64 protein-coding genes, 1 tRNA gene and 1 pseudogene (1 of these 66 only partly in view) are annotated in these 52,437 nt (G+C 67.1%); 40 read left to right on the forward strand and 26 right to left on the reverse strand.

Annotated elements, in window-relative coordinates; translation table 11 throughout:
* Positions 1–622 (reverse strand): SapC family protein (locus tag RMO97_RS11920; protein ID WP_310541289.1); only part of this gene is annotated, 622 nt, incomplete at its 3' end.
* Between the two features lie 154 nt (positions 623–776).
* Positions 777–862 (reverse strand) — tRNA-Leu (locus tag RMO97_RS11925).
* Between the two features lie 274 nt (positions 863–1,136).
* Between RMO97_RS11925 and RMO97_RS11930 the strand changes: the two genes are divergently transcribed.
* The 4 genes from RMO97_RS11930 to RMO97_RS11945 all read left to right on the forward strand — a co-directional run bounded on the left by RMO97_RS11930 (position 1,137) and on the right by RMO97_RS11945 (position 3,277).
* Positions 1,137–2,159 carry a site-specific integrase gene (locus RMO97_RS11930; protein WP_310541290.1) on the forward strand — a complete coding sequence of 341 codons (1,023 nt, stop codon included), beginning with the start codon at positions 1,137–1,139 and terminating at the stop codon, positions 2,157–2,159.
* Positions 2,146–2,385 carry a hypothetical protein gene (locus RMO97_RS11935; RefSeq protein WP_310541291.1) on the forward strand — a complete coding sequence of 80 codons (240 nt, stop codon included), beginning with the start codon at positions 2,146–2,148 and terminating at the stop codon, positions 2,383–2,385. The genes RMO97_RS11930 and RMO97_RS11935 overlap by 14 nt, the downstream gene beginning before the upstream one ends.
* Positions 2,382–2,957: a DUF3489 domain-containing protein gene (locus RMO97_RS11940; protein ID WP_310541292.1), complete on the forward strand. Its 576-nt coding sequence runs from the start codon at positions 2,382–2,384 to the stop codon at positions 2,955–2,957. Before RMO97_RS11935 ends, RMO97_RS11940 begins: the two co-directional genes overlap by 4 nt.
* A 77-nt stretch (positions 2,958–3,034) precedes the next feature.
* Positions 3,035–3,277 carry a type II toxin-antitoxin system prevent-host-death family antitoxin gene (locus RMO97_RS11945; protein WP_310541293.1) on the forward strand — a complete coding sequence of 81 codons (243 nt, stop codon included), beginning with the start codon at positions 3,035–3,037 and terminating at the stop codon, positions 3,275–3,277.
* Positions 3,278–3,384: 107 nt separating this feature from the next.
* Here RMO97_RS11945 and RMO97_RS11950 read toward each other — a convergent pair whose 3' ends face one another.
* On the reverse strand, positions 3,385–4,671 hold the full coding sequence (locus RMO97_RS11950) for a Fic family protein (protein ID WP_310541294.1): 1,287 nt from the start codon (positions 4,669–4,671) through the stop codon (positions 3,385–3,387).
* A gap of 666 nt (positions 4,672–5,337) precedes the next feature.
* Here RMO97_RS11950 and RMO97_RS11955 point away from each other — a divergent pair.
* Positions 5,338–5,784: a hypothetical protein gene (locus RMO97_RS11955; RefSeq protein WP_310541295.1), complete on the forward strand. Its 447-nt coding sequence runs from the start codon at positions 5,338–5,340 to the stop codon at positions 5,782–5,784.
* A 48-nt stretch (positions 5,785–5,832) separates the two neighbouring features.
* Here the strand turns inward: RMO97_RS11955 and RMO97_RS11960 are convergent.
* The 3 genes and pseudogenes from RMO97_RS11960 to RMO97_RS11970 all read right to left on the reverse strand — a co-directional run.
* Positions 5,833–6,125 (reverse strand): annotated as a pseudogene (locus RMO97_RS11960) (transposase); the annotation flags it as partial.
* 273 nt (positions 6,126–6,398) lie between these two features.
* A complete protein-coding gene (locus RMO97_RS11965) occupies positions 6,399–6,746 on the reverse strand; it encodes a helix-turn-helix transcriptional regulator (protein WP_310541296.1) in 348 nt (115 codons plus the stop codon).
* Positions 6,743–7,042 carry a type II toxin-antitoxin system RelE/ParE family toxin gene (locus tag RMO97_RS11970; protein ID WP_310541297.1) on the reverse strand — a complete coding sequence of 100 codons (300 nt, stop codon included), beginning with the start codon at positions 7,040–7,042 and terminating at the stop codon, positions 6,743–6,745. The genes RMO97_RS11965 and RMO97_RS11970 overlap by 4 nt, the downstream gene beginning before the upstream one ends.
* Positions 7,043–7,404: 362 nt before the next feature.
* On the opposite strand from RMO97_RS11970, the gene RMO97_RS11975 reads away from it, so the two are divergent.
* From RMO97_RS11975 to RMO97_RS21580, 3 genes are all read left to right on the forward strand, one after another.
* Positions 7,405–7,692: a DUF6516 family protein gene (locus RMO97_RS11975; protein ID WP_310541298.1), complete on the forward strand. Its 288-nt coding sequence runs from the start codon at positions 7,405–7,407 to the stop codon at positions 7,690–7,692.
* Positions 7,689–8,042, forward strand: coding sequence for a MarR family transcriptional regulator (locus RMO97_RS11980; protein ID WP_310541299.1), 354 nt, complete (start codon positions 7,689–7,691; stop codon positions 8,040–8,042). Before RMO97_RS11975 ends, RMO97_RS11980 begins: the two co-directional genes overlap by 4 nt.
* A gap of 306 nt (positions 8,043–8,348) precedes the next feature.
* Positions 8,349–8,669 carry a DUF3489 domain-containing protein gene (locus RMO97_RS21580; protein ID WP_409035308.1) on the forward strand — a complete coding sequence of 107 codons (321 nt, stop codon included), beginning with the start codon at positions 8,349–8,351 and terminating at the stop codon, positions 8,667–8,669.
* A gap of 10 nt (positions 8,670–8,679) precedes the next feature.
* Here RMO97_RS21580 and RMO97_RS11985 read toward each other — a convergent pair whose 3' ends face one another.
* From RMO97_RS11985 to RMO97_RS12005, 5 genes are all read right to left on the reverse strand, one after another.
* Complete coding sequence (locus tag RMO97_RS11985) at positions 8,680–9,000, reverse strand: hypothetical protein (RefSeq protein WP_310541300.1); 321 nt, start codon at positions 8,998–9,000, stop codon at positions 8,680–8,682.
* 106 nt (positions 9,001–9,106) lie between these two features.
* Positions 9,107–10,624: a phage terminase large subunit gene (gene terL, locus RMO97_RS11990; protein ID WP_310541301.1), complete on the reverse strand. Its 1,518-nt coding sequence runs from the start codon at positions 10,622–10,624 to the stop codon at positions 9,107–9,109.
* Between the two features lie 4 nt (positions 10,625–10,628).
* Entirely contained in the window at positions 10,629–11,048 is a 420-nt protein-coding gene (locus RMO97_RS11995; protein ID WP_310541302.1) for a DUF5681 domain-containing protein, read from the reverse strand.
* Positions 11,041–12,384, reverse strand: coding sequence for a DNA modification methylase (locus tag RMO97_RS12000; RefSeq protein ID WP_310541303.1), 1,344 nt, complete (start codon positions 12,382–12,384; stop codon positions 11,041–11,043). The genes RMO97_RS11995 and RMO97_RS12000 overlap by 8 nt, the downstream gene beginning before the upstream one ends.
* Before the next feature lie 198 nt (positions 12,385–12,582).
* Complete coding sequence (locus tag RMO97_RS12005; RefSeq protein WP_310541304.1) at positions 12,583–13,440, reverse strand: hypothetical protein; 858 nt, start codon at positions 13,438–13,440, stop codon at positions 12,583–12,585.
* A gap of 356 nt (positions 13,441–13,796) precedes the next feature.
* Here RMO97_RS12005 and RMO97_RS12010 point away from each other — a divergent pair, with 356 nt between their 5' ends.
* The gene (locus RMO97_RS12010) at positions 13,797–14,612 is read left to right on the forward strand and encodes a hypothetical protein (RefSeq protein ID WP_310541305.1); all 816 of its coding nucleotides are present in this window, start codon (positions 13,797–13,799) and stop codon (positions 14,610–14,612) included.
* 844 nt (positions 14,613–15,456) lie between these two features.
* Here the strand turns inward: RMO97_RS12010 and RMO97_RS12015 are convergent.
* Together RMO97_RS12015 and RMO97_RS12020 are read right to left on the reverse strand one after the other, a co-directional pair.
* Positions 15,457–15,918 (reverse strand): hypothetical protein, encoded by a 462-nt coding sequence (locus RMO97_RS12015; protein ID WP_310541306.1) that lies wholly within the window; start codon positions 15,916–15,918, stop codon positions 15,457–15,459.
* Between the two features lie 225 nt (positions 15,919–16,143).
* Positions 16,144–16,980: a WecB/TagA/CpsF family glycosyltransferase gene (locus RMO97_RS12020; protein WP_310541307.1), complete on the reverse strand. Its 837-nt coding sequence runs from the start codon at positions 16,978–16,980 to the stop codon at positions 16,144–16,146.
* A 48-nt stretch (positions 16,981–17,028) separates the two neighbouring features.
* On the opposite strand from RMO97_RS12020, the gene RMO97_RS12025 reads away from it, so the two are divergent.
* The 4 genes from RMO97_RS12025 to RMO97_RS12040 all read left to right on the forward strand — a co-directional run bounded on the left by RMO97_RS12025 (position 17,029) and on the right by RMO97_RS12040 (position 22,222).
* Complete coding sequence (locus RMO97_RS12025; RefSeq protein WP_310541308.1) at positions 17,029–17,826, forward strand: APH(3') family aminoglycoside O-phosphotransferase; 798 nt, start codon at positions 17,029–17,031, stop codon at positions 17,824–17,826.
* Entirely contained in the window at positions 17,826–19,283 is a 1,458-nt protein-coding gene (locus RMO97_RS12030) for a deoxyribodipyrimidine photo-lyase (RefSeq protein WP_310541309.1), read from the forward strand. The genes RMO97_RS12025 and RMO97_RS12030 overlap by 1 nt, the downstream gene beginning before the upstream one ends.
* Positions 19,284–19,363: 80 nt before the next feature.
* Positions 19,364–20,695 (forward strand): cation:proton antiporter, encoded by a 1,332-nt coding sequence (locus RMO97_RS12035; RefSeq protein WP_310541310.1) that lies wholly within the window; start codon positions 19,364–19,366, stop codon positions 20,693–20,695.
* A 72-nt stretch (positions 20,696–20,767) separates the two neighbouring features.
* Positions 20,768–22,222, forward strand: coding sequence for a hypothetical protein (locus RMO97_RS12040; RefSeq protein WP_310541311.1), 1,455 nt, complete (start codon positions 20,768–20,770; stop codon positions 22,220–22,222).
* 14 nt (positions 22,223–22,236) lie between these two features.
* On the opposite strand, the gene RMO97_RS12045 is transcribed toward RMO97_RS12040, so the two are convergent.
* A complete protein-coding gene (locus RMO97_RS12045; RefSeq protein ID WP_310541312.1) occupies positions 22,237–22,596 on the reverse strand; it encodes a hypothetical protein in 360 nt (119 codons plus the stop codon).
* Between the two features lie 136 nt (positions 22,597–22,732).
* Here RMO97_RS12045 and RMO97_RS12050 point away from each other — a divergent pair, with 136 nt between their 5' ends.
* Positions 22,733–23,239 carry a DUF6151 family protein gene (locus RMO97_RS12050; protein ID WP_310541313.1) on the forward strand — a complete coding sequence of 169 codons (507 nt, stop codon included), beginning with the start codon at positions 22,733–22,735 and terminating at the stop codon, positions 23,237–23,239.
* Positions 23,240–23,277: 38 nt separating this feature from the next.
* Here RMO97_RS12050 and RMO97_RS12055 read toward each other — a convergent pair whose 3' ends face one another.
* Genes RMO97_RS12055 through RMO97_RS12065 form a run of 3 tightly spaced genes read right to left on the reverse strand, consistent with a single transcriptional unit; the run spans position 23,278 to position 25,631 of the window.
* Positions 23,278–24,435: a glutathionylspermidine synthase family protein gene (locus RMO97_RS12055; protein WP_310541314.1), complete on the reverse strand. Its 1,158-nt coding sequence runs from the start codon at positions 24,433–24,435 to the stop codon at positions 23,278–23,280.
* On the reverse strand, positions 24,432–25,172 hold the full coding sequence (locus RMO97_RS12060) for a PspA/IM30 family protein (protein ID WP_310541315.1): 741 nt from the start codon (positions 25,170–25,172) through the stop codon (positions 24,432–24,434). Before RMO97_RS12060 ends, RMO97_RS12055 begins: the two co-directional genes overlap by 4 nt.
* Positions 25,173–25,196: 24 nt before the next feature.
* The gene (locus RMO97_RS12065) at positions 25,197–25,631 is read right to left on the reverse strand and encodes a YjfI family protein (protein ID WP_310541316.1); all 435 of its coding nucleotides are present in this window, start codon (positions 25,629–25,631) and stop codon (positions 25,197–25,199) included.
* Positions 25,632–25,765: 134 nt separating this feature from the next.
* Here RMO97_RS12065 and RMO97_RS12070 point away from each other — a divergent pair, with 134 nt between their 5' ends.
* The 3 genes from RMO97_RS12070 to RMO97_RS12080 are packed head-to-tail and all read left to right on the forward strand — an operon-like array spanning position 25,766 to position 27,461.
* Positions 25,766–26,404: a DUF2491 family protein gene (locus RMO97_RS12070; protein WP_310541317.1), complete on the forward strand. Its 639-nt coding sequence runs from the start codon at positions 25,766–25,768 to the stop codon at positions 26,402–26,404.
* Between the two features lie 18 nt (positions 26,405–26,422).
* Positions 26,423–26,836 (forward strand): DUF350 domain-containing protein, encoded by a 414-nt coding sequence (locus RMO97_RS12075; protein ID WP_310541318.1) that lies wholly within the window; start codon positions 26,423–26,425, stop codon positions 26,834–26,836.
* Between the two features lie 7 nt (positions 26,837–26,843).
* A complete protein-coding gene (locus RMO97_RS12080; RefSeq protein WP_310541319.1) occupies positions 26,844–27,461 on the forward strand; it encodes a DUF1190 domain-containing protein in 618 nt (205 codons plus the stop codon).
* Here the strand turns inward: RMO97_RS12080 and RMO97_RS12085 are convergent.
* Positions 27,458–28,264 carry a transglutaminase family protein gene (locus RMO97_RS12085; protein ID WP_310541320.1) on the reverse strand — a complete coding sequence of 269 codons (807 nt, stop codon included), beginning with the start codon at positions 28,262–28,264 and terminating at the stop codon, positions 27,458–27,460. The two genes, RMO97_RS12080 and RMO97_RS12085, sit on opposite strands and share 4 nt — an antisense overlap.
* Before the next feature lie 18 nt (positions 28,265–28,282).
* Positions 28,283–29,218: a transglutaminase family protein gene (locus RMO97_RS12090; RefSeq protein WP_310541321.1), complete on the reverse strand. Its 936-nt coding sequence runs from the start codon at positions 29,216–29,218 to the stop codon at positions 28,283–28,285.
* Between the two features lie 44 nt (positions 29,219–29,262).
* On the opposite strand from RMO97_RS12090, the gene RMO97_RS12095 reads away from it, so the two are divergent.
* The 8 genes from RMO97_RS12095 to RMO97_RS12130 all read left to right on the forward strand — a co-directional run bounded on the left by RMO97_RS12095 (position 29,263) and on the right by RMO97_RS12130 (position 33,519).
* Entirely contained in the window at positions 29,263–30,003 is a 741-nt protein-coding gene (locus RMO97_RS12095) for an N-formylglutamate amidohydrolase (RefSeq protein ID WP_310541322.1), read from the forward strand.
* A gap of 171 nt (positions 30,004–30,174) precedes the next feature.
* Complete coding sequence (locus tag RMO97_RS12100) at positions 30,175–30,864, forward strand: alternative oxidase (protein ID WP_310541323.1); 690 nt, start codon at positions 30,175–30,177, stop codon at positions 30,862–30,864.
* Positions 30,865–30,902: 38 nt separating this feature from the next.
* Positions 30,903–31,271, forward strand: a complete 369-nt coding sequence (locus RMO97_RS12105; protein ID WP_310541324.1) for a response regulator — start codon at positions 30,903–30,905, stop codon at positions 31,269–31,271.
* Positions 31,268–31,693: a group III truncated hemoglobin gene (locus RMO97_RS12110; RefSeq protein WP_310541325.1), complete on the forward strand. Its 426-nt coding sequence runs from the start codon at positions 31,268–31,270 to the stop codon at positions 31,691–31,693. Before RMO97_RS12105 ends, RMO97_RS12110 begins: the two co-directional genes overlap by 4 nt.
* A complete protein-coding gene (locus tag RMO97_RS12115) occupies positions 31,690–31,845 on the forward strand; it encodes a hypothetical protein (protein WP_310541326.1) in 156 nt (51 codons plus the stop codon). Before RMO97_RS12110 ends, RMO97_RS12115 begins: the two co-directional genes overlap by 4 nt.
* Before the next feature lie 86 nt (positions 31,846–31,931).
* The gene (locus RMO97_RS12120; RefSeq protein WP_310541327.1) at positions 31,932–32,519 is read left to right on the forward strand and encodes a TetR/AcrR family transcriptional regulator; all 588 of its coding nucleotides are present in this window, start codon (positions 31,932–31,934) and stop codon (positions 32,517–32,519) included.
* Positions 32,520–32,530: 11 nt separating this feature from the next.
* Entirely contained in the window at positions 32,531–33,181 is a 651-nt protein-coding gene (locus RMO97_RS12125; protein WP_310541328.1) for an SRPBCC domain-containing protein, read from the forward strand.
* Complete coding sequence (locus RMO97_RS12130; RefSeq protein ID WP_310541329.1) at positions 33,178–33,519, forward strand: hypothetical protein; 342 nt, start codon at positions 33,178–33,180, stop codon at positions 33,517–33,519. Before RMO97_RS12125 ends, RMO97_RS12130 begins: the two co-directional genes overlap by 4 nt.
* A 72-nt stretch (positions 33,520–33,591) precedes the next feature.
* On the opposite strand, the gene RMO97_RS12135 is transcribed toward RMO97_RS12130, so the two are convergent.
* Positions 33,592–34,209, reverse strand: a complete 618-nt coding sequence (locus RMO97_RS12135) for a glutathione S-transferase family protein (protein WP_310541330.1) — start codon at positions 34,207–34,209, stop codon at positions 33,592–33,594.
* Positions 34,210–34,309: 100 nt separating this feature from the next.
* Between RMO97_RS12135 and RMO97_RS12140 the strand changes: the two genes are divergently transcribed.
* The 5 genes from RMO97_RS12140 (at position 34,310) to trxC (ending at position 38,720) form a co-directional block, all read left to right on the forward strand.
* Positions 34,310–35,683, forward strand: coding sequence for an MFS transporter (locus RMO97_RS12140; RefSeq protein ID WP_310541331.1), 1,374 nt, complete (start codon positions 34,310–34,312; stop codon positions 35,681–35,683).
* Between the two features lie 105 nt (positions 35,684–35,788).
* Positions 35,789–36,145 carry a hypothetical protein gene (locus RMO97_RS12145; RefSeq protein WP_310541332.1) on the forward strand — a complete coding sequence of 119 codons (357 nt, stop codon included), beginning with the start codon at positions 35,789–35,791 and terminating at the stop codon, positions 36,143–36,145.
* Positions 36,145–36,753 (forward strand): SOS response-associated peptidase family protein, encoded by a 609-nt coding sequence (locus RMO97_RS12150; protein ID WP_310541333.1) that lies wholly within the window; start codon positions 36,145–36,147, stop codon positions 36,751–36,753. The genes RMO97_RS12145 and RMO97_RS12150 overlap by 1 nt, the downstream gene beginning before the upstream one ends.
* Before the next feature lie 108 nt (positions 36,754–36,861).
* Positions 36,862–38,205 (forward strand): hypothetical protein, encoded by a 1,344-nt coding sequence (locus RMO97_RS12155; RefSeq protein ID WP_310541334.1) that lies wholly within the window; start codon positions 36,862–36,864, stop codon positions 38,203–38,205.
* 71 nt (positions 38,206–38,276) lie between these two features.
* A complete protein-coding gene (gene trxC, locus RMO97_RS12160) occupies positions 38,277–38,720 on the forward strand; it encodes a thioredoxin TrxC (RefSeq protein WP_310541335.1) in 444 nt (147 codons plus the stop codon).
* Here trxC and RMO97_RS12165 read toward each other — a convergent pair.
* The 3 genes from RMO97_RS12165 to RMO97_RS12175 form a co-directional block, all read right to left on the reverse strand.
* The gene (locus RMO97_RS12165) at positions 38,717–39,163 is read right to left on the reverse strand and encodes an Hpt domain-containing protein (protein ID WP_310541336.1); all 447 of its coding nucleotides are present in this window, start codon (positions 39,161–39,163) and stop codon (positions 38,717–38,719) included. The genes trxC and RMO97_RS12165 overlap by 4 nt on opposite strands.
* Positions 39,164–39,233: 70 nt before the next feature.
* Entirely contained in the window at positions 39,234–39,593 is a 360-nt protein-coding gene (locus tag RMO97_RS12170) for a cytochrome c (protein ID WP_310541337.1), read from the reverse strand.
* A gap of 121 nt (positions 39,594–39,714) precedes the next feature.
* Positions 39,715–40,632 carry a hypothetical protein gene (locus RMO97_RS12175; protein WP_310541338.1) on the reverse strand — a complete coding sequence of 306 codons (918 nt, stop codon included), beginning with the start codon at positions 40,630–40,632 and terminating at the stop codon, positions 39,715–39,717.
* Positions 40,633–40,735: 103 nt separating this feature from the next.
* Between RMO97_RS12175 and RMO97_RS12180 the strand changes: the two genes are divergently transcribed.
* A complete protein-coding gene (locus tag RMO97_RS12180) occupies positions 40,736–40,984 on the forward strand; it encodes a GlsB/YeaQ/YmgE family stress response membrane protein (RefSeq protein WP_310541339.1) in 249 nt (82 codons plus the stop codon).
* A 202-nt stretch (positions 40,985–41,186) separates the two neighbouring features.
* Here the strand turns inward: RMO97_RS12180 and RMO97_RS12185 are convergent, their stop codons facing one another.
* Entirely contained in the window at positions 41,187–41,471 is a 285-nt protein-coding gene (locus tag RMO97_RS12185; RefSeq protein ID WP_310541340.1) for a hypothetical protein, read from the reverse strand.
* Positions 41,472–41,670: 199 nt separating this feature from the next.
* Complete coding sequence (locus tag RMO97_RS12190) at positions 41,671–42,288, reverse strand: hypothetical protein (RefSeq protein WP_310541341.1); 618 nt, start codon at positions 42,286–42,288, stop codon at positions 41,671–41,673.
* 159 nt (positions 42,289–42,447) lie between these two features.
* Here RMO97_RS12190 and RMO97_RS12195 point away from each other — a divergent pair, with 159 nt between their 5' ends.
* The 8 genes from RMO97_RS12195 (at position 42,448) to RMO97_RS12230 (ending at position 51,221) form a co-directional block, all read left to right on the forward strand.
* Positions 42,448–43,794, forward strand: coding sequence for an MFS transporter (locus RMO97_RS12195; RefSeq protein WP_310541342.1), 1,347 nt, complete (start codon positions 42,448–42,450; stop codon positions 43,792–43,794).
* A 115-nt stretch (positions 43,795–43,909) separates the two neighbouring features.
* Positions 43,910–46,333, forward strand: a complete 2,424-nt coding sequence (locus RMO97_RS12200; RefSeq protein ID WP_310541343.1) for a hypothetical protein — start codon at positions 43,910–43,912, stop codon at positions 46,331–46,333.
* Between the two features lie 57 nt (positions 46,334–46,390).
* Positions 46,391–47,293: a DsbA family protein gene (locus tag RMO97_RS12205; protein WP_310541344.1), complete on the forward strand. Its 903-nt coding sequence runs from the start codon at positions 46,391–46,393 to the stop codon at positions 47,291–47,293.
* Positions 47,294–47,396: 103 nt separating this feature from the next.
* Positions 47,397–48,134, forward strand: coding sequence for an SDR family oxidoreductase (locus RMO97_RS12210; protein ID WP_310541345.1), 738 nt, complete (start codon positions 47,397–47,399; stop codon positions 48,132–48,134).
* An 11-nt stretch (positions 48,135–48,145) separates the two neighbouring features.
* The gene (locus RMO97_RS12215) at positions 48,146–48,913 is read left to right on the forward strand and encodes an SDR family NAD(P)-dependent oxidoreductase (protein WP_310541346.1); all 768 of its coding nucleotides are present in this window, start codon (positions 48,146–48,148) and stop codon (positions 48,911–48,913) included.
* A gap of 117 nt (positions 48,914–49,030) precedes the next feature.
* Positions 49,031–49,303: a hypothetical protein gene (locus RMO97_RS12220; protein ID WP_310541347.1), complete on the forward strand. Its 273-nt coding sequence runs from the start codon at positions 49,031–49,033 to the stop codon at positions 49,301–49,303.
* A 259-nt stretch (positions 49,304–49,562) separates the two neighbouring features.
* On the forward strand, positions 49,563–50,108 hold the full coding sequence (locus RMO97_RS12225) for a hemerythrin domain-containing protein (protein WP_310541348.1): 546 nt from the start codon (positions 49,563–49,565) through the stop codon (positions 50,106–50,108).
* 459 nt (positions 50,109–50,567) lie between these two features.
* Complete coding sequence (locus RMO97_RS12230; RefSeq protein WP_310541349.1) at positions 50,568–51,221, forward strand: Crp/Fnr family transcriptional regulator; 654 nt, start codon at positions 50,568–50,570, stop codon at positions 51,219–51,221.
* Here the strand turns inward: RMO97_RS12230 and RMO97_RS12235 are convergent.
* The gene (locus tag RMO97_RS12235; RefSeq protein WP_310541350.1) at positions 51,178–51,429 is read right to left on the reverse strand and encodes a hypothetical protein; all 252 of its coding nucleotides are present in this window, start codon (positions 51,427–51,429) and stop codon (positions 51,178–51,180) included. The two genes, RMO97_RS12230 and RMO97_RS12235, sit on opposite strands and share 44 nt — an antisense overlap.
* Before the next feature lie 167 nt (positions 51,430–51,596).
* Here RMO97_RS12235 and RMO97_RS12240 point away from each other — a divergent pair, with 167 nt between their 5' ends.
* Positions 51,597–52,437, forward strand: the 5' portion of a protein-coding gene (locus RMO97_RS12240; RefSeq protein WP_310541351.1) for an MFS transporter. It continues 668 nt past the right edge of the window; the window shows 841 of its 1,509 coding nt (coding positions 1–841); its start codon is at positions 51,597–51,599; its stop codon lies off the right edge, out of view.

The following is a 52,437-nucleotide window of genomic DNA, read 5'->3' on the forward strand; positions in this document are numbered from 1 at the left end:
GGAGGAAGGCCTCGTCGGGCAGGCTGCGCAGCCGGGCCTCGTCGATGGTGGCGAAGCCGGCCAACTTGAGGTCGCCGCCCGTGGGCAATTTGACGGTCGCGGCGCGGCCGTCAAGGACCCCGCAGGCCACCAGGGCCTCGACGAAGGGCGCGGTGGCAAGGTCCGCCGCCCGCAACGACTTGCAGAAATCGAAGGCCGACTTCACGAGCCGCGAGGGCTCCCCATCGGCGAACAGCGGCTGGCCGGCGCCATGCACCAGGATCTCGGGATGGTCCTCGATGCAGAGCTGAACGCCCAGGTCCTCGCCTTCCCCATACTCGGCCAGGATAAAGGGATAGCGCCGCACATAGGCCGGGACATAGGCCCCCTCGAGCCAGCCACCATCCGTATCGACGAACAGGTTCTCATCGTCCCGCAGGCCGACGATCGCGACGGGCCGGGCTCCACCCTCGATGGTGAAAGCGATAGGATAGGACAGCGCCGCCAGCGGTATCTCCGACAGGCTTATGGGAATGGCGTTGGTGTTGCGCGCGAACCCATAGTCGAGTTCGTCAACCAGCCCCGCCGCGCCATGCGCGTTCGGGTGAAGGGCGACCGGATTTTGATAGAAAAGTGGTCTCATCACGTAACGAACAGCTCCCCCAAGCTATTCCGTCCGCAAACCTCAGGCCCCGGACGATGTCCAATTAGAACACGACCCCGCCAGTTGCGCCATCCCGCATGCCACAACCTGGATAACAACGGTCTCCGATCGGCCCGTGCGCGTCTGTCCAGCTTGGTAGGGACACCGGGGGTCGAACCCGGACGGGCTATGCCCAACGGATTTTAAATCCGGTGCGTCTACCAGTTCCGCCATGTCCCCGCGCCACAAGCGCACTTACGAGCACGCAACAGGCTGGAAAGTCAGGCCTACAGCACGAAGCTTGCTCACGTCGAGAAGAACGATGCAGGTGCCCCCGCGGCGAACGGGCCCTGGCGAGGGAGACACCAGCAAAAACAACGGACTGTCTGCAATAGTCGCTCGACTGCTCGGCCATTCCTGAGCATCAGTGCGCTCAGGACATGCCTTCGTTCGCGCCCCGGGTTTTGGGGCTTCTGGCAGTGGGGCGCTCTTCGCGCCCGCCAGGAGACACGGCATGACGCAATTTCAGATCACCCAATCTCGAACCTGGGGCCACAACCTCACCGCGACGATGCGCGAGAAGCCAAGACTGCTCGCCCTCCCCTCGCCACTCGACCAGGAGGAAATCCGCGAGATCCTCACCCTCCAGCAGGCCCTTGATCGGTACATCGCACGCTGCCGCTTGAAGGGCCGGTCCGAGGCTACGATCCATGGCTACCAAGACGTCATCAACCGCCACGGTCGCGATTGGTTGGACCGAACTCTCGACGAGCTAGGGCGCAGTCGACGCGCCTTTACCGCTCGCCACACCCACATCACACTCAACTCAGGCCCCACCACGGCCAACCAGTTCATGCGCGCGTTTCGGGCGATCTACCGCCACGCGCGCCGGTTTGACCCAGATCTCCCGGCGCCGCCAACGGAGGTGGTCGAGTACAATCCCGAGCATCGGCGGGAGAAGATCATAACCGACTGGCCCGGGTGGCTTGCGGCGGTCCAGGCGCAGAAGAACCCAATTGTCAGGGACTGGTACCTGTTCCTTGCCTTCACCGGCATGCGCAAGACGTCCGCAGGCGCCGTCCGGGTTCGCCACGTCAAATTTGATCGCGGATTTCTGCATGTGCCCAACCCAAAGGGCGGGAGCCGCCGCGCCTTCGACCTGCCGCTCTCGCGCCATTTGACGGAAATTCTTGCGGCGCGGATCGCAGAAAACCAGACCCAGTATCCCGGTTCTCCATGGCTGTTTCCGTCCCTGTGGTCAGCGCCTGGGCACATTACCGAGATCAATTCTCGGTACCTCCCCTCCCCGCACGTCCACCGACACTCCTATGCGACGGGCGCCAAGGCCGCGGGCCTGGGCGAATACGACATCAAGCTGCTTCTCAACCACAAGATCACCGACGTGACAGGGCGCTACCTCCACGCCTCCATGCTCGGCGCGCACCTCCAGGCCTGCCAGGAAAAGGTGACCGCCTGGCTGCTTAATCAGATGGCGCCTTCAGCCCAAACCGCGGAGGGCCCCAATGAAGGTCAATGACTTTGAGCAGGCCCTGGAGGGCCTGGAAACGGTCATCGGGTGGATGGTGGAGGATCACCATGACCTGGCGATCAGCGCCATTCCCCGAGACCCTAGGGATCGCCGCCGACGCCTGGAACACCTCGGCGCCTTTGCTGGAGATCTCACCGAGATCTGCAGGGCGGCCGCCGTCCTCATGGAGCGCTGGGAACAGCTGGTCATCGCCACTCAGGAGGCCCGCCAATGAAGGCCATCAGCGAACGCCAGAGCCGCGTGCTGGCCCAAGCCATAGCCTCTCCGGTGGGCGCAGTGCCTCTAGGCGAGCGGGGCGCCATCGCCGGCGCCGGGAATAGTTTTGCAGCGCTCGTCCGCCACGGACTGATGGTGGTTGCGGAAGACGAAGAGGGTGTTCGGCGGCTTGTGATCACGTCGGCCGGTCGGGCGGCGATGAGCATAGAGCCAACACCTGACCGCGTGCGGCGAAAGGTGAAAAGGGCCTCCCGGACTCACGACGCGATCGCCGGTTTAGAGCCGCCAGAACCTACTGAGGAGGAGTCCGAAATAGTAGCGCAGGTCGGCCCGAGGGGGCGGATAGGCGTGATGTTGCGCCTCATAAGTCGACCGGAAGGCGCAACCGTCCCCGAAATCATGGCCGCGACTGGCTGGCTCTCGCACTCCATTCGGGCGGCCGTCGCGTCTTCCCTACGGGCCCGCCTGGGCTATCAGGTGGAGCATCTGAAGGGTCCCGATGGGGGAAGGTACCGCACCATCACGCGCCCCCAAGCGGAAGAGTCACAGGCCCACCCGCCGGCCGGATGAGCTGACCAAGGGCCATTGCGCGCAATCCGTACTGAAGCAGTCTATACAGATAGCTAGCCAGCTTAGGGGAGTCTCAAGTGCATACGCTCGGCGCCTCCGAAGTCAAAAATCGGCTCGCCGCGCTCCTCGATGAGGTGGAGGGGGGCGCGGAGTTCATCATCACGCGCCACGGCAAACCGATTGCCCGGCTTGCTCCCCTCGAGGCAGGCTTCAGCCGTGCAAAGGCCCGCCTTGCTGCTGAAGGTTTGCGCGCAACCAGCAGAGGGCAAACGCTGGGTGGGCTCTGGTTAAAGGAGCTCATCGTCGACGGCCGCCGATGAGCTTCATCATCGACCCTTCCGTAGCTCTGGCTTGATTGGCTTCAAGGACGTGGACAACCGGATCACCTCCGTCGCGCGATGCTTTGAGCATCTGTCCAACAACAGCTTCACTCGGTCGGGCCGGCAAACAAGTCGTCGATCTCGCCGGCTCCCATCTGATCAAAATCTTCCGGGACCTGAATCCGGCCAGCCATGAATCCCTGGTTTTCGCCCGACGCCGGGCTACCCAAGGCCATGACCTTCACAAGCGGGCGCCCCGCCTTGGGGACGACGAGCGCTTCACCCTTGTCCATCTCCGCCAACGAATAGCTTGTGCTGCGGCCGCCGCCGACATCCTTGGTGAGAATGCCCCGGCCAACCAGATCGCCTATGTCGCGCAAGGCGGTATCGGGCGACACCTTGGTGATCGTGGCCCAATTGAATGAGGTAAGTTTACCCTCGAACCCATCGAGAACCCGGTTGATAACCTTACGCTGTCGCGGGTTGAGCACCTGGCCCTCCAACGCCTCCCAAAATCGCGCCTTGCGGAGCACATCGACCAAGGTGGCTTCCGCCCCCTCGAAGGCCCTCTCCAGGCATGCCAGAAACCAAAGCAGCCAATTGGTGATGTCGAGGTCGCCCTTCTGGGTCGTTTCAAGGATCTGATAGTAGGCCTTCCGCTCCGAGCGGATCTGGGCGGACATGCTGTAGAAGCGCTGTGGGCTACCCTCGGAACGCGCCAGCGCCATGTCGGCGATAGCCCGAGCAATACGACCGTTCCCGTCCTCGAACGGGTGGACGGTGACGAACCAGAGATGGGCTAGCCCCGCCTTCAGCACAGGGTCCAGTGACGGCCCGGCATTGAACCATTCGAGAAACGCCGACATTTCGGCCGCAAGGCTGTCGGCGGCCGGCGCTTCATAATGGACGCGTTCGCGGCCGATAGGGCCAGAGACAACCTGCATTGGGCCGCTCGCCGCCGTGCGCCATGCGCCGACGACGATCTTACCCATGCCGCTGCGCCCAGTCGGAAAGAGGGACGCATGCCAGGCGAACAAGCGGTCTTCGGTAAGTGGGGCCTGAAAGTTTTGGGTGGCGTCGAGCATCATCTCAACGACGCCTTCGACGTCTCTATCCGTGGGGATCAGCGCACCGATATCCATCCCCAGCCTGCGGGCGATTGAGGATCGAACCTGAGCCTTATCGAGAATTTCTCCCTCGATCTCGCTGGACTTGAGAACGTCTTCCGTGAGCGTTTGCAGCACAGCTTCGGCGCGAAGGGAGAAGCCCAAACTTTCCATTCGGCCAATCAGGCGGCCCTGACGATGACGCACTGAGCCAAGGCGCTCTTCCAGGCGCGCCGAGTCGAAGCGCAACCTAGGCCACTCTCCGATCTGGTGAATATAGGTCGCCATATTTTCCGCGCGATTTGCGGTGAATATGGCGAGTATTCGCCGCACTCACAAGCTCAATCTCCGTGAAATTTGCGGCGATTACGCGTGTCGCCGGCTTCTTGACTCCGCGCGTCTCAGATCGATCCAATAGCCCACAGGTCTCGAGACAGACTTCAACCGTGGGAAGGCTCGCCCGCCGACCGAAGGGCTGCGCGCGACCAGCATGAGCAAACGCGGGGTCGGATCACGTCGAAGGAACCCATCGCCGGAGGCCGCCGGCGAGCTTCATCAAGACAATTCCGCATCCGCGCCCGTCGCGCCCAAAGACCGGGACGTCGATGCAAGGCCGCCGACTCCGGCCTGCCGAAGCTGGGCATCAATACGCCCTCCGCCGCACTCACTGACCCCTTTGAATCTACGTCTAAATAGCTCGAACACTCTTAGAGGCGGGCTTGTCGGCCTTCAGGTCGATAGCCATGGAAGGCCGGTCAGGGAACTCGACCATCAGACTGAGCTCGCTACCAAGGGCGAGTACATGTCGGCGTGGCGTCGAAACCAGCGCGTCGTCGCTATGCTCCAGCTTGGATAAGCGGCGCCACGTCTTCCCTCCGACCCTGCAATCCAGGCGTCCCCGTCGCCCGAGAATCGCGTCAGGGGTTCTCGATCCTCCCGCGACGGACCCCGCCCATGGATGATCCTAAGCACATCCGGCTGATCTCCCGGATCTCTATGGACTATGTCATCTCGATCTTCAGCGCGGTGCTGCGCGGCGGGACGCATGATCCCGTCGACGCCCTGATCCTCTCGACCGTGGCGGTGGCCAATGTGGCCCACCTCTGTTCCGACCCGGCCCTGTCGCTGCGGTACGGCGGGGTCGACGAGCCGGAGCCCTTCGAGATCAAGCGGCCCATCAGCCGCAACGCCGTGGCCCTGTCGATGGGCCTCTCCTACGAGACCGCCAGGCGGCGGATCCAGAAGCTGATCGACGCCGGCTCCCTGATCGACACCGAGCACGGACTGGTGGGGGCTAACGAGGCCATAAATCCGGAGATGGTCCTCGCCATGGCCAAGCAGAACGCCACCCTGCTCAAGCGCATGGTGCGGCTGATGCGAGAGGCCGGGGTCGAGGTCTAACTCCGGACCCTTGGTGACAGTCGAGCGCAATACCGCGCGCTTTCACGCCGCGGCCTCCCGATGCGCGGCGGGCGTCACCACTTATTTTCCAGCAGGTCCTTCAGCGCGACGTTGTCGAGCATGGAGTCCGCCAGCATCCGCTTCAGCTTGGCGTTCTCGTCCTCCAATGCCTTCAGTCACCGAGCCTCCGACACGTCTAGACCGCCGTACTTGGCCTTCCACTTGTAGAAGGTCGGCGAGCTGAGCCCGTGTTTCCTGCACAGATCCGCCACCGGCACGCCCGCCTCTTGCTCCCGTAGGATCCCGATGATCTGCTCTTCCGTGAACCTTGATCGCTTCATCCGTCCGTCCCTTTCCTGGGGCGGACTCTAATTATTCCTGGAGGAGTTTCAGGGGGTCACGTCACGCGACCAGCATGAGCAAACGCGGGGTCGGATCACGTCGAAGGAACCCATCGCCGGAGGCCGCCGGCGAGCTTCATCAAGACAATTCGGAATCCGCGCCCGTCGCGCCCGAAGGCCGGGACGTCGATGCAAGGCCGCCGACCCCAGCCTGCCGAAGCGGGGCACCACGACGCCCTCCGCCGCGCTCCCTGACCCAATTTGAATCTAAGTCTAAATAGCTCGAACACTCTTGGAGACGGGCTTGTCGCCCTTCAGGTCGATAGCCATGGAAGGCCGGTCAGGGAACTCGACCATAAGCCTGAGCTCGCCACCAAGGGCGCGTACATGTCGGCGTAGCGTCGAAACCAGCGCGTCGTCGCTATGCTCCAGCTTGGAAACCCGATCCTGCGATGCTCCCATGGCGGCCGCGACCTCAACCTGGGTACGCTTCACTGCCTCCCGGACCTCGCGCAGCGTGACTTCGCGGATCAATTCCTGCCCCAGAGCTTCGCCGATCTCCTGAATAGCCTTGGGCTGTTGTGCAATCCAGTCTCCGGCGTCGACGGCACGGTAAGTCATTTAAGCGCCTCCAAATGTTGATCGAAGCGAGCGTCGGCTCGCATAATGAGTCCCTTGTAGAAGCGGCCCGAAATGACACCCGACTTGTCACCGCAAACAAGCAGGACAGCCGCGCGTTCCGGATCGAACGCGAAGGCGACGCGCCACACGCCGCCGTCGGCGCGAAAACGCATTTCCTTCATGTTCGCGTGTTTGGAGCCGCTCAGGGTATCTACAGTGGGACGGCCGAGGCTTGGTCCAAACTGCTCAAGCAACCGGATCCCTGCGATCAACTGGACACGCACCGCCTCAGACAAGGCGCCAGCTTCGAGCGCAAACTCGGCGTGAAACTGGACCTTCTAATTCATACCGGAATATGCCTCGAAATACATATGCCGTCAATTGCATAACTGGAATTTGAGGCCCGCCACAGCGCCTGCAAGATTTGGCCTGGGCCAATTTCTGGGAAACGTGGATGAAATGCGCCCACTTCAAGTGGGCGGATCATCTGTGAGGCCGATGGCGTTGCTGTTGGCACTACGGGTGCCCGACCTGGTGGGGGCACCACAGGATGTTGAAGGTCTCTCCCTGAGGGTTGCGCCGGAACAGCAGATTCTTCTTGGACAGGGCCAAGTTATGGCCCTTGCCGCCATACCCCATCTATGGCATACGATGCCATATGTCCGCCATTCTGGTGTTTCACGAAAAGCGAATTGCCACTGACGGCGCGATTATTGAGATGACAATCTGGCGTGTCCCCAAGCCGGTCCCGCCATCAGGCCATGGGCTAAAGTACAGCCTTTTCTACGGCTTTCCCGGCCGCCGCGTCGTCGCCTTCGACAATGAGCGCGGCAAGGGCGACCATATGCACGTTCACGACGGGGAACGTGCATATGCGTTTACAACCGTCGAGCAGCTGATCGGCGACTTTCTAACAGAAGTCCGCAAAGCAGGAGGCAAGCCATGAGCGAGTTGAAAATCCACGTCGGGGAGAGTCTCGACGACATGGGCCGTCGTTTCGTCAAGGCTTGGCATCGTGCTGAAACGGGCGACGCCGCGCCCGAGCGGCATCTATCGTTTGATAGTTTCGAGACCCTGACCCGGGTTCTGACGCCCAAGCGCCTACAGCTGCTACGCCACGTCCACAACCGGCCTTCTGCAAGTGTGGCTGCGCTGGCGCGGGAGATCGGTCGCGATTACAAGCGCGTACATCAAGATGTCGAGGCTCTTTCCGCGGCAGGATTGATCGAACGCGACTCGAGTGGAGCAGCCTTGGTCGCACCCTATGACACGATCCAAACTATGATCGCCCTCTAGGCGCTGGGCGGAACTCGCGCACTCGATCGTTGGCGGCGCAAAGCGGCGTTATCCGGTCCGCATCTCTAAACACAAATCTCCCCTGCTGAATCAACGCCGATAGGCCCAAACGTTGATAGGCGGCGCCGGTCGCGTCTGATCTTCTCCCTCGCCGCAGGCCAACCACGCTCCCGTGACCGCGTACGGCGAAAGGTGAAAAGGGCCTCCCGGACTCACGACGCGATCGCCGGTTTAGAGCCCCCAGAACCTACTGAGGAGGAGTCCGAAATAGTAGCGCAGGTCGGCCCAAGGGGGCGGATAGGCGTGATGTTGCGCCTAGTAAGTCGACCGGAAGGCGCAACCGTCCCCGAAATTATGGCCGCGACCGGCTGGCTCTCGCACTCGGTTCGGGCGGCCGTCGCGTCCTCCCTACGGGCCCGCCTTGGCTATCAGGTCGAGCATCTGAAGGGTCCCGATGGAGGGAGGTATCGCACCATCATTCGCCCTCAAGCGGAGGAGTCACATGCCATCATGCCGGCCGGCAGCGCGAGCCAAGGGCCATTGCGCTATCAATCCTCAAGGGAGGTCCACTCCCGGCGCAGAGAGGGCCTTAGGCGGCAAGCTGCAAAGCTTAGGCGGGGCCCGTGAATTTTCCAGCTCAATTGTTTTGGAACCAGAAGTTGGGTCGCTGGGTGAGGTTGGCCAGGGTGACGCCGTAGTCACGGGGCGCCCAGTAGCCGCGGTTAGGCCAATAATCTGCGCCTCGGTGAGCTGGGGGGAAGGGTTCTAAGTAGTAGAGCCCGTTGCGGACGGCCTTGAGTATCGCGTAGCCGTGCGAGCCTCGCCCCGTCCAGAAGTGGACGAGTTCATCAAGGAGCGGCTCGTAGGGTTGGGCCAGGATGGCGGCGGGCTCGAATAGCCGCGGACGCCTGATCACCGGCCCCAGGCGCGGAGTATCAGAGCTGCGCTGGTTCGCCATGCTCCAGTTTCAATTCAGCGGCCGAGAAGTTGCTGCCCCTGAAGCACTTCCCGGCCGACTGTCTCAATAATGGCGCATCCAGTAGTCCGCCCAGCACCACGGGGACCTACCGGAAGCGGGGGTTCCGAAAGCGCGTGAGGGGGGGGCGCGGCATGATGTTAGCGCCGGCGCGCTGACGTGGATCGCGCTGGGGATGGGGCCCGCCGGTCCGCGCGGCGGGGCCACCCAGGCGGAAGGGCGAAGGAGGGCTGTTCTTGCCCTCCTTCAGCCAGCGCAGGCATTGGACGACCGCGTCGACCTGGTCGTCATGGCTGCCGGTGGGAAACTGCACCGCCTCTTCGAGGAAGGCGGGAGTCCAGGGCTCATAGCGCGGCAGGTGAACGCGCCCGTCGGCGAAGATGTCGAACACCGAGAGCACCCGGTCCAGCTTGGAAAGCGTTGGCCGCGGGATCGCGACCAGCCGGGTTCCCATTGCCCGCAGGGAGGAGATCAGCGCCGGGCCCAACGCGGCGTCCTCGATCAGCACGCGAGCCTGGGGGTGCTGGCGAATGAGGCTGAGGGCCTTATCCTTCAGCGCTTCGAATTCGAGACGCCCACTCCAAATCTGCGAGATGTAGAAATTCTGGGCATAGCGGTGAATGACAGCGCAGACGCTGTAGGAACCGCTGGTGGTCTCGGCCCCGGCCAGGTCGAAGCTCAGGTAGGTCTCGTAGGGGAGATCGGGCAGCCCATCCACCAAGGTGAAGAACCGCTCCTCCAACACCCCGGACGTAGGGCTGACCGGCGACTGCTGGTACTGGGAGGACCAGACGAAAGCCGGAACGCTGCGGCGCAGATCGGCGAGGCCCGTCTCACCCCAGCGATCCGGATCAAGGATGTTTCCAGCCCGCCGTCGCCAGCCCTCCCCTCCAGCGTAATAGTCGGTGAGGATCTCGCAGATCAGCGGCACGACCACCTGCTTGAACGCGCCGCGCTCGACCAGACGGCCCGTGAGGTCGTCCGGATGCAGCCGCTGCATGACCAGGACGATCGCGCCGGTGGCCGGGCTGTTCAGGCGCGACAGGTACTTCTCCACCACCAGGCTATAGGCCCGGTCCCGCATGGCCGCCGACTGGACGTCGCCAGCGTCATGCGGGTCATCGAAAACGATCAGGTCCGCACCGTGGCCGGTGACCCCAGCCTCCAACGACCGGGCAAAGACGTGGCCGCCCAGCGTAGTCTGGAAGTCGCCGGCGCGATTGTGATCGGACCGCAGGCGGGTCTGCGGGAAGACCCGCTGATACCAATCAGCCTCCAGCAGCAGGCGCACCTTGTCGGCGTGGGCGCGGGCGAGCTTATCATCATGGCTCACCAGGAACGCCTTCGACCGGGGTTGCTTGCCCAGCAGCCACGCTACGTAGGCCACGGCCGTGACGAAGCTCTTCAGGCTGCGCGGGGGCGCGTTGAGCGCCAGCCGCTTGGTCTTTCCCTCGAACACGTCCTTCATGAGGGCCGCGAACAGGTCAACGTGCCAGCCAGGGCGCAGCGGTTCGCCATGCAGGTGCGCAAAGGCCTTCAAAACGAAGGCGCGGAAGTCGTCGCGCAGCAGGGCGTCGAGGACTTCCAGATCGGACTCGGTGGACATAGCGCTAGCTCTCCCCAGTTGAGGAGGTGGGATTAGACGGCGTCTGCTGGCGGCCGCGGGCGAGATAGTCGTCGAGGATCTGGCGGTCGGTTTCCGCTAGAGGCGCGTGCGCGCCCGGTCCGACGCCGGGATCGTCGAGCGTCGCCTTGGCTACTAGGGCGATGAGCAGGCTGGCGGCCCGCGCATCCCCCTTCAGCGCCTTGGCCACCAAGGCCTTCAGCATCGCCCGCTGCTTTGAGACCCGAAGCTCGCGATCGCCCTCGCGGATGCGAATGGTCTCGCCGAGCTCCTCGGCCAGATCCGTGGCGAGGTTCTTGGCGCCCTTCGGCCGGCCCTTTGCGTTGCCCGAGTGGCCGGGCTTGAAGCGGCTAGCCTTCGGCGGCCGACCGTAGCCGACCTCATAGTCGCCCTCGCGGTCAGTCATGGCCGGCCTCATCGCCCAAGTCGGCACGCACCATGAGCGCTGCGGGCGGGCGCAACTGGTCCTGGCGCTCGGCGAAGGTCTCGTCCGTCTCCACCAACACCGCTGCCCGGCCCGTCTCGGCCTCGAAGCGCCGGATGATCACGTCGGCATAGCCGGGGTCGAGCTCCAGTCCGTAACCCCGCCGGCCGGTACGTTCGGCAGCGATGATGGTGGTGCCCGAGCCCAGGAAGGGGTCGAGCACGATGTCGCCGCGGCGGCTGACGTCCTTGATGGCGTCGATCACCAGCGCCGCCGGCTTCACGGTCGGGTGAAGCTTGATCAGGTCGGCACGGTCGCCGCCGACGGCGTTCATGCCACGGTAAGTCCAGAGATTGGACCGCGAGCGGCCCTTCTGCCCGAGCTCGAAGTTGTTGATGTGCGGCCCATCGCCATGCTTGGCGATCCAGACGAGTTCGTGCTGGGAGCGGTAGAAGGTGCCCATGCCGGCGTTGGTCTTGGCCCAGACACACATGTTCATCAGCGTCAGGCCGACCGCGTCGATCGCCTGCAGGAGCTCGGCGGAGTGGCGCCAATCCATGCAGAGGTCGAGGATCGCGCCGTCCGCCAGATGCGCCGTGGAGGCAGCCAGGAACTCAGTCAGGAAGCCGACAAACTGGTCCTGAGACATTTCTCCCGACGCCATGGCGAACTCGCGGTGGCGACCACGGCCGGCGACAAAGCCGTTGATGGCCACGTTATAGGGCGGGTCCGTGAACATCATCCTCGCCTGCCGGCCGTCCATGAGCCGCGCCAGGGCCGCGGGGTCGCGGGCGTCGCCGCAGACAAGGCGGTGTTCGCCGAGCCGCCAGAGGTCCCCAACCTGGGCGACGGCCGGACCGGCCGCCGGCTCAGGCGGAGCGTCCTCGACCTCGCCCGCGCCCGGCTCATCGATCGCCAGGCTCATGTCGATCTCGACGGCGTCAAAGCCGGAGAGTTCCAGGTCGAAGCTGAGGTCGATGAGCTCGCGAAATTCCTTAGCCAACGCGGCCTTGTTCCAGCCGGCGTCCTGCGGCAGGCGGTTAAGCGCCAAACGGATCAGCCGAAGTTCGTCGGGGCTGCGGCCGGTGACCACGACGACGGCGGCTTCAGTGTAGCCTTCGTCCTTTAGGACCTGGGCCACCAGCACCCCGTCGACGATGCGGCCGTCGGGGTCGATAAGGATCGGCGCGAGCTGGCCGAAGCGGCGGATGAACGACGCGAGCTTGCGATGCTGCTGACCGCCGTGGACACGAAGGGTCTGATCCAGGCCGGTGAGCTCGGCAAGCTTACGGTGTTCGATGGTGAGGGAATTGCGCATGTGAGTCTCTGAGTTGGGGAGGGCGGACGAGGGTTGGGCGCCGTCAATTGGGACAGTGCCTATCCTCGCCCGCGCCACTTCGTGGGAAGCGGCTGAACCCCATGCCGAATATGTCGTCTTGAACACTTCCGGCGCGGGGGGGCGTGGGGTGGGGAAAGGTGTCCGGGCAGGGATCACCTCGCCCGGACCCTCAGTCGCCTACTCGGGGCCGTCGTCAGCGGGCAGAGGCGCCTGCTGGTACTGGGCCGCAAAAGCCTCGGGCGACTGGACCCGCTTCAGGCGCCCGATCTGCTCAGGCGACCAAGTCGCCGCGCCCAGGACGTCGCCCGGGACGCGCGTGATCCCATGGCTGCCGCTCAGCCGATACTCCAACCGTTGCTCGGCGATCAGCGGCAGGTACCAGACGCAGTGCTCACCGCCGGCGATCAGGCGGCCGCTGATATCGTCCTCATGCATGCGATGCGTTACCAGCAGCGTCGAGCCGTTGGGCTTCAGGCGGCGGCAGGCGTTTTGGTAGAGCGCGAAGTCGACATCGCGCGCCGCCTTGCTCATGTCGCCGTCCGCCTGCGGCCGCTCGAAGATCATTAGGTCGACCGGCGGACCGGCCTGCGCCTGGCGAAGCGTCCGGAACGTGACCTGGCCGCCCAGCGTGGTGCGCAGGGTGTGGGTGGCGCGTGAAGCCGCCCCCAGCCGCGTCCGGAAGATCAAACCAAAGCTATCCGCGGCAAGCAGGTCATGGGTCTGGCCGAAGTGGTCGTCCATCGGATCGGCGCCCGCGGTGATGACTTCGATCGCCGACTTCGGCCGGTGACCGAGCCGATAGGCAATCAGCACGCCGACCGTCATGGCCGAAGCGTAGCCGGGGGGCGCATTGACGATCTCCCGCAGACCCTGGCGATGAGTCAGGTCCTTGACGACGTGGGCCAGAACAAACAGGGCGGGTTCGTTGCCCAGCCGAATGCCGTGCGCCTCGGCGAGGAGGTCGTCGGCGAAGGCGTAAGGGGAGTGGCGCAGACGCTCGGCATAGGCCTTGGCGTACCGGAGGAGAGTTGACATAGAAATACATCCCGTCCGCGAGCGGGCGAGGCGTTCGGCGCGGCGTCAGCAGAGCGCGTCAGGGTCCCCGCCAGCCTCGCGGAGAAGCGCGCTGACCAAATTGGGGGCCCATATACATTCGTAACACATAGCGTTCTTGGGTAGCCCGATACGGGGTGATCGCTATAATATTTAAGTAATTCAGCATCCTAAGGCCGCCGACTGACCGGTGAAGCGGGCGGCGAGCGCCAATGCTGCGGCTTCGGAGCACAAAATTTCTCCCTTTCTGAGGCGTTTTGTCGCACCCGCAGCCGTCGATACCTCCAGCGCCGCTTTCAAATAGGCCCAGAGCAGAACTGTTCAATCAGGTGAAGGCGATGCAGACCGTCAACGCGGTCAACGAGCGCAAGGGACAGGGCAAGTCACCGCGTTCGGTCTTTCTGGGGCGGGTGTTTGATTCCGAGGGCAGGTGCCTCAGCCCCTCGTTCGCCGACGGCCGAGGCGGCCGCCGCTTCCGCTACTATGTGGCCGCGGACGCGCCGCCTGGAGATCGGAGCCGGAAGGATACGGCGGTCCGCAGGGTGTCCGCCGACCTCCTGGAACGCTGGGTGCTCGTTGCCTTGCGCAGGATAACGGGGCGGGCTTGCATTCCCACCGGCGCGTTGGAGGCGTGGGTCTTGCGACTGGAGCTCGGTGAAGCTCAGACCCAGCTGGTCGTATCCGCCGACGCCTTCGTCAGCCGCCATCGCGATCTGCTCCTCGCCGAGGCGCAAGCTTGCCCAGCCCGTGGCGAATGGATGGTGTGGGAGGTGTCGGATCGGATGGCGGTCCGGGTCGTCGCCCCGGTCCGCATGCAGTCTCGTGGCGGCAGAAGCTGGCTATTTGGCGCCGATGCCGGCCCGCGGCCCAACCGCGGCTTGGTTGCGGGCTTGCGACGCGCGGATGAGGAACTGCGGGTTTCCAGCGCATCGCCAATGGCGGACGTCGCCACCCTGCGCGGCGCCGTCTCGCCCACCACGCCCCATGCGCGGCAGCTCTGCAAACTCGCTCTTTTGGCTCCTGACCTGCAGCTCATGATCCTTGAGGGCCGCCAACCTGCGGGACTCACCCTGCGCAAGATGCTGAGGTCGAATCCGCCGCTGGATTGGGCGGAGCAACGGACTTGGATTCGTCAGCTCGGATCGACGGGCTAAGCGGAAGACTATTCACCTATGTGATCTGATCAATTCCCTGTTCTAGCGGCAGGGAATTTCGTTCGACGAGGTGTGCAGGATGCCGAATTTGTCGGGGAATCCGGGCAGCACTCATCGGGCAGGGCGGCGATCCAGAAGAACTTCCCTGTAGTTTCGCTCCTAGCAGGGAAACCGTGCCGGTTTCCAGGGGCGGAGACAGGCCGCCCAAATGGCGCCGAAAAGCTCAGACATTTTCGCTGTTGAGACCGGCGCGTCGGAAGTGCGTGGGAATAGTTGCGGTATTCCGGGCTTTGGCCGGCACCTGCGTCGAGAGCAGAACTTGGCGGACTGCGTGGCGGAGCGCCTTTGAACTCCCTATTGCACGGGAAATTGCCTGCAGGTTGGCGCCGCTTACCAGACGGCGGGCGAATGGTTTGCGCCGAATAGGAAATCCAATCCCGATGCGCATCCGGATGAGCATAAATTTTGCGGTATAGGGAAATTATCGAGGAACGAGACGGATTGACTCGGAGATATTCTGCATCTAACCTGAAGATATATAAGTATTCAGATCAATTACTGTTCGCCTTTTAAGTCGCTTGCGTCTACCAGTTCCGCCATGTCTCCGCGCCAGAAGCGCACTTACAAGCACGCAACAGGCTGGGAGTCAGGCCTACAGCACCAAGCTTACGGACGTCGAGGGGAACGATGCACCGACCCGTGACGCAGTGGGGTGGATTGGGCTGCCGAAGCTATGAAGGCTGCGCTCCCAGGGAGTAGCGTGAACGTAGCTGGGCTACGACACTCTACTTCGCCAGTAGCTCACGGTGAACGAGGTGGGCCCGCAGACCCGCCCCCACCAGGATTATCGACCGCGGCCGTAGACTTCGGCGCGGCTCTTCGTGGTGACAAGACCGGCGGTCGATGTGGACAAGACGGTCGAAGCGAGGATCCACGCCTTTCGATCCTCTGAGCGCAGCGCGAGACGCTTCTTGCCCCGAACCGTGTAAATTCGCTCAATCGCACCAAGCGAAACGCCATCGCGATCGTTCACGGCCTGGCCAACTTTGAGGACGGGAATACGCACGACCGCCGCGCTATTGTCGGCGGCTTGCGATCGCGAGCCCGACATCTCCGTGAGAGGGCTGGTCGCCCCCACGCCCGAGACGGGGGAACTCACCGGAGCGGAGGGCGCCGCGACGCCGCCAGCCGACGCGCCTGCCCCGGTGGTCGAAGCAGCGCCGGTTCCCGGCGACACCGTGATCTGCGCAGCGGCGGGCATGGCGATAAGAACTGCGGCTGTAGCAGTCAGAACAAACTTGATCATTTCGAGCTCCCTGGCGCACTCGCCGCCCAGAACAATGGCGCGCGCGAACAATGGTTCCAGGAACACGCCGAGATCAGAACGGACCCTGGTGCTGTGGGCCTGTACTCTAAGCCGCCGCTGGTGAGTGCAGCCGGGCGCCAAGTCTTGGAGATGACAGGCAATCAAGGGCCGGCCGGTCGGACAGCTTCTCGACTGACGCTGCCGGCCGGTCGATAGCGCCGGGCCCTAGGCCGAGGTGGTGATCCGCAGTGGCGCGCGGCGCCGGGCGATGGCGGCGGCGATGTCCTTGAAGGCCAGGGGCAGCAGGGCCCAGGGTTCCAGGCAGTAGCGCGCGAACATCCGACGGGGCTCCTGGGCCAGCCGGAAGGCCCAGACCAGGCCGGCGTCGCTCATCCAGGGCGGCGGAGCGACCTGGACGTCGGCCTCATAGTCGAAGGCCGCGCCCACCGGCATGATCACGCAGTCGGGCAGGGCTTCAAGATTGGCCTCGATCCACAATTCCTGGCGCGGCATGCCCATGCCGACGAACAGGATGTCAGGCTTGAAGGCCGCGATCTCCTCCAGGGCCTTAGTGTTGTCCGCCGAGCCGGGGTTGGCGTCGAAATAGCCGTCGCGGCCGCCGATAACCGCGCCCGGATACTTGGCCATCAGCCGTTCCGAGGCGGTCTCGACCACCCCCGGCGCGCCCCCGATGTAGAAGACCCGGTAGCCCTTGGCCGCCACCATGTTCCAGAACAGGGGACGGAAATCGACATAGCTGCAGCGGTGGAAGGTGCGGCTGGGCATCCCCAGCAGGCGGGCGAAGAAGATCACCGGGGTGGAGTCCATCTCGATGATGTCGGCCTTGGCGAAGAAGCTGGTCAGTTCGGGGCGCGTCTTCAGCAGGTAGAGGCTATGGCTGTTGTGGTTGGCGATGATCGCCTTGCGCCCCGCGGCGATGAACCGCCCGATGTGATGCATGACCTCCTGCGGCCGCATCAGGTCGATGTCGCCCCCCAGGATGTGGATGCGTTCCGTCGTCCGGCGCGCGGTGCGGAATGTGGCAGGCTGGGCGCCGTCCATGGCGTATGGGCTTCCGTCAGGGGTGTTCAGAGGCGAGAGACTAGGGCGGTGGCGCTTAACAAAGGGCTGAGGGTGCGGATCGAACGGATGCTGGCGGCGGCGGGGCTGACGGGCCGCGAGGCGCCGGTCCTGGTCGGCCATGGCCAGTCGGGCGACCTGGTGGCCCGCTGCGGCGGCGTTTTCGTCAAGGTCACCCACCGGTCCCAGACCTGGAACGTCCGGGCGCTGGAGCGCGAAGCCGAAGTCCTGCGCTGGCTGGCCGGAAGGGCGCCCGTCCCCACGGTGCTGTGGTTCGGACCGGTCGCTGAGGATCTCGCCCTGGTCATGGAAGCCGCGCCAGGAACCGCGGTCTCCCACGTCGGGGAGCCCCAGTCCGAAGCCGCGCTGGTGGCCACCATCCGAACCCTGGCCGCCCTGCACGCGGCGCCCATCGCCGACTGCCCTTTCGACCTGCGGCTTTCGATCAAGCTGGCCGAGGCCCAGGCCCGCGTGGAGGGCGGCGCGGTCGACGAAAGCGACTTCGACACCGAACGGCTCGGCCTTACGGCGCAGCAGGCCTGGGACCAGCTCACCACCCTGATTCCTGTCACCGAGGACCCCGTCCTGGCCCACGGCGACGCCAGCCTGCCCAACTTCATCTGGAACGGCGGGGCCCAGGCGACCCTCATCGACGTCGGCCGCTTCGGGATCGCCGACCGGTATCAGGACCTTTCGCTATTCCTGCGCTCGGCCAGGCGCAACCATCCTCAGGTCGACGCCGTACATCTGCTGGCGCGCCACTACCCCCTGGCCGATCTGGACCAGGCGCGCCTCGACTTCTACCGGTTCCTCGACGAGTTCTTCTGATGTCCCCACCGATCATCGTCTGGTTCCGCCGCGACCTGCGCCTCGCCGACAACCCGGCCCTGGAGGCCGCGGTGCGCGCGGGCGGGCCGGTCATCCCGCTCTATGTGCTGGACGAAACCTCGGGCCTGCGCGCGCCGGGCGCCGCCTCGCTCTGGTGGCTGGACAAGTCCCTGGCCTCGCTGGCCGCGGACCTGGAGGCCGCCGGCTCGCGGCTGGTCCTGCGGCGCGGGGTGGCCGCCGACATCGTCCTGCAGCTCGCGCGCGAGACCGGCGCCGCCGACGTGCTCTGGAACGCCATCTTCGAGCCCGGCTACGGCGCGCGCGACAAGGCCCTGGCCGACGCCCTGAAGGGCGAGGGCGCAGAGCCCCGACGCTTCAACGGCGGCCACCTGCTCAACCTCGATGACGTGAAGACCAAGGCGGGTGGCGACTTCAGCGTCTTTACCCCCTTCTGGCGCACGGCCCGGCAGGCGGTCAGCGACGGCGGGCCGGTCCCCGCGCCCAAGACCCTGCCCGCCCCCGCCGCCTGGCCCGCCTCCGACCCGCTGTCGGACTGGCGCCTGCACCCCACGGCGCCGGACTGGTCCGGAGGCTTCAGCGATTGGCGGCCCGGCGAGGCCGGCGCCCACGCCGCCCTGGAGGCCTTCACCGCCCAGGCCCTGAAGAGCTATTCCACCGGGCGCGACCGGCCAGCCGTCAACGGCACCTCACGCCTCTCCCCCCACCTTCACTTTGGTGAGATCAGTCCCAAGGCCTGCTGGCGCGCCGCCCAGGCCGCCGCCCATCATGGCCAGGCCAGCGACGGCGAGGCCGAGATATTCCTGGCCGAGCTGGGCTGGCGGGAGTTCAACGCCGCCATCGCCCGCACAGGCGACCTCGCCAAGACCAACTTCGACCGCAAGTTCGACGCCTTCCCCTGGCGCGACGATCCGCAAGGTCTGGCCGCCTGGAAGCGCGGGGCCACCGGTTACCCCATCGTCGACGCCGGCATGCGCCAGCTCTGGACCACCGGATGGATGCACAACCGCGTCCGCATGATCACCGCCTCCTTCCTCACCAAGCATCTGATGATCGACTGGCGATTGGGGGAGCAGTGGTTCTGGGACACCCTGGTGGACGCCGACCACGCCTCGAACGCGGGCAACTGGCAGTGGGTGGCGGGTTCCGGCGCCGACGCCTCGCCCTATTTCCGCATCTTCAACCCCATGCTGCAGAGCGAGAAGTTCGATCCGCCCGGCGACTACATCCGCCGCTGGGTTCCGGAGCTCGCGCGGCTGCCGGCCAAGGTGATCCACGCGCCGTGGACAGCGCCCGCCCCGCTTTTGACCGGGTCCGGCGTGCGCTTGGGCCACCACTATCCCCGGCCCATCGTCGACCACGCCTTCGCCCGCCAGCGGGCGCTGGACGCCTACGCCGTGATACGGGCCGCGCCAGGGGTCGCCCCCGACGAGGGCTGACAAGTCGCTCTCCAGGGTCTCGCGACGGGTTAACTGGCCGGCGTCTGCAACAGACGCTTCCCCAGGCGGGTTAGGGCTGGATGCCGACGCTCGAGCCCAGCCCCTACATCCTTACCCTGACAGGCCTGGGCCTGCTGATCGCGCTCGTCGCGTGGCTGCCCCTGGCGTTGAAGCGCCTGCCCCTGTCGCTGCCGATCATATGTATCGCCCTGGGGGCCGCGCTGTTCAGCCTGCCGCAGGTCGGGCTTCGCCCCCTGCCCTTCAGCTATCCGGAGATCACCGAGCGGTTCACCGAATTCGTCGTGATCATCGCCCTGATGGGCGCGGGTCTGAAGATCGATCGCGTCTTCCACGTCCGCCGCTGGGCGGTGACCTGGCGTCTGCTGGCGATCACCATGCCCCTCTCCATCGCCGCCATCGCCCTGCTTGGCCTGTGGGCCGGCCTGCCCTGGCTCGTCGCCCTGCTGCTCGGGGCAAGTCTCGCCCCCACCGATCCCGTGCTGGCCGCCGACGTCCAGGTGGGACCACCGAAGACCGGCGAAGAGGACGAGGTTCGGTTTGGCCTGACGTCAGAAGCAGGCCTCAATGACGGCTTGGCCTTCCCCTTCGTCCACCTGGCCATCGTGCTGGCGCTTTCCAGCCAGACCGGCGAGCCCTGGCTGGCCGACTGGCTGACCTACAACGTTGCCTGGAAGCTCGCCGCCGGGGTGCTGGGTGGTTGGGTCATCGGCAGGCTGTTCGGTTGGCTGACCTTCCGCGTCCCGTCGGAGAGCAAGCTCGCCAGCACCGGCGACGGCCTGATCGCCATCGCCGCGACCTTCGTATCCTACGGCGCGACGGAGATGCTGCACGGCTATGGGTTCCTGGCCGTGTTCGTGACCGCCCTGACCCTGCGCCACTCCCATCGCCAGCACGAATTCCACCGGGACATGCACGACGTGACCGAGCAGGTCGAACGCCTGGCGATGATGGTGCTGCTCCTGCTGTTCGGCGGCGCGCTGGTGAGCGGGCTTCTCAGGCCCCTGACCCTGGTCGACGTGGGGCTCGCGTTCGCGGTGCTGTTCGTCGTCCGTCCCGCGGCGGGTCTGATCGGCATGATCGGGCTGAAGGCCGACCTCGGGGAAAAGCTCACCCTGGCCTTCTTCGGCATCCGCGGAGTCGGCTCGATCTACTATGTGGCCTACGCCCTCAACCACGCGGCCTTCCCGGACGCCGAACGGCTGTGGGCCATTGTCGGCCTGATCATTCTGTTGTCGATCCTGATCCACGGCCTGACCGTCACGCCGATCATGCGCAACCTCGACCGCAGCCATGGCCGCGACCCGGATGCGCCCGAGCGGCCCGAGGAGGAGGAGGAGCCCCCACCCGTCCCGGCCGATGCTCCCCCTGAGGGCAAGCCCCGCGAAGCCTGACGACGGCGTTCGAGGTTCTGGCGCACGGCCGAGCTCGTGGCTATCGTAGCCAGGTATCTGTTGGGGGACAGAATGATGGGAAATGCATCCGGGCGCCTGTCGGCGCGCCGAGGGTTGTTCGTCCTGGCTCTGGCCGCCTTCAGCATCATGGCGGCTTCGGCCGACGCCGCGACCAAACGCCGGCGCCCCCCCGCCAAGCCAACCCCCGCGCCGGCCGCCCCCATCGACCCCCATGCCACCGATCGCGCCCAGATCGCCGCCTGGCGTGACCGCCTGTTGTCCTCGACCTTTGTTCCGGAGCGCAGCTTGGCCATCCTCGCCGACGGGACCCTGCCCAGATTCGGCCAGAAGGCCTGCGACAAGGAGGCGGCCCCAGCTACCGTCGCGCTGGAGATCAAGCCCAAGGCCGGGAAGGGGCGCCCAGGCGAAGACCATCGAATGATCGGCTACCGCGGCGACAGCGGCGCCTGGTGCATGGCCGCGGGCGTCGGGGTCATAACCTTCGCCGATGGGTCGCGCTGGCTGGGACAGGTGTCGACGGTGGGCGACGGCGGCGGCGGCCGCAACTTCCTGCCCCGCCCCGACGGTCTGGGGGAAATGATCGCCCAGGATGGCGCCCGTACGCCCCAGAAGGTCGCCGCCCGGGCTGATATCCTCTGGGGCTTCGACATGCGCGAGGCTCTGCCGCCCCCTCCGCCCGGAGCCGCGCCGATCTTGCTGGCCGCTGCGCCCCCGACTTCGAAAGCTGTCGCCACGCCTCCGGACCAGCCCGTCGCGAAGGCTTCGCCGAAGCCTGTCGTGAAAGCCGCTGCGAAGACGCCGCCCGCGCCCGATCCGGCTCCAGCTGCGGCTCCACACTCGGGCGCCGGGGCCCTGGGGGGGGTGCTGGCAGGCTTCATGGCCGCAAAGCTCGCCGCGCCGCCGGCTGCCGGCCCAGCCAGGCCGGCGATCACCGGCCTGTTCGGCGCCGCGCTCGCCGCGCCCTCCCGCGCCGCCGCTCCAAGTCCCACGACCCCGGTGAAGCTGACCGCCACCCCGCCTGCGGTCAGGGGGCCGCCCTCCCTGTCGGCGGCCAGGGCGAGGCCTCCGCAGGCGCGTCAGGCCTTTGATGTCGTCGACGGGACCACCGGCCTCTACATGTCCCCCTTCACCTCCGATGGGGTCACCTCGGCCTGGATCACCAAGTCCATGCAGGTGAAGGCCGCGGGACAGATCGGCTCGATGGCCGGCAACTACCTTGGTCAGAAGGCGATGGAGCAGGTCCCCTTCGTCGGCGGCTTCCTGGGCAAGAAGGCTGGCGCGGCGGTCGGCCGGCAGGTGGCGCTCAGCGCCATTGGAGGCGAAGAGTTCCTGCGCTCATCCACCGACCTCTCCTTCAACAGCGCCGAGGCCCTGGTGGGCTGGACCCTGGCCAATCACGGGTCGCGCGAAGACATCGGTAAGGTGATGCAGGCGGTGATCGCCATCTACCCAGATGTCCAGACGCCCTATCTGGTGGCGGCCCAGCAGATGAAGAAGACGCCCTGAGATCGGGCCGCGGGCTAGGCTTGAGTTCCGGGCCCGGACCTGGCGCCGGCGAATGCGGCGAGGGCGCAGAGGGTCAGGACCGCGAAGAGCACAAGACCAAACAATACCTGTCCCGCCTGGTGCAGCCAGTAGAGCAAGGCCATGAAAATCGTGGTCATCACGTTCGTCGCCAGCGCGAGACCCCGGCCAAGTCCTGTTGGCTCTCGCAAGGTCAGCAGGTTGAGGAGACCGACGGCGAGCAACCCCAATCCTGTTCCCGCGAACCAGAGCGCGGGGACAGTCAAGTCTACATAAAGACGACTTGTCATATAGATGTGACCAACCGCAAGCAGCAGCGCCGCCCAGGTTCCGATCCAATGCATTCGCGCGAACATGACGTCATCCCTCTAACTTGGCCACCCGCTACGCCGCGTCTGACTGACTGGTCGCAGCAAGGGATTGTCTTGGACACGACTTGCGCAACGGCGCAATGACGGCGTGTTCCGCGCCACCTGAGATTGAGAGACGCAAATGGCTCCCCACCCGACCAAAGACACCCGTCTCACCTGTGAATGCGGAGCCGTGGAATTCAGGGTGTCCGGGTCGCCGATCCTCGGAGCCGCGTGTCATTGCGGGGATTGCACCGCAGCCGCTGCGCAGTTTGAAGCGCTTGGGGGAGCCCAGTCTCTGCGCGACAGCGAGGGCGGCACGCCGTGCATCCTGTTTCGCAAGGATCAGGTGACCGGCCTGAAGGGCCACGACCAGTTACGCGACCATCGGCTCGGCCCCCAATCGCTGACGCGGCGGGTCGTCGCCACCTGCTGCGAGAGCCCGATGTTCCTGGACTACGAGAAAGGGCACTGGTTCTCGGTGTATCGCGCCCGGCTGGGACCGAACGCCCCGCCGATCCAGATGCGCATCCAGACCGGTGGGCAGGCGCCTCGGCCCGGGGGGACTCTGCCGGTCCACGCCGGCTATCCGCCGGTGTTCATGATCAAACTCATGGCCGCCCGGCTGGCGATGATGCTGGGCCGGTGAAGCGGCCGCGGCGTTCGCGCCACGATCGACCCGCCCGGCTAGGCCTCGATGATGTGCGGGACAAACCGCGCCAGATTCTTGGTGATCACGCTATCGTCCTCCCGCACGCCCATCCCGGCTGGCTCGGCGCCGACGATCCAGGCGCCGATCACCGGGCGCTTGCCGTCGAAGTCCGGCGGCGGGTGATAGGCCTGCAGGATCGCGCCCTCGGCCCCATAGCCCTGGTCCAGCACCGCTTCGTCACCGCCCACGATCTCGACATTGGCGCCCTCGCGGGAGAACAGCGGCTTGCGCACGTACCGGGGTCCAAGCGCGCTCGCGCCGGCGTCCCCCTCGAAGTAGGCCTCCAGCAGGTTGGGGTGGCCCGGGTGGCGTTCCCAGAGCAGGGGCAGGATCCCCTTGTTGGATAGGATCGCCTTCCAAGGCGGCTCAAGCCAGCGGACCTTGGCGGTGGCGAGGTGGGCGGCATAGGGCTCCCGCAGCATGTGCTCCCAGGGATACAGCTTGAAGGCCGCCTGCAGCAGCAGGCCCTCGCGATCGGCGAACTGCCCCTCGGCGTTCACCCCGATATCGGTCATGGCCACGAACTTCGGGTCGAGCCCGGCCTGGCTGGCCAGATCCTCGAAGAACCGTACCGTCTGGCGATCCTCGACGGCGTCGGCGTCGCTGGCGAAGTGGACGAACCCGCCGGTGGGAAACAGGGTCGCGAACCGGTCGCGCAGGGCCTCGAACAGGCTGTTGAACTGGTCCGTGCCCGGCGCAAGGGCGCCGGAGGCCAGCAGCTCCTCAAGCCACAGCCACTGGAACGTCGCCGCCTCGAACACGCTGGTGGGGGTGTCAGCGTTGTACTCGTAGAGCTTGGGCTTGGCGGTTCCGTCATAGCCGAAGTCGAAGCGGCCATAGAGGGACGGCTCCTTGGCGCGCCACGAGCCGGCGATGAAGTCCCAGTGCTCCGCCGGGATGGCCAGGCGGCCAAGCAGCTCCTCTCTGCGCGAGGCCTCGTCCACCAGGTCGAGACACAACTCATGCAGCTCGGCGGCGGCCGGCTCCAGGTCGTCCTCGACCTCCGCCAAAGTGAAGGCGTAGGCCGCGCTCTCGTCCCAATAGGCCCGGCCGTCGGTGTGGTGGTAGACGAACCCCACCGCGTCGGCCTTTTCCCGCCAGTCGGGGCGGGGCTCCAGCGTGAGGCGTCTCACCCTTGGTCGTCACCGGACTTGGCGGCGCTCTTCTGCTCGATCTGCAGGACGGGCGCCGGGGCCGACAGGCGCGCCAGGATGTCGTCGGCCGAGGATTGGCCCGGACCGATGCCGGCCAGCCGCAGCTTTTCGTCCAGGTCCGCGCCGGTGCGCATGTCTTCCAGTTCGCCGGCAGCCTTGATCCGCTCGCCGCGGACGGCCTGGCGTTCCTTGATCCGGGCCAGGCTGTCGGCCGCCGACCCCAGGGACGATCCGGCGCCGGCGCCGCGGGCGGCCACCGAGGCCTGGGCGCGCTGCACCGACTCGTTGACCTTCACCACCTCCACCTCCCGGCGCAGGGTCTCGATCCGGCGGTCGGTGGCGGCGATGGCGGTGTGCAGCTGCTCCTCGGCGGCGCGCATGTCGACGATCTGCGGCTCCTTCACCGACACCTGCTGCTCCAGGTCGGCGATCCGCTGGGCCACCTGGCGGGCCAGGTCCATGTCGCCCTTGCCCACGGCGGCGCGGGCGGAGTTCTCATACTTGATGGCCTGCTCGCGGAAGCTGGCCACCTCCTTCTCCAGGATGCGCCGGCGGGCCACCAGGCCGGCCATGTCGTCCCGGGCCTTGCCCTGGGCGGTGTCGGCGTCGCGGATCTCCTGATCCAGGATCTTGATGGCGTTGGCGTCGACGACGCCGGCCGCGGCGTCATGCGCGCCCGCGCGGCCCAGGGTGAACAGCTTGCGCCAGATGGTCATGGGAAAGGCTCCAGAGGCTCGGGTTTAGGCGGCGGGGGTGAAGGAGGTGCGCAGGTCGGAGGCCGCCTCGATGGCGTTCTCGGCCAGCATGCGCAGCTCGACGATGATGTCCGCCAGGGAGGAGGTCGTGGCCAGCTCGCCGAACAGTTCATAGAAGTCGCGGTCGGCCACGGTGGTGATGCCGAAGTTCGACAGCGGCACCAGCTTTTGGGCCTTCAGCAGGAATTCGTTGAAGGCGTGGCGGTCTTCCTGCTCGTCCACCGGCCACAGCAGGACCGAGGCGGCGATCTGCTGGTCGCTGACGCTGACGAAGATCTCCAGGTCGCCGGCGTCGGGCATGGTCACCAGCAGCACCGGGTCGGCGCCTTCCACCACGCGGGCGGCGAGGGCTTCCCCCTCCCCGCTGGCCGCGTCGAGGGCGGTCTTCAGGGAGCGAACAGTCCAGGCGGTCTGCGTCATCAGGCGATCCTTCGGTGGTGACAGGTTCATACAAGATGGGTGGCCGGGCGCCAGCCGTCGAGAGCGACCTTCACCCTTTTGCGCGCAAGCGCGCCGTCCTAGATAGGAGATCAGTCTTACCTCGGGTCCAGGTCATGTTCAGTAAGCTCTTCGGTCGCAAAGAGGCCGCCCCCGTCTCGGCCCTGCCAGAGATCCGCAACGTGACGCTGGGCCGGACGCTGTGGGTCGATCCCCTGGCCTGGCGCCGCTTGGGGTCGGAGCGCCGCTTCCCCCTGGACCAGGACACCCTGGAGATCACCGCCCAAGGGCTGGTGGACCTGAAGGAGGGCGGATTCGTCCACCGGTTCTACACCGACGACCACGCCATGTTCCAGGCGGTCTCCGACGACCGCGAGGGCCAGAGGGTCACCGACATCACCATCTTCGTGCCCTGGGAGAGCGCCTATCCGGGCGGTCGCGCCGACCGCGAGGCCTGGGCCCAGCGGCTGCGGGCGCGGACCTTCACCGCCGCCGGCCTGCCGGACTACACCCGCTTCTGGTTCGGCGAGGAGGCCGAGAGCCAGGATCCGGTGACCTTCTGGGAAGACCTGCACGACGACCGCGACGGGGTTCCCGACCGCCGGATTTTCCAGACCTGCATGTTGTTTTCGCGAGAATTGCCGGGCGACGCGCGCGAGCTTCTGCTAGCCATTGAGCAGGAGACCGAGGACGGCGAGGTGTCGTTCGAGGTCATGCTCGGCGTGCCCCTCGAGGTCGGCGAGTTCAAGGCCTGACGCTGGAGAATTGCTGAGATGCTCGACCTCTATGGCTTCGCCGCCAGCGCCCTGGCCTTCCTGGTGGCCTTCGTCGCCGCCGGGCTGTTCACCGTGGCCTTCAAGGTCCTCTATCAGTGGGCGACGCCCTATCATGAGGGCCGGCTGATCCGGGAAGGCAACACCGCCGCGGCCGTCGCCCTGGGCGGCGCCCTCCTCGGCTACGTCCTTCCCCTCGCCTCGGCCCTGTCCCACACCGTCAGCCTGATCGAGTTCTGCGCCTGGGCGGCCCTGGCCGGTGTGATCCAGATCGCCGCCTTCACCCTGATCCGGATGATCGTGATGAAGGATGTCACCGCCCGCATCGAGCGCGGCGAGATGGCCGCCGGGGTCTACCTGGCCAGCATCTCCCTGGCGGTGGGCATGCTCAACGCCGCCTGCATGACCTCCTGAGCCGCCCATGTCCAAACTCCGTCCGCGCAAGCGCTCCGGCGCCGTCACCCTCACCAGCCTGATGGCCGGCTCGGCTATCTCGATTTCCGCCTGCGACAGCGCGCCCCCCGCCACCCAGTGGGGCGATCCCCCGGCGGCGAGCTCGGGCCGCAGCGTGGAGGCCTCCAGCTTCACCTCGCTGGCCGACTGCACCGCGTCCGGCAGCTTCACGGCCGAGCAGTGCTCCGCCGCCCTGACCCAGGCCCAGAAGGACAGCGCGGAGAACGCGCCCAAATTCGGAGACCAAAAGAGCTGCGAGGAACGCTACGGCGTCGATCAGTGCGTGCCCCGCTCCAGCCAGGGCGGCGGCAGCTTCTTCACCCCCCTGCTCACCGGCTTCATCATCGGCCAGGCCATGAACAACCTCGGCGGCTATCGCGGCGCGCCGATGTATCGCGACCGGGACGGCGGCTTCACGGGCGGTTCGGGCTATCCGGTGTCACGCGACTACGTCACCGGCCGCACGCGGGTGAATTCCGACAGCTTCGACGCCCCCCGGGCCAACGCCCCCACCCGCGTCCAGAGCCGCAGCTCCATCATCTCCCGCGGCGGTTTCGGCGGCGGGTCGCGGTCGTTCGGCGGCTAGTCGGGCAGGTCGTAGCTGACGACCTTGAAGCTGCTGAGGATCGCTGTGCCGAAGGTGTTGGCGATGGCGACGTCGGTGGCGTCACGGCCCCGCGCGATCAGCACCCGGCCGATGCGGGGCATGTTGTTGCGGGCGTCGAAGGCGTGCCACTTTCCGCCGAGATAGACCTCGAACCAGGCGCTGAAATCCATTTCACCCACAATGGGCACGCCGATGTCGCCCAGATAGCCCGTGCAGTATCGCGCGGGGATATTCATGCAGCGGCAGAAGGCGACGGCGAGATGGGCGTAGTCGCGGCAGACGCCGCGGCCTTCGCAATAGGCCTCGAAGGCGGTCATGGTCGGCCGCGCATGCTCGTAACCGAACTTGATATGGTTATGCACCCAGTCGACGATGGCCTGGACGCGGGGCCAGCCCGGCTCGGTGTGCTGGAACATCGACCAGGCGATATTGCTCAGCCGGTCGGTCTCGCAATAGCGGCTGCCCAGCAGGAAGATCAGCACCTCGTCCGGCAGGTCCTCCACCCGGGCCTGGGTCGCGAGGGGCGAGATCACGTCAGGCTGGCCGTCGTCGGCGATGATGAAGTCCGCCGACAGAGTCAGGCGACCCGCGGGCGCCAGGACGCGGCTGCAGATGTTCCCCCAGCCGTCCAGGTACTGCCGCACGTCCAGCATGGGGTCGGTGCGCAGCCAGTCGGGGGTCTCGAGGTCGTGCCGCCGGGTCGGATGGACGCTGAGCATCAGGAGCATCGGAACCGGATCGGGGCAGTCGTAGATAATCTCAAAGCCCGTTTTGATGCGCATCAGGTCCCCGGGTCGCCGCTAGCCTCCCGCGCCAATGGCTCGGAACGGCATAGGTTGCACATCGAGCTCTCCTTCGTCGCGGACATCAACCTCGACCTCCATGCCGAGGTAGTCCGCGGCCTGACCTGACCAGCTTCCGTGCAGCGGCACCGCCTGTCGAGGGTCGCGGGCTATGGCGACGCGCACCAGATCGGCGTTGCCGACGATGCCGTTGGTGGGATCGAACTCCACCCAGCCACAGGCCGGCAGGTAGACCCTCACCCAGGCATGGGTGTGGCCGGCGCTGGCGCGGCTGAGGCCCGCGCCGACCATGGGACTGTAGATGTAGCCGGAGACGAACCGGGCCGCGAGGCCGAGGCTGCGGGCCGCCTCAATCATCAGGATGGCGTAGTCGCGGCAGGTCCCGCTGCGCAGCGCCAGGGTTTCAAGGGGATCCTGAATGCCGCGCGCCAGGCGGGAATTGTACTTGAACTCCGCATAGATGGCCTGGGTCATGTCGCTGAGCAGGGTCTGCAGGCTGGTCTTCCCCACCGGCTTCACGAACCGCCGGGCCCAGGCGTCGATCAGGCCCTCGGGGTCGGGATAGTGCCGCTGCATGGACTGCTCGAGATCGGGCAGATCCTCGGGGCTGTAGTCGAAGGGCATGGCCCCGGTATAAACCTCCACCTCCCCCTCGACATCGGCGAAGGCCGGGAGGGGCGTGTGGTCCAGGCGAACCCGGCTGTCAAAGATCAGCTCCTCGGTGCGGCCGGAGAAACCCGCGACGTTGACGCAGTTGCCGAACACATCGTGCACCGAACGCATGCGTTCCGGCGTGGGCGTGATGGTCAGGTCGCAGGACAGGATGCGCTGATCATAGCTCTCGCGCGGCCGCAGCATCATGCGATGCTCGCCCAGCGCCACCGGAGTGCGGTAGCGGTAGCGGGTGACGTGGCGGATCGAGAGGATCGGCATTGGGTGAGCGTGAGGCCGATTTGTCGCCAAGTTCTAAACGAATCTTGCACCGCGACGATCCGTCCCCGGTGCATGTCACCAATGCGGGCGGCGTGTGTCCCCTTGTGCTCATCGGCGACCATGCCGGGCGGGCGATCCCGAAGGGTCTGGGCGGCCTCGGCCTGACAGCCGCCGACATGGACACCCATATCGCCTGGGACATCGGGATCGGCGGCCTGGGGGACCGGCTCGCCGAGCGCCTGGACGCCTGCTTCATCCGCCAGACCTATTCGCGCCTGGTGATCGACTGCAACCGGCGGCCCGGCGCGCCGGCCGCCATGCCCGAGATCAGTGACGGCGTGACCATCCCCGGCAATCTCGGCCTGGACGCCCAGACCATGACCGCACGCCGGACGGAGATCTATCAGCCCTATCAGGACGCCATCGCCGCCGAGCTGAACCGCCGCGCGGACCGGCCGACGATCCTGGTCTCCCTGCACAGCTTCACTCCGGTCATGCAGGGACACGTGCGGCCCTGGCGCATGGGAGTCCTGCACCGCGACGACTCAGCCTTCTCGAGCCGGGTGCTGGCCATTCTTCAGCGGGAGCTGGGCGACGCCGCCGGCGACAACGCGCCCTATCGCATGGACGAGACCGACAATACGGTCCCCCTGCACGCAGACCCGCGCGGCCTGGACTATCTGGAGCTGGAGGTGCGCCAGGACCTCATCGCCGAGCCATCCGACCAGGCGGCGATGGCGGAGGTTCTCGACCGGATCCTGACCGAGGCGCTCAGGCCTGATTGATGGTGTCGCGCTTGACCTGGGTGCGGCCGTCGGCGGCCAGGTCGGCGCGGGTCCCGGTCAGCATCAGGCCTCCCAAAACCCCACCTCCGGGGAACTGCGTAGGGGAAAGCCCCGAATGTCGCCGCCTCCCCACCTTGGGTACACCCCGCTGGTCAGCCCAAGGAGTTTTCCATGACCACGCCGCTTGTCGATCTCTCGATCCACCACACCCCCAAGGGGCTTTCTGACCGGGTGGCGTTCGGCTTCACCAAGCTGCTGCGTTTCTGCGCCGACACCTTCTTCGCCAAGCGCTACGGCCACCGGGCCATCGTGCTGGAAACCGTCGCCGCCGTGCCCGGCATGGTCGGCGCGACCCTGAACCACCTGAAGTGCCTGCGCCGCATGTGCGACGACAACGGCTGGATCAAGACCCTGATGGACGAGGCCGAGAACGAACGGATGCACCTGATGACCTTCATCGAGGTGGCCAAGCCGACGGCCTTCGAGCGCTTCGTCGTGGTGGCGGTGCAGTGGGTCTTCTACCTCTGCTTCTTCGGCCTCTACCTGGTCTCGGCCAAGACCGCGCACCGCGTCGTCGGCTACTTTGAGGAAGAGGCGGTGATCAGCTACACCCACTACCTGGCCGAGATCGACGAGGGCCGGTCGCCCAATGTGGCCGCCCCCGAGCTCGCCAAGCGCTACTGGGGTCTGGCCGATGATGCGACCCTGCGCGATGTCGTCGAAGTGGTGCGGGCCGACGAGGCCCACCATCGTGACGTCAACCACGGCTTCGCCAACCAGCTGGCCAACCTGCCGCAAGGCGCCGTGGCCCCCTGCCCGCCGCATATCGAGCTGCAGCCCACCTGGAAAACCGCCGCGTAACGAGGCCTTTGGTGATCCCTTCTCCTCAAGAGGGCACGGTGTTCATCGTCGATGACGACGAGGCGGTGCGCGCCGCGCTGAAGTTCTCGCTGGAAATCGACGGCCACACTGTCGAGGTCCACGAGAACGGCGAGGCCCTCTTCCAACGGGCCGAGAGCCCCATGACCGGGTGCCTGGTCCTCGAACAGGCGCTCCCAGACATAGACGGGCTGCAACTCGTCCAGGAGCTCAGGCGGCGGCATGTCGACCTGCCGGCCATCCTCGTCACCACCCAACCCTCGAGGGACGTCCGCACTGAGGCCGCCGCCGCCGGGGTTCCGATCGTGGAGAAACCGCTCTTGACCGACACCCTGCTCGTGACCGTCGAGGAGGCCCTGGCTCTTCACGCCAACGGAAGGGCCTCATGACCCCTCGCGAGGGGCCGGGCGCAGCGGCCGGCGTCACCGAACCGATGATCGCCGACCTGGTGCACGCCTTCTACACGAAGGCCCGCCTGGATCCGGAGCTCGGCCCCATCTTCAACCGCGTCATCGGTGAGGGGTGGGACGAGCACCTGGCCAAGCTCTGCGACTTCTGGTCATCGGTGCTGCTGGCGACCGGGCGTTTCAAGGGCTCGCCGATGCAGGCCCATGCTCGCATCCCCGACCTGGATCGCCGCCACTTCACGCGGTGGCTGACCCTCTTTTCTGAGACCGCGCGCGAGGTGTGCCCCGCACCGGCGGCGGACCTGTTCATGGCCAAGGCCGCGATGATCGCCGAGAGCCTGCAACTGGGCATGGCCGCCTCCCGCGGCGAGCTCCCCCAACTCCTCAGGAGCCCAACATCATGAAATTACTGAAAATCCTGATGTCACCCGCCAATGGCGTCTGCGACCGCCTCGGCATCGCCAACGAGCATGAACGCGGGATGATGCGCATGCTGGTGAACATGTGCCTCTGCACCGTCATCGCCGGCTTCCTGACCTGGGCCGCCTTCAGCTGAACTCGGCGTTCGCGTAACGGCGTAACGTCAGACTTGAACGGCCGTTCAAGCTGTGCTTGAGTGAGCGTTCAACTGGGACGCCCACCTTGGAACCGACGCGCCAACGCATCCTCTTCGCCGCCCTCGCCCTGTTCGGCGAGAAGGGGTTCCTGTCGACTTCCATCGCCGACATCCTGAAGGCCGCCGACGCCAATGCGGGCAGCCTCTACCACTTCTTCCCCACCAAGCAGGACCTGCTGATCGCGGTGCTGGAGACCTATCGCGACGGCATCTATCCGATGCTGCTGGCCCCGGCCTGGGCGGGCCAGGAAGATCCCGTGGAGCGCATCTTCGCCCTGCTCGGCCGCTACCGCGACATGCTGGCGGCCACCGACTGCGCCTATGGCTGTCCCATCGGATCCCTGGCCCTGGAGCTGCACGAGCCCGACCCGCCGGTGCGCGAGCTGCTGTCGGTGAACTTCACCGGCTGGGCGGGCCACGTACGGACCTGCCTCGACGACGCGGGCCCCCGCCTGCCCGCCGGCCTGGACCGGGCCAAGCTCGCCACCTTCATCCTGACCACCATGGAGGGGGGCGTGATGCAGTCGCGCACCCACCGCACGCTCGAGGCCTTCGACGCCTGCGTCGAGATGCTCCGCGACTACCTCAACCGGCTGGAAGCCGACGCCACCTAGGGGACCCTGCAATGACCAGACCGATCGGCGTGATCGCCGCAGCTCTCGCCCTCACCCTGGCCACCGGGGCCCAGGCCGCGGCCAGCTGGCGCGACTTCCCCGGCGTGGAGAATAGCGGCTTCGTCGAGACGGGCGGCGACCGGGTGATGCAGCTCTCCATCGTGGTCCCGGCCCCCCGCGCCGAGGTCTGGCGCGCCTTCACCACCTCCGACGGCTACCGCACCTGGGCCACGCCCCTGGCCTCGGTGGACCTCCAGGTCGATGGGATGATCGAGACCAACTATGACGCCGCCGCCAAGCTGGGCTCGGCCGACAACATCAAGAACCAGATCACCGCCTATGTGCCGCAGCGCCTGCTGGTGATGCGCAACGTCCAGGCGCCCACGGGCTTCCCCGGGGCGGCGGAGTTCGCAAAGACCGCCGTCGTGATCGAACTGGCCGAGCTGACGCCGCAGAGCACGCGGGTGACCCTGTCGGGGGTGGGCTACGGCCCAGGACCAGTGTTCGACAACCTCTATCGCCAGTTCGAGTGGGCCAACGCCTATTCCCTGGCCGAACTGAAGTCCCGGTTCGTCACCGGCCCCATCGACTGGGCCGCGCGCGCCGCCAAGGAGAAGGCCGCTGCGGCCGATCGCAAGGTGCAAGGGGGCGCCAAGCCATGAACACCAAACTGATCCTCACCACCGTGGCCGTGGCCACCGCCGTGCAACTGGCCATGGTGATCGCCGGCCATTACGTCCCCTTCATCAAGAACAATGTCTTCGCCCTGGGGGGCATGGCCATCTCCCTGGTGGCGGGACTGGCCTACGCCAAGCTGGCCGGCGGCGGCTGGGTCCCCAGCCTGGCCGGCGGCGCCATGGTCGGCGGGCTCTGCGCCCTGATCGGCATCGGGGTCTCCCAGGCGCTCAAGGACGTCGCACCGATGATCCTGGCCCTCGGCACGCTCAGCTCCACGGTGACCGGCGCCATCGGCGGGGCGATCGGCAAGCTGCTGGGCTAGCTCTGTCCAATAAGCGGTCGCTTGGTCGAGAAGTCCCGGCCGAGCGCCCATGGCCTGTTGCGGCGAGGCCGACTATTCCGCGCGCGCCGCGGCTTCCCATTCCAGGAAGTCCGGCGTCACCAGGATCGTCGCCACATAGGCGCCGGCCGCCCCTTGCGGCCTGATCCCGTAGGTGCGGAAGCGGCTGGCGACCGGGGCGTAGAAGGCGTCGGCGATGGACCAGTCGCCCAGCAGGAAGGGCCCGCCGAACCTGCCGAGCAGCTCGTTCCAGAGTTCGGTGATGCGGGCGACGTTCTTGCGCGTCGCCTCGGAGAGGTCGGCCTGGCGCGGCTCCAGGTCGATGGCCATGGGGCACTCCTGGCGCAGGGCCTGGAATCCGGAATGCATCTCGGCGGCCGCCGAACGGCCCATGGCGCGGGCGACCGGGTCGTCAGGCCACAGCTTCGCGGCCGGGAATTTCTCCGCCAGGTACTCGCAGATCGCCAGCGAGTCCCAGACCACCAGGTCTCCATCCTTCAGGGCGGGCACCAGGCCAGACCTGGAGACCGGGCGGATCGCCTCATAGGTCTGGTTGTTCTCCTGGCGCAGCGCGATCAGGGTTGCGGTGAACGGCGTTCCGGTCCGCTTGAGGGCCAGCCATGGCCGCAGCGACCAGCTGGACCACCTGCGGGTTCCGATCAGCAATTCCATGACTTACCTCCGCTATTATCACGCAGCCGCTATTGGCGTGAGCGCTCGGGCGCCGTCTAGTGTCGCCAACAATCAAAAACCATCCGAGGAAACCCCCATCATGACCGAGGCTTCCGCCCCGGCCCCTATCGGCGCCAGCATTTCCGACGGCACGGGTCCGGCCGTCCCCCTGGTGTCTGACGCCTACCGCCGTTACGCCCTCGTCGTCCTGATGTTGGTCTACACGCTGAACTTCCTCGACCGGCAGATCGTCACGATCCTGGCTGAGCCGATCAAGAACGACCTGGGCCTCGCCGACTGGCAGCTGGGCCTGATGACCGGCCTGGCCTTCGCCATCTTCTATACGGTGTTGGGCCTGCCCATCGCCCGCCTCGCCGAGAGCTTCAACCGGGTGTGGATCATCGGCGGCTCGCTGGCGGTCTGGTCAGGCTTCACCGTGCTTTGCGGCCAGGCCGGCAGCTTCGCCCAGCTGGTGGGCGCGCGCATCGGGGTCGGTATCGGCGAGGCCGGCTGCACACCCACCGCCCACTCCCTGATCGCCGACTATGCCCCCAAGGAAAAACGCGCCTCGGCCCTGGCCTTCTTCTCCATCGGCACCCCGCTGGGGGGCCTGCTGGGCCTGGCCATGGGCGGGCTGATCGCCGACGCCTACGGCTGGCGCACCGCCTTCCTGGTGGCCGGCCTGCCCGGCCTGTTGTTCACCATCGTGGTCTTCCTGACCCTGAAGGAGCCGCGCAAGGCCATGAGCGCCGCGGCCGCCGCGGCCCATGCCCCGGGCAAGGGCCACTTCTCCGCCACCCTGAAGTACCTGCGCGGCAAGCCGGTGTTCTGGCTGATCGCCTTCGCCGCCGCCGTGAAGGCCTTCATCGGCTACGGCCACGCCCCCTTCACCGCCTCCTTCTTCCTGCGCAACCACGCCGAGGAAGTGGCCCAGATGGCTGACCGGTTCGGCCTCGGCTCCGTGGGCTTCCTGGGCCTTGCGCTTGGCCTGATGGGCGGCACCGCCGGGATCATCTCCTCCTGGGCCGGCGGCGCCATCGCCGACTGGGCCGCCAAGCGCGACATCCGCGCCTATATGAGCGTCCCGGCCGTCGCCTCCCTGATCTCACCCTTCATCTACGCCACCGCCATCCTGCTGCCCTCGGCCTTCTGGGCCCTGTGGCTGCTGATCCTGCCGGGCCTCCTAGGCTCGCTCTGGTACGGGCCGGTCTATGCCAGCGCCCAGAGCCTGGTGCCGCCGCAGATGCGCGCCACCTCGGCCTCGATCCTGATCTTCATCATCAACCTGGTGGGCCTGGGTCTGGGGCCGCTGTTCGTCGGCATCCTCTCCGACGTCCTGGCCAACGGGCCGCTGGAGCTGGGCTCGGCGGAGGGTGTCCGCTGGGCGCTGATCCTCTCGGCCTTCCTGGGCGTTATCGCCACCGCCCTCTTCTGGCTGGCGCGTCGCACCATCCGCGAAGAGCTGGTCTCCTGACACCAAGACACTGACTGGTCTGCGCCGCTCACCATGGCGAGCGGCGCAGCCAGATCAGCCTCGGCGACTGTTGGCCTCAGCCGGCGCCCGTGGTCTAGTCGAGCCATGCTCAAGTCGATCCTCGCCGCCGCCCTGGCCCTCGTCATGGTCTCGTGCGCGCCGGCCCCACCCCCGCCCGTGGTCAACTCAGCTGGTCCCGATGTCGCCGCCTGCGCCGCCAGGGGCGGCACGGTCCGCCCCGTCTGCCGCATGCAGCGGCCAGCGTGCGTCATCGCCTATCCCGACGCCGGCAAGACCTGCTCCGACAAGTCCGACTGCCGGGGACGCTGCCTCCATGAAGGTGAGGCGCCAAGTGACCCTGCCGCCGCCGTCACCGGACGGTGCCAGTCCACATCCGACCCCTGCGGCTGCTTCACCACCGTGGTGCAGGGCCGGATGGGCCCCGGGCTCTGCGTGGACTGATGTGCAACGAATACGCGCGCAAGAAGTCCCTGGACGAGCTGCTCGCTGAGTTCGCCCGCGTCTTCGACGCCCCGCCTCTGTTCGAATGGGAGAACGACCACACCCCCAACGATCTGTCGGGCAAGGCCAGCGTGAAGATCCGTGACACCGCCCCGATCTTCCGGCTGCGGGATGACAGGCTGGTCGCCTCCATGACCCCCTGGGCCTGGCCCGGACCGGGCGGCAAGCCGGTGTTCAACTTCAAGTCCGAGGGCCGCGACTTCAGCCACAACGACCGTGTGCTGATCTTCGCCGACGCCTTCTTCGAGTACACGACGCCCCTGGCTCCGAAGGTGAAGCTGAAGGACAAGCACCAGTTCACCATGGCGGGGCAGGACTGGTTCTGGATCGCTGGCCTCGTCAAGGAAGGCTGCTTCTCGATGCTGACCGCCAGCCCTGGCCCCGACGTCGCCCCCTACCACGACCGCGGGATCATCCCCCTGGCGCCCAAGGCCGGCCTGGACTGGCTGACCCTGGCCCGTCCGCAGAGCACGCTTCTCGCCCCTCCGCCCGCCGGCAGCCTGACCCACACCCTGCTGCGCAAGGACGGAACCGACCTGGCGGCTTGATCAAGTTCGTGGGCGGTGTTCTCCGTCGGGGATAGGGTGCTTCCTCTTCCGCCCCCGATCGCGTCCCCCATATGAGCGTCAGTCCCGCAGACCGAAACGGCCGACCCGATGACCGATGACCTGACGTCGAACTGCTCGCCGGGCCCAGGGCTCCTGCAGGATCGGCTCAATCGCGACTGTTTCTGTATCGATGTCGACGAGGCCAGCGTCTGGCGCGCCGTCGACGCGGCGGCCGGGGGCGTGATCTCCGGTGAGGCCCTGGCCCAGGACCGCCCCCACCTCTTCTCCACCGGCCCGGCCTTCATCTCCCAGGACGAGGTCGCGGCCATGGAGGCGGTGGCGGGCGCCATCGAGACGGTGGCGGAGCTTCCGGCCTTCCAGGCGGCAGTCCTGTCCTGGGGTCCGGCGAGCGCTCGGACCGCCCAGGGCCCGCGCGGCGCCCTGATGGGCTACGACTTCCACCTGACCCCTGAGGGGCCCAAGCTCATCGAGGTCAACACCAACGCCGGCGGGGCCTTCCTCAACGCCCTGCTGGCCCAGGCCCTGGCGGCCTGCTGTCCGGAGGTGGCGGCGGTGACCACGCCCCGCTCCCTGGCCGACTTCGACGACGCGGTCTGGGCGATGTTCCAGGCCGAATGGCGGTTGCAGGGCCGCACCGGCAAGCCAGCCGTGGCGGCCATCGTCGACGACGCCCCGCAGGGCCAATACCTCTATCCGGAGTTCCTGCTGGCCCAGGCGCTCCTGGAGCGGCGCGGGGTCCAGACCGTGATCGTCGATCCCGCCGAACTGCGGATGGTCGACGGTCGCCTCACCGCGGGCGGCCTGACCATTGACCTGGTCTACAACCGTCACTGCGACTTCGGCCTGGAAACTCCGCAGACCGCGACCCTGCGGGACGCCTACCTCTCCGGCGCCGTGGTGGTGACCCCCAACCCGCGCAACCACGCCCTGCTGGCCGACAAGCGCAATCTCACCCTGCTGTCGGACCCAGACGCCCTCGCCGGCCTCGGCGTCGCACCCCACCTGATCACCGCCCTGCGGGGCCTGCCCCGCGCCCGCTTGGTGACCCCGGACAACGCCGAGGCCCTGTGGGCGCAACGCAAGTCGCTGTTCTTCAAGCCCGCCGCCGGCCACGCGGGCAAGGCGGTCTATCGCGGCGACAAGATCACCCGCGGCGCCTGGACCACGGTGACGGCGGGCGACTACATCGCCCAGGACTTCGCCGCGCCCAGCGAGCGGCGGGTCCGCATCGCGGGCGATCCGCAGGTGCGCAAGATGGACGTGCGGCTCTACACCTATGCCGGCAAGACCCTGATGACGGCGGCCCGTCTCTACAGCGGCCAGACCACCAATTTCCGCACTCCCGGCGGCGGCTTCGCCCCCGTCGTGGTGGTCGCCCCCGACGCGGTGGCCTGGGCCGACGCGAACGGCGTGCTGTGCGCACCGACTTGACCTGGCGCATGGCGCGCGGGCCCGGGACGCCTATCTAAGGTTCCGCGCCCTAGCTGGCCGAGGAGGCCGCCATGTCCGTCCAGATCGTCTGCGTCCACTGCGACGCCGTGAATCGCCTGCCCCCGGAGCGTGACGCCAAGGCGGGAAAGTGCGGCAAGTGCCACAAGGCCTTGTTCGACGGCCATCCCGCCGCGCTCACCACCGCCCGGTTCCGCAAGCATGTGGCGGGAAGCGGCGTCCCGATCATCGTGGACTTCTGGGCGGCCTGGTGCGGTCCCTGCAAGGCCATGGCCCCGATCTTCGAACGCGCCTGCGCCGAGCTCGAACCCCGCGCCCGCTTCGTGAAGATCGACGTGGACGCCGAACCGCAGCTCTCGGCGCAGTACGGGATCAAGGGCATCCCGGCCCTCTTCGTCTTCCAGGAGGGCAAGATCGTCGCCAACCAGTCTGGCCTCGCCGACATCAACCTGCTGCGCCGCTGGGTCGAGACCCATGGCGCCCAGCCCGCCGCCTAGCTTTCCATCAACTGCCGGAGATCGCCCTCGAGCTGGGCCACCAGCTTGCGGCCGAACGGGTCGGCCTGGCTGCGGACCTTCTTGCTGGCCAGGGTGCGGATGGCGTCGATGTGGTCGTCGATCAGCGGCAGGCGGGAGTCGAAGGGCAGGTTGTCGTCATCGATGAGCACGCAGAGGCCGGCGGCCAGCTGGTGGATCAGGGGGTAGCCGAAGGTGGGCGCCAGGCCCTTCATGTCGTGGGCGCGCATATAGAGCACGCTGACCGCCTCGATGCTGTAGCCGTCCCTGGGCAGGGCCTCGCGCGCGGCGTCCAGCTTGGCCACTTCCTCGTGCATCCAGACGTCGAAATTGTCGGACAAGGCCTGCACAGCCGCCTGCGCCTTGGCCACGCTTCCCAGGGCCAGGGACAGGGATTGCCGTGATGAGGTCGCGTTTCCCGCCATTATTCCCTCCGCCGTGTAACCCTGTTCTAGCCACCCAGAGACAAACAAACGGTTATGCGCATTCTGGGGGTCAGGGGCTCGGCTTGGCGGTCCCAGACTGGATGCGGTTCAGATAGTCGATCACGGCGGTGACGTCGTCGGGCCCGAACCTGAACTCCGGCATCTGCGGGTGTCCCACAAGGATGCCTTCGGCCAGGGCCTCCCCCAGGTTCTCCACCGGATATCGCTTGTGCAGGTCGCGGAACGGCGGCGCGGAAGGCTCGGAACTCGGCCCGGTCGGCGCCAGGGAATGGCATCGGCTGCAGTGCTTCAGCACCAGGTCCCGGCCCCGGTCGGCCGAGGCGTCGGTGGCCGCGTCCTGCGCCGAGGCCTGGGCCGCGATCAGGGCGCCGCCCAGCAGGGCGGCGAGAATCAGGACAGGTCGGGCCATCAAAGTCTCCACGCCCGGCGGCGGCTACTGGGTCGCTGTCGCCCGGGCGGCCCACTGTACCCCGATGAGGACCCGCTTCACCACCGCCAGCAGCATCCCGGTCCCTGCCCCCCGCGGCGGTCTAGGCCAGCCGCGTCACCACCGTCGAGCTCTCGACGGGCAACCCGCCGCCGTACCCGTCGAAGGTGCGGCTTTCGACGCGGTAGTTGTCTCCCAGCACCTCCTCCAGGAACGGCAGGGCCGGGGCGTAGGCGAACCGGCCGGCGACCTTGAGCGACCCAAGAATCCGCATGTAGGCTCGGGCGTAATCGAAGGCCAGGTCGTGGTCCGACAGGTGGTGATGCAGGAAGTGCAGGGAGAAGCCGAGGTGGGAGATCACTGTCCCCCAGATCCCCCGCCCATAGTCCTGCGTCAGCCAGTCGGCCTGGACCACCCCCTGCGCCTGGGCGTCGCGGTCCATGCCGACGCCCTCGATCCCGGCGTCGCGCAGGTAGTCCACCAGGGCGGCGGTGGCCCCGCAACCCACGTCCAGCACCGGGGTTTCCACCCGGTCCAGGCCCAGCACCGCAATTTGCAGGGCGGGTGAATACTCGGCCTGCACCGTGTCGCGCAGCCGCGCTCCGAAGGCCACCTTCAGGGCCAGGGCCAGCCGCTGATGGTGTTCGGCCAGCAGTTGCGGCAGGCCGTCCTCGACCTCCTGCTCGGTCCGCGCCTCGGCGAGCAGTTCCGCGGTGTCGGCCAGGGTCTGGGCGTAGACCTGCCCAAGCTCGGCGCGGGTCTGCGCCGTGGCGTAGAGGAACTGATTGTGGCGATGCAGCCAGCGGACCAGCTGGTCGGCCAGGTCGCCCGCCGCGGCGGCCGAGGCCAGCCACGGCCCCAGCACCTCGCGATAGACCCACAGATAGGCCGGCAGGTCGGCCTCCACGGTGGTCAGCTCGGCCTCGCCGGCCGCCACCGTGTCGAGGCTCAGGCCGGTTCGGGCGATGCGGCGGCGGATGCGGCGCCACAGGCCAAGGACCAGGGCATGGTTGCTATTCATGCCGCTCGCCTCTCACCTCGCGGCCGGCGATGCAAGCGCGAGTGAACCTTGGCCTTCGCTCCGCGTTTGCACCCCGTCACGAAATCTAGAGAGGGCTAACATCATGAGCGGCGTAGGAATTATCGGCGCGATTATCATCGGCATCCTGGCCGGCTGGATCGCGGAAAAGGTCATGGGCCGCAGTCATGGCCTGCTGACCAACCTCATTGTGGGCGTGGTCGGCGCCCTGCTCGGCGGCTTCCTCGCCGGCATCATGGGGATCAACTTCGGCGGCGTTGTCGGCAGCCTGGTCATCGCCACCCTCGGCGCGATCCTGCTGCTCTTCCTGCTGGGCCTCGTCCGCAAGCGCTAAGCGGCACACTGCAATCAGACACTTCGGAGCCTTCTCCCCTTGCGGGTGATGGTGGCCGGTCGGCGACCGGCCGGATGAGGGGTCACGCTCCCTTCTCCGCAACTGATCCAACCGCCCTAACTCGAGAGGTCTATCGACCCCTCATCCGGCCCTGCTCCGCAGGGCCACCTTCTCCCGCAAGGGGAGAAGGAAAACAAAGACCCTAGATCTTCGACAACCGGCGGCGGTTGGCCCGCACCTTGCGGCGATAGTGCGCCACCGTCCTGGACGCCGCCCCATGGGGCGTGGTCCCCAAGCCTCCCGTCGCGGCCCGCATCTGCAGGGCCAGGGTCGAGGCGATCTTCTCATTGATCATAAGGGCCGCCTCGGTCTGGGCGGCCGGTCCGCCGGCCGCCATCTTCAGGGCGCGCAGGCCGATCACCGAGGACGCCTCCATCCCCAGGGACCAAGCGTCCATCGTCAGCTTCATCCAGGGATTGGTGCGCATGGCTAGTCCTTTCTCAGGACGGCGGGCCGCGCCGTACGGTCTTCGATCACCCGCCAAGGTTAGCGTCGTGGGCGGGTTGGGGAAGGGCTTTGCGATCGGCCCGGCGGGCCTTGTCGATCAATGCCCGTGCCGACGCAGGTCCACCGAGTCTCGGTGGACGCCGGCGCGCTTCTGCTCACCTTGCAGGGTGTCGCGCCGTTCACGGCTGCACCGGCTTCAGCCCGCTGGTCTGGATGCGCCACTTGCGCTGCTCGGCCGAGGCGCCAGGCACGTCGTTGACGCGCTTCAGGGTGATCGAGCCCTTGAGGTTGAACTGGGCGCCGGTCTTCAGCCGGCCGAACGCGATGGCCGGGACCTCGACATAGGATGACCCCGCCGCGCCCTCGATCTGACCTGGCGCGCCGACATTGCCAGAGTACTGGGAATAGGGGTCGAAGCTGGCGACGAAATCGGCCTGGCTCATGCCGCTGGCCTTGCCGCCGTCGCCCCACAGGGCCCAGGCCTCGGCGTACTTCCTCTCGCCGATCAGGGCGAAATAGGCCTGCACCACATCGGCCGCACCCTGGGCGCTCTGCGGGGTGAAGGGAGCCTCGGAGATCGGGGTGCGGTCGTCGGCCAGGCCGGCCGGCGTGCCGGGCGCCGGAGCCTCGACGGGCGCGCTGGGGTCCTCAGTGGAAACCGGGCCGGGCGCTGGACCCGGGGCTTCCGGAACCGTGGCCGGGAACTGGGCCGGCGGCGTCGCCGGGGCTTGCGGATTGCAGGCGGCCAGCGCGATCGCGCAGGCGCCCGTGGCGAGCAGGAGGCGGTAAGCGGCCATGGAGAGTCCCTGTGGTGATCAGGGAGGCTGAACGCGTGAAACGTCCAAGGGGTGCGTCACTTCGAGCGTCCAGGGCGCAAGGGTCAAGCGGCGGTGGCGCACGGCCCGTAACTGAGCCAATCTGACCCCAACGATAAGAAAGTCAGGGAGTCCAAGACCATGGTCGACGCCGCCACGCCCGCCGTGCCCGCCCCGGAGGAGGCCTCCCCCTTCACCGCCCGCTACCGCGCCTTCGCCCTGGCCATCCTGCTGGGCGCCTACATCCTGTCCTTCCTGGACCGTCAAATTGTCTCGATCCTGGCCGAGCCCATTAAGAAGGACCTCGGCCTCGCCGACTGGCAGCTGGGCATGCTCACGGGACTGGCCTTCGCACTCTTCTACACGACCCTGGGCATCCCCATCGCCCGCCTGGCCGAGCGGTTCTCCCGGCCTTGGATCATCGCGGCCTCCATGGCGCTGTGGAGCGGCTTCACCGTACTGAGCGGCCGAGCCCAGACCTTCCCGCAGATGCTGATCGCCCGCATGGGGGTCGGCTTCGGCGAGGCCGGCTGCAATCCCTGCGCCCATTCCCTGATCGCCGACTACACCCCCAAGGAGAAACGCGCCTCGGCGCTGGCCACCTATTCCCTGGGCATCCCCATCGGCACCCTGCTGGGTCTGGTGATGGGCGGACTGATCGCCGACGCCTATGGCTGGCGCGTCGCCTTCTTCGTGGCGGGCGCGCCGGGCCTGGCCCTGGCCTTGGTGGCCGGCTTCTGCCTCAAGGAGCCCCGCAAGTACATGTCGGCGCTGGCCACGAGCCAGGCCGAGGCCGCCCCGCCCCTGTCGGTCGCCTTCAAGGTGCTGGGAGGCAAGCCCACCTTCTGGCTGATGGCGGTGGCCGCCGGACTGATGGCCTTCGTGGGCTATGGCCAGGGCGCCTTCAACGCCGCCTTCTTCATGCGCCTGCATGGGGATGAACTTGCCCTGCTGGCCGCGCCCTATGGCTTGAAGTCCACCGGCTTCCTGGGCTTGGCCCTGGGTCTCATCGGCGGCGCGTCCGGCATCGTCGGCACCCTGCTCGGGGGCTGGTTCGCCGATATCGCCGCGCGCAGGGACGCCCGCGGCTACGCCGTGGTCCCAGCCGCCGCCGCGGTCCTGGCCCTGCCCTCCTACTACTTCATCTACACGGTCGAAAATCCGATGACGGCGCTGTGGCTGACCATCATCCCCAGCATCCTGGGTTCTCTCTGGTACGGCCCGGTCTTCGCCACGGCCCAGAGCGTCGTGCCGGCCCACACCCGGGCCACCGCCGCCGCCCTGCTGCTGCTGGTGTTGAACCTGATCGGCCTGGGGTTCGGACCCCTGTTCGTCGGCCTGCTCAGCGACGCCCTGGCCACCCTCGGGGGTCTCGGCGCGGCCGAGGGCCTGCGCTGGTCCATGGTTCTGACCTCGCTGTTCACCCTGATCAGCGCCGCCATCTTCTGGATCGCCCGCAAGACCATGGTGCGGGATTTGGTCAGCTAGGCCTCTGCTTTCCTCCCCTGTTTACAGGGGAGGAAAGCACCCCACACCGCCTGCCCTGGCGGAATTCACCCGGCGGTTGATCATCGCTTAAGCGTGAACGTCTAAGCTTGGCGTCATGCCGATCTCGTACCTCTCGGTTGCGCAGATCTCCGCCCTCTCGGCGACGGTCCTGCAGCCGCTCTCGACCACGAAGATGCAGCAGCTCACCGCGACCCAGGTGGGCGCGCTCAGCGTGACCGGGATCGGGACCCTCTCGGTCACCCAGGTCGGGGCCCTGTCGGCCAGCCAGGTCAAGGGTCTGAAGACCACCCAGATCGCCCACTTCTCCAGCGCGGTGGTGTTCGACACCGCCCAGCTCACCGCCCTGAACGCCAGCCAGCTCGGCGGCCTCAGCTCCAGCCAGCTCGGCGCCCTGGACACCACCCGCCTGGCCGCCCTGGCCGGAACCCAGCTGGCGGGCCTGTCGGCCACCAACCTTTCAGGGCTCACCGCCACCCAGATCGGCGCCCTGTCGGCCACCCAGGTGAAGGGTCTCACCACCAGCCAGATCAAGGGTCTCAGCGCCGCCGACATCGACGAGTTCAACCTGACCCAGCTCGGGGGCTTCACCGCCACCCAGATCGGGGTCCTGGCCACCACCCACCTGGCCCAGTTCGACGCCACCGAGATGGCCTCGCTCTCCACCACCCAGGTGAAGGGCCTCAACACCCTGCAGCTGCGCGACCTGGACGCCACCACCCTGGGCCGGCTGACGGCCACCCAGGTGGGCGCCCTGTCGGCCAGCCAGGTCGGCGCCATCGCGGCCACCAACCTCGCAGCCCTCGCGCCCGGCGCCATCGCGGCCCTGTCCTCGACGCAGATCTCCGGCCTCACCAACACCGCCCTGGCCGCCTTCGACGCCACCCAGGTCGCGGCCCTGACCACCACCCAGGTCACGGGCCTCACCGCCACCCAGGTGCGTGGCCTGGAGGCCGCCGACTTCGACAAGTTCACCTCCGGCCAGATCGGCGCCCTCACCGCCGCTCAGTTGGGCGCGCTCTCGACCACCAACCTGGCCAGCCTGGACGAGACCGAGATCCAGGCCCTGGCCACCACCCAGACGGCGGGCTTCACCGCCACCCAGATGGCCAGCCTCTCGACAACCGACTTCGCCGAGCTCGCCGCCACCCAGATCGCCGCCCTCACCGCCGGCCAGGTGGGTGGCCTCTCGGTCACCAACCTGACCTCGCTCTCGGCCACCCAGTTCGCGGCCCTGGACCCGGCCAGGATCCGGGGCCTCACCGCCAGCCAGCTCGGCGGCCTGGAGGCGGCCGACTTCGCGCGCTTCACCCCGACCCAGATCGTCAGCCTCACCGCCACCCAGATCGGCGCCCTGTCGGCCACCAATATCGGGTCGCTCAACGCCACCGTGGTCCAGCAGCTCAGCACCACTCAGCTCCAGGGGCTCACCGCCTTCCAGGTCCGGGCGCTCACCGCCACCGATGTGCGCGAGTTCACCGCCACCCAGATTCAGGGCTTCACCCCGGGCCAGTTCGGCTCGCTCTCGGCCAGCGCCCTGCCGGCCCTGTTCGACACCCAGTTCGAGGGGCTCAGCGCCCAGCAGCTCGGCGGACTGTCGGCCTCCGGGGTCGCAGCGCTCAACGACACCCAGATCGGCTGGCTCTCCACCACCCAGCTTCGCGGCGTTAGCGCCACGGCCCTGGGGGGCCTCTCGGCCACCGACTTCGGCCGCTTCAGCCCGACCCAGATCGACGAGCTGACCCCCGCCCAGCTGGCGGGCCTGTCTTCGACAAACCTCTCGTCCCTCGACGCCACCCAGATCACCGACCTGACCACCAGCCAGGTGCGGGCCCTGACCGCCACCCAGATCGGCGGTCTCTCGGCCACCGACGTCGGCGAGTTCGATCTCACCCAGCTCGGCGCCATGACCAGCGTCCAGATCAACGCCATCGGTCCGGCCACCCTGGCCTCGCTGGACGCGACCCGGCTTGGCGCCCTGGCGGCCAGCCAGATCGCCGGCCTGACCGCCACCAACTTCTCAGCGCTCACCGAGACCCAGGTCGCCGGCCTGTCGGCCACCCAGATCCAGGGCGTCAGCGCAGCCAATATCCGCAGCCTCAGCGCCACCGACTTCGGCGAACTGACCGCCACCCAGCTCGTGCGGCTGACCGCCGGCCAGGTGGGCGCCCTGACCACCACCAATCTCTTCGGCCTCTCGGCCACCCAGTTCGCAACCCTGGCGGCGACCCAGATCGCCGGCCTGACCGCCAGCCAGCTCTCGGCCCTTGAGCCCACCCAGTTCGGAGCCTTCACCGCGACCCAGATCGCGGCCCTTCCCGGCGCTCAGATCGCCGCCCTCAGCACCACCCTGATCGGCTCTCTAACCACCACCCAGGTCGCCGCCTTCGCCGCGACCCAGATCCCGAAGCTCACCATCACCCAGGTCCGCCAGCTCTCCACGACGCTTGTCGCCGCCATGAGCCCGGCCCAGGTCAACGCCTTCACGGCCACCCAAATCCAGAACCTGCCGCCGGCCTGACATCGGTGCTAGCCTTCAGGACGCTCCGCAGAGAGCCGTTCAGGGAAGGAAGCCGCCATGACCGACCGCATCGAGGCGATCGAGTACACCGACGCCGTCTGCTCCACCGCCTGGGGCGCCGAGCCCCTGCTGCGCCTGCTGGACTGGCGCCACGGCCACCACCTCACCTGGCGCAAGGTCATGGGCGGCTTGGTGGGCGACGCCGCAACCGGCAAGGACGACTGGGACCGGGTCAGCGCCGCGGGCCCCATGCGCGCCTACTGGAAACGGGTCTGGGCGCTCACCGGCATGCCCTATCCCAACCCCATGCACCTGATGCTGCAGTCCACCGACCCCATGGGCGCGGCGGTGAAGGCCGCCGAACTTCAGGGCCAGGATGTGGCCCACGCCGTCCTGCGCCGCTTCCGCGAGCAGATCTTCATCTTCGGCCAAGGCCCCCAGACCCCCGACGAGTTCGACGCGGCGACGCAAGGCGTACCCGGCCTCGACCACGCCCGCTGGCGCCTCGACCAGGCCCGGACCGAGGTCGCCGCCGCCTACAAGGCCGACTGGGAAGAGACCCGCGCGCCCAACGACTATGTGCGCAATCTCAAGCACGACAGCCCGATGAACGGCGAACTCAAACATTCCGAGGGCCACGACCGCTACGCCCTGCCCACCGTGATCTTCCGGGGTCCGGGCGGCGACCAGACCGTCGCCGGCTGGGTGGGCTATGAGGAGTATGTGGCCGGTCTCGAAGCCGCCCTGCCCGGCGCGACCGCCGACCCGCGCCCCGACCCGACGCCGCAACAGGCCTTCGCCCGCTGGCCGGTCCTGACCGCCAAGGAGCTAGCCGTGCTCTGCGGCGAGGCCGCCACGCCGCCCGAGGGTGTGGTGAGTTACGACTGGGGCGACGGCGTCGTCTACTTCACCGCCGCCGAGGCCAGGGCGCGGGGGTTGGCGCAAGCCGTCGAGGCCTGACACAGGCTCTTTCCTCCCCCGTTGCGCTCCGCTTCACAGGGGAGGAAAAGTCGTTGCCTGACGCAGGGATAGACACGTCTGATCTCCGAGCAGGGAGTTCGCCATGTCTGATCTCGACTTCACCGGCCAGACCGTCCTCGTGGTGGGCGGGTCGAGCGGGATCGGCAACGGGATCGCTCACGGCTTCAGGAAGCGCGGCGCGGCGGTCCATGTCTGGGGCACGCGGGCCAAGGCGGCCGACTATGACGGCGTCGAGGGCTCCGATCTCACCGGCCTGACCTATGCGGGCGTGGACGTCTCCGACCGCGCCGCCGTCGCCGCCGAGGCCCCCAAGCTCCCGGCGCTCGATGTCCTGGTCCTGTGCCAAGGCACGGTGATCTACCGACGCGGGGAGTTCGCCCCGGCCGGCTGGGACCAAGTCATGGCGGTCAATCTGGACAGCCTGATGGACTGCTCCAACGCCTTCCACGGCCGGCTGGCGACGGCCAAGGGTTCGATCATCATCGTCAGCTCGGTGTCAGGCTTCCAGTCCAACCGCGGCAACCCGGCCTATGCCGCCTCCAAGGCGGGCGCCGTCAGCCTGACCAAGACCCTGGGCGAAGCCTGGGCGCGGGACGGCATCCGGGTGAACGGCCTGGCGCCGGGCCTGGTGGCCACCAAGCTGACTGCTGTCACCACCCAGAACCCCGACCGCCTGGCCGGCGCGCTGCGGGCCATCCCCGCCGGCCGCATGGGCACGCCAGACGACATGTCGGGCGCGGCCCTGTTCCTCGCCTCGCCCCTGGCCTCCTACGTCTACGGCCAGACCCTGATCGTCGACGGCGGCCTCTCGCTCTCCTGAAGGAATTCCAGATGCCGTTGAGCCGCTCGGTCCAGGGTTCCGTCGTCCTCGTCACCGGGGCAGGCGGCGGCATGGGGGCCGCCACCGCCCGAGTCTTCGCCGCCGAGGGCGCCCACGTGGCCGTCACCGACCGCGATGGCCAGGCCGCCCAAGGCGTGGCCGACGCCATCACCGCCTTGGGTCAGTCCGCACGCGCCTGGGCCCTGGACGTCACCGATCCCGCCCGCATCGTCCAGGTGGTGGACGAGATCGCCACGCGCTTTGGCGGCCTCGACTGCCTCGTCAACAATGCCGGGATATCGGGCTTCGCGGCCATCGACGACGACAACTACGAAGCGGTCTGGGAGCGTTCGATCTCCGTCCTGCTGACCTCCCACCACCGGGTGATCCGCGCGGCCCTCCCCCATCTGCGCAAGTCCGACGCGCCGCGCATCGTCAACATCGCCTCGACAGAGGCCCTGGGCGCCACCGCCCGCGACAGCGCCTATGCGGCGGCCAAGGCCGGCGTCACCGGCCTGACCCGGGCTCTCGCCGTCGAACTCGGCCGCGAGGGCGTCACCGTCAACTGCATCTGCCCCGGGCCCATCCTCACCGGCATGACCGACGCCATTCCCGACGAGGCGCGCCAGACCTATGCCAGGCGCCGCACGGCCCTGGGCCGCTACGGCCTCCCGGAGGAGGTCGCCCACATGACGCTGAGCCTCTGCCTGCCCGCCGCCAGCTACCTCACGGGCGTCACGATCCCGGTCGATGGCGGCCTGATGGCCAGGAACGCCTAGGGGTCCTGATCGTTGACACCCGCCGGATCGGGCAGCCGCTCAAAGCTGCGTGACCAGGTGTGGTGTCGGGCGAACGCGTCACCATTTCGGGTACAGTAGGCGTAGGAGGAGACGGTCATGACCCAGACACCGCAGGCTGATCATAGCATCTCGGTCGTTCCGGTGGACGGCGGCTGGCAGGTTCATTCCCCCTTCGACGACACCCCCCTGATGTTCCTCTCCGGCGCCAAGGCCGAGGAGAAGGCCAAGTCCCTGGCCGAGCGCCTGGCCGCCGCCGGCCGCGACGCCCGCGTCCTGATCCACGACCGCACCCGGGCCCTGGTCGGCACCTGGCGCTACTTCGCCTACGAAGCTCCGCTCGCCGAACTCCCGGTTCGCCGCGAGGTCTAGCGCCACGATCGGAACACCTGCCGGTCGACCGGCGTCGAGACCGGCGCCATCCAGCCCGGCAAGTCCCAGGGCGCCGACAACGCCCGCTAAGCTCAGAGACGCCCGCGAAGCCCCGTGCGACGCGGGCGCTTTTGCGACCGTCTCGCAAGCGCTGCATTTCGTAGCTGTCTGTCGGATATCCGCCGGAACTGCGCCTTCGAAAGGGTGTTTTCCGACTCAGGGCGACAGCGCCCGTAAACTCAGAGGAACGAGGGACGTTATGGCGACCGCCGCGAAGGCCGACACGGCCAAGAAGACCGCTTCCGAGAAGACCGCGCCGCGCCGCACGCGCCGCACCAACCGCCGCGATCCGCTGGCCATCAGCCTGCTCAAGAAGGACCACCGCGAGGTGGACGCCATGTTCGACGAGTACGAGCAGCTGGAAGAGGACGCCGAGAAGCTGGCCCTTTTCAACAAGATCGCCCTGGCGCTCAAGGTCCACACCCAGATCGAGGAAGAGATCTTCTATCCGGAAGAGCGCGGCGACGTGGAAGACGACCTCATGGACGAGGCCTATGTCGAACACGACAGCGCCAAGAAGCTGATCGCCGAGATCGAGGCCATGAAGCCGTCCGACCAGTTTTATGACGCCAAGGTCAAGGTGCTGGGCGAATACATCAAGCACCACGTCAAGGAAGAGGAAGAGCCCGGCGGGATGTTCTCCCAGGCCAAGAAGGGCGACGAAGACCTCGACGCCATGGGCGAGCGCATGGCCGCCCGCAAGGAAGTACTGATGGCTGAGCTGGCTCCCGCCCAAGCCAACTGATCAGGTCGCCGCGCGCGCTTTCCCACGCGCGGCGCGCCTGCCCTTCACAAGACTGATGAGATCGCGCCGCCCCAGCATCGTCTGGGGCGGTTTGCTGTGTGACGCACCACAGCCGCCGGGCTGCCCCCCATAGGGGCTACGTTTCTTTACAGATGGATCGACCGCTCCCGCGTAACCTCGGCGGAGCCCAAAAAACAGGCACTTAAACCCAATCTCGGCAATCTATCATTCCATGTATCCAACAACACATAGGCCGTATTCGACAATACTTACTATTGAACTCATCGTCGTTTTCTAATTTCCGAGAGACATATTACAAACACTGTCGAGCAATTATATGCCATCTCATGGCGATATCTGTGACACACTCGACTTGTTACAGCGTATTTATTTGACCGATTGGTCTGGACCTCAGTGAATTTTAGAAATTATCTGCTGTCGGCGCTAGAGCCCGACGACATGGCCGCGCTTGGCCCATTTCTGACGGAAACCGCCCTCTCCGCGGGCGACGTGCTGCACGAGGTCGATCAACCCATCGAGGCGATCTTCTTCCCCTCCAGCGCTGTGGTCTCAGTGGTCACCCCCACCCGGGACGGACGCAGCGTTGAAAGCGCCACCATCGGGTTCGAGAGCGTCAGCGGCCTCCCCTCGTCGCTGAGCGGCGAGCCCAGCTCAAGTCGCGTCTTCGCCCAGGTCGCGGGCGGCGCCATCCGCCTGCCGGCCGCCAAGCTGCGCGACCGGGCGTTCCAAAGCGCGCCTCTCCTGCATCTGCTGCTGCGGCACATCGAGGCCAATATCAGCCAGGCCCAACAGTCGGTGGCCTGCAACGCCCTGCATGAGGCCGGCCAACGCCTGGCCCGCTGGCTGCTGATGACCCAGGACCGGGTGTCGGGCCCCGTCGTGCCCCTGACCCAGGAATATCTGGCGATCATGCTGGGCGTGCAGCGCACCACCGTCACCCTGGTGGCCAGCGCCTTCAAGCGCGAAGGCCTGATCGACTACCGGCGCGGCGCCATCACCATCCTGGATCGGGCCGGGCTCGAACGGGAGGCCTGCGAATGCTACGGCCTCAGCAAGATTCGCTTCGACCGTCTGCTGAAAGTCGCGGCCTGAGGCCTGAGTCGCCAAGGGGCCCGGCCTCCCGACGTTGGCGATGGATCAACTCGTCGTCGCGCCAGATCTCGACCTCGGCGGCGCTGCTGTGCGCCGCCAGAACCTTCACCGCCTGAGCCATCGCCGCCGCGTCGTCCGTGAGCTCAACGGCCTCGAACGTCAGGCCGGAGCCTCCGGCGAGATAGGGATAGAAGATGTAGGCGGGCACGGGGGGTGTCTCTCGGGGGGAAGCGACACCACACCACCAACCTTGACCAGCCGTCTGTCCGATAGTCGACAGATCGCCCGCGGAGCATCAGCCGCCGCGCGCCCCTTCCCCTCGGCCACCGGCTCCGCCTAAAGTCCCGCCAAGAAAGTGCATGGGGGGATGTGCGTATGACTGCGGCGGCGGACGCCGGCGGCAAGCCGGTCTATTCGGATAGCTACAAGGGCGTGGTGCTGGGCCTGCTGGTCACGGCCTACACGCTCAACTTCATCGACCGGACGATCATCTCCACCATCGGCCAGGCCATCAAGGATGACCTGAAGATCACCGACACCCAGCTGGGTCTGCTGGGCGGGCTCTATTTCGCCCTGCTCTACACCCTGCTGGGCATCCCGATCGCCCGGCTGGCCGAGCGGTTCAACCGTGTCAACATCATCTCCGCCGCCATCCTGATCTGGTCGGGCTTCACTGCGCTCTGCGGCACCGCCACCAGCTTCGCCCAGCTGGCCGCCTACCGCTTCGGCGTCGGGTTCGGCGAGGCGGGCCTCTCCCCGCCCGCCCACTCCCTGATCAGCGACTATTACGAGCCCAAGCGGCGGGCGAGCGCGCTCTCCATCTATTCCTTCGGCATCCCGCTCGGCACCATGCTGGGCGCCGTGGCCGGCGGCTGGCTGGCGCAGAACTTCTCCTGGCGCATCGCCTTCCTGATCGTCGGCGCGCCGGGCATCATCATCGCCATCATCATGAAGATGGTGATCAAGGAGCCGCCGCGGGGCCATTCCGAGCCGGAACAGGCGCCGGCCTCCCCCGAGGATGTCGCGCCGCCGGCCCCCAAATTCTCCCTGGCCGGCGAGTTCAAGGAGCTGGCCGCCGTCTCGGCCACCCTGTTTGGCAAGTGGCCCATCCTGCACATGGTGCTGGGCGTCACCATCGCCTCCTTCGGCTCCTACGGCTCAGGCCAGTTCGTGCCGCCCTATTTCACCCGCGCCTTTGGCCTGGACTACGCCCAGG

This window comes from Phenylobacterium sp., from assembly GCF_031425575.1.
In the GTDB taxonomy this organism is placed as follows: Bacteria; Pseudomonadota; Alphaproteobacteria; order Caulobacterales; family Caulobacteraceae; genus Phenylobacterium.

Coding starts and splice junctions, on each gene's coding strand:
- RMO97_RS11930 (WP_310541290.1), top strand. CDS start 1,137: ATGACGCAATTTCAGATCACCCAATCTCGAACCTGGGGCCACAACCTC.
- RMO97_RS11935 (WP_310541291.1), top strand. CDS start 2,146: ATGAAGGTCAATGACTTTGAGCAGGCCCTGGAGGGCCTGGAAACGGTC.
- RMO97_RS11940 (WP_310541292.1), top strand. CDS start 2,382: ATGAAGGCCATCAGCGAACGCCAGAGCCGCGTGCTGGCCCAAGCCATA.
- RMO97_RS11950 (WP_310541294.1), bottom strand. CDS start 4,671: ATGGCGACCTATATTCACCAGATCGGAGAGTGGCCTAGGTTGCGCTTC.
- RMO97_RS11955 (WP_310541295.1), top strand. CDS start 5,338: ATGGATGATCCTAAGCACATCCGGCTGATCTCCCGGATCTCTATGGAC.
- RMO97_RS11965 (WP_310541296.1), bottom strand. CDS start 6,746: ATGACTTACCGTGCCGTCGACGCCGGAGACTGGATTGCACAACAGCCC.
- RMO97_RS11975 (WP_310541298.1), top strand. CDS start 7,405: ATGTCCGCCATTCTGGTGTTTCACGAAAAGCGAATTGCCACTGACGGC.
- RMO97_RS11980 (WP_310541299.1), top strand. CDS start 7,689: ATGAGCGAGTTGAAAATCCACGTCGGGGAGAGTCTCGACGACATGGGC.
- RMO97_RS21580 (WP_409035308.1), top strand. CDS start 8,349: ATGTTGCGCCTAGTAAGTCGACCGGAAGGCGCAACCGTCCCCGAAATT.
- RMO97_RS11985 (WP_310541300.1), bottom strand. CDS start 9,000: ATGGCGAACCAGCGCAGCTCTGATACTCCGCGCCTGGGGCCGGTGATC.
- terL (WP_310541301.1), bottom strand. CDS start 10,624: ATGTCCACCGAGTCCGATCTGGAAGTCCTCGACGCCCTGCTGCGCGAC.
- RMO97_RS11995 (WP_310541302.1), bottom strand. CDS start 11,048: ATGACTGACCGCGAGGGCGACTATGAGGTCGGCTACGGTCGGCCGCCG.
- RMO97_RS12000 (WP_310541303.1), bottom strand. CDS start 12,384: ATGCGCAATTCCCTCACCATCGAACACCGTAAGCTTGCCGAGCTCACC.
- RMO97_RS12005 (WP_310541304.1), bottom strand. CDS start 13,440: ATGTCAACTCTCCTCCGGTACGCCAAGGCCTATGCCGAGCGTCTGCGC.
- RMO97_RS12010 (WP_310541305.1), top strand. CDS start 13,797: ATGCAGACCGTCAACGCGGTCAACGAGCGCAAGGGACAGGGCAAGTCA.
- RMO97_RS12015 (WP_310541306.1), bottom strand. CDS start 15,918: ATGATCAAGTTTGTTCTGACTGCTACAGCCGCAGTTCTTATCGCCATG.
- RMO97_RS12020 (WP_310541307.1), bottom strand. CDS start 16,980: ATGGACGGCGCCCAGCCTGCCACATTCCGCACCGCGCGCCGGACGACG.
- RMO97_RS12030 (WP_310541309.1), top strand. CDS start 17,826: ATGTCCCCACCGATCATCGTCTGGTTCCGCCGCGACCTGCGCCTCGCC.
- RMO97_RS12035 (WP_310541310.1), top strand. CDS start 19,364: ATGCCGACGCTCGAGCCCAGCCCCTACATCCTTACCCTGACAGGCCTG.
- RMO97_RS12040 (WP_310541311.1), top strand. CDS start 20,768: ATGATGGGAAATGCATCCGGGCGCCTGTCGGCGCGCCGAGGGTTGTTC.
- RMO97_RS12045 (WP_310541312.1), bottom strand. CDS start 22,596: ATGTTCGCGCGAATGCATTGGATCGGAACCTGGGCGGCGCTGCTGCTT.
- RMO97_RS12050 (WP_310541313.1), top strand. CDS start 22,733: ATGGCTCCCCACCCGACCAAAGACACCCGTCTCACCTGTGAATGCGGA.
- RMO97_RS12060 (WP_310541315.1), bottom strand. CDS start 25,172: ATGACCATCTGGCGCAAGCTGTTCACCCTGGGCCGCGCGGGCGCGCAT.
- RMO97_RS12065 (WP_310541316.1), bottom strand. CDS start 25,631: ATGACGCAGACCGCCTGGACTGTTCGCTCCCTGAAGACCGCCCTCGAC.
- RMO97_RS12070 (WP_310541317.1), top strand. CDS start 25,766: ATGTTCAGTAAGCTCTTCGGTCGCAAAGAGGCCGCCCCCGTCTCGGCC.
- RMO97_RS12075 (WP_310541318.1), top strand. CDS start 26,423: ATGCTCGACCTCTATGGCTTCGCCGCCAGCGCCCTGGCCTTCCTGGTG.
- RMO97_RS12080 (WP_310541319.1), top strand. CDS start 26,844: ATGTCCAAACTCCGTCCGCGCAAGCGCTCCGGCGCCGTCACCCTCACC.
- RMO97_RS12085 (WP_310541320.1), bottom strand. CDS start 28,264: ATGCGCATCAAAACGGGCTTTGAGATTATCTACGACTGCCCCGATCCG.
- RMO97_RS12090 (WP_310541321.1), bottom strand. CDS start 29,218: ATGCCGATCCTCTCGATCCGCCACGTCACCCGCTACCGCTACCGCACT.
- RMO97_RS12100 (WP_310541323.1), top strand. CDS start 30,175: ATGACCACGCCGCTTGTCGATCTCTCGATCCACCACACCCCCAAGGGG.
- RMO97_RS12110 (WP_310541325.1), top strand. CDS start 31,268: ATGACCCCTCGCGAGGGGCCGGGCGCAGCGGCCGGCGTCACCGAACCG.
- RMO97_RS12115 (WP_310541326.1), top strand. CDS start 31,690: ATGAAATTACTGAAAATCCTGATGTCACCCGCCAATGGCGTCTGCGAC.
- RMO97_RS12125 (WP_310541328.1), top strand. CDS start 32,531: ATGACCAGACCGATCGGCGTGATCGCCGCAGCTCTCGCCCTCACCCTG.
- RMO97_RS12130 (WP_310541329.1), top strand. CDS start 33,178: ATGAACACCAAACTGATCCTCACCACCGTGGCCGTGGCCACCGCCGTG.
- RMO97_RS12135 (WP_310541330.1), bottom strand. CDS start 34,209: ATGGAATTGCTGATCGGAACCCGCAGGTGGTCCAGCTGGTCGCTGCGG.
- RMO97_RS12140 (WP_310541331.1), top strand. CDS start 34,310: ATGACCGAGGCTTCCGCCCCGGCCCCTATCGGCGCCAGCATTTCCGAC.
- RMO97_RS12145 (WP_310541332.1), top strand. CDS start 35,789: ATGCTCAAGTCGATCCTCGCCGCCGCCCTGGCCCTCGTCATGGTCTCG.
- RMO97_RS12150 (WP_310541333.1), top strand. CDS start 36,145: ATGTGCAACGAATACGCGCGCAAGAAGTCCCTGGACGAGCTGCTCGCT.
- RMO97_RS12155 (WP_310541334.1), top strand. CDS start 36,862: ATGACCGATGACCTGACGTCGAACTGCTCGCCGGGCCCAGGGCTCCTG.
- trxC (WP_310541335.1), top strand. CDS start 38,277: ATGTCCGTCCAGATCGTCTGCGTCCACTGCGACGCCGTGAATCGCCTG.
- RMO97_RS12165 (WP_310541336.1), bottom strand. CDS start 39,163: ATGGCGGGAAACGCGACCTCATCACGGCAATCCCTGTCCCTGGCCCTG.
- RMO97_RS12170 (WP_310541337.1), bottom strand. CDS start 39,593: ATGGCCCGACCTGTCCTGATTCTCGCCGCCCTGCTGGGCGGCGCCCTG.
- RMO97_RS12175 (WP_310541338.1), bottom strand. CDS start 40,632: ATGAATAGCAACCATGCCCTGGTCCTTGGCCTGTGGCGCCGCATCCGC.
- RMO97_RS12180 (WP_310541339.1), top strand. CDS start 40,736: ATGAGCGGCGTAGGAATTATCGGCGCGATTATCATCGGCATCCTGGCC.
- RMO97_RS12185 (WP_310541340.1), bottom strand. CDS start 41,471: ATGCGCACCAATCCCTGGATGAAGCTGACGATGGACGCTTGGTCCCTG.
- RMO97_RS12190 (WP_310541341.1), bottom strand. CDS start 42,288: ATGGCCGCTTACCGCCTCCTGCTCGCCACGGGCGCCTGCGCGATCGCG.
- RMO97_RS12195 (WP_310541342.1), top strand. CDS start 42,448: ATGGTCGACGCCGCCACGCCCGCCGTGCCCGCCCCGGAGGAGGCCTCC.
- RMO97_RS12200 (WP_310541343.1), top strand. CDS start 43,910: ATGCCGATCTCGTACCTCTCGGTTGCGCAGATCTCCGCCCTCTCGGCG.
- RMO97_RS12205 (WP_310541344.1), top strand. CDS start 46,391: ATGACCGACCGCATCGAGGCGATCGAGTACACCGACGCCGTCTGCTCC.
- RMO97_RS12210 (WP_310541345.1), top strand. CDS start 47,397: ATGTCTGATCTCGACTTCACCGGCCAGACCGTCCTCGTGGTGGGCGGG.
- RMO97_RS12215 (WP_310541346.1), top strand. CDS start 48,146: ATGCCGTTGAGCCGCTCGGTCCAGGGTTCCGTCGTCCTCGTCACCGGG.
- RMO97_RS12220 (WP_310541347.1), top strand. CDS start 49,031: ATGACCCAGACACCGCAGGCTGATCATAGCATCTCGGTCGTTCCGGTG.
- RMO97_RS12225 (WP_310541348.1), top strand. CDS start 49,563: ATGGCGACCGCCGCGAAGGCCGACACGGCCAAGAAGACCGCTTCCGAG.
- RMO97_RS12230 (WP_310541349.1), top strand. CDS start 50,568: ATGGCCGCGCTTGGCCCATTTCTGACGGAAACCGCCCTCTCCGCGGGC.